The sequence below is a fragment of the Kribbella jiaozuonensis genome (assembly GCF_005233875.1).
GTDB lineage: Bacteria > Actinomycetota > Actinomycetes > Propionibacteriales > Kribbellaceae > Kribbella > Kribbella jiaozuonensis.
Window position 1 is genome coordinate 613764 of sequence record NZ_SZPZ01000003.1, and the last position, 56360, is coordinate 670123.

The 56360-nt window shown below is 68.0% G+C and carries 56 protein-coding genes (2 of these 56 cut by a window edge); 35 read left to right on the plus strand and 21 right to left on the minus strand.

Features of this window, described 5'->3' with window-relative positions:
* A protein-coding gene (locus tag FDA38_RS22700) for a PaaI family thioesterase (protein ID WP_137256092.1) crosses the window boundary here: on the plus strand, positions 1 to 323 show its 3' portion. The gene continues 79 nt to the left of window position 1, outside the view; only the last 323 of its 402 coding nucleotides appear in the window; its start codon lies off the left edge, out of view; it ends in the stop codon at positions 321 to 323.
* Here FDA38_RS22700 and FDA38_RS22705 read toward each other — a convergent pair.
* Together FDA38_RS22705 and FDA38_RS22710 are read right to left on the minus strand one after the other, a co-directional pair.
* Complete coding sequence (locus FDA38_RS22705; RefSeq protein ID WP_137256093.1) at positions 320 to 598, minus strand: TFIIB-type zinc ribbon-containing protein; 279 nt, start codon at positions 596 to 598, stop codon at positions 320 to 322. The genes FDA38_RS22700 and FDA38_RS22705 overlap by 4 nt on opposite strands.
* Before the next feature lie 63 nt (positions 599 to 661).
* The gene (locus FDA38_RS22710; RefSeq protein WP_137256094.1) at positions 662 to 2563 is read right to left on the minus strand and encodes a penicillin-binding transpeptidase domain-containing protein; all 1902 of its coding nucleotides are present in this window, start codon (positions 2561 to 2563) and stop codon (positions 662 to 664) included.
* 228 nt (positions 2564 to 2791) lie between these two features.
* Between FDA38_RS22710 and FDA38_RS22715 the strand changes: the two genes are divergently transcribed.
* Entirely contained in the window at positions 2792 to 3121 is a 330-nt protein-coding gene (locus FDA38_RS22715; RefSeq protein ID WP_137256095.1) for an L-rhamnose mutarotase, read from the plus strand.
* Here FDA38_RS22715 and FDA38_RS22720 read toward each other — a convergent pair.
* The 5 genes from FDA38_RS22720 to FDA38_RS22740 all read right to left on the minus strand — a co-directional run bounded on the left by FDA38_RS22720 (position 3118) and on the right by FDA38_RS22740 (position 8210).
* The gene (locus FDA38_RS22720; RefSeq protein ID WP_137256096.1) at positions 3118 to 3813 is read right to left on the minus strand and encodes a pirin family protein; all 696 of its coding nucleotides are present in this window, start codon (positions 3811 to 3813) and stop codon (positions 3118 to 3120) included. The genes FDA38_RS22715 and FDA38_RS22720 overlap by 4 nt on opposite strands.
* Before the next feature lie 5 nt (positions 3814 to 3818).
* On the minus strand, positions 3819 to 4322 hold the full coding sequence (locus FDA38_RS22725) for a DinB family protein (RefSeq protein WP_137256097.1): 504 nt from the start codon (positions 4320 to 4322) through the stop codon (positions 3819 to 3821).
* Between the two features lie 95 nt (positions 4323 to 4417).
* Positions 4418 to 5824 carry a S1C family serine protease gene (locus tag FDA38_RS22730; protein WP_137256098.1) on the minus strand — a complete coding sequence of 469 codons (1407 nt, stop codon included), beginning with the start codon at positions 5822 to 5824 and terminating at the stop codon, positions 4418 to 4420.
* 101 nt (positions 5825 to 5925) lie between these two features.
* Entirely contained in the window at positions 5926 to 7521 is a 1596-nt protein-coding gene (locus FDA38_RS22735) for a sensor histidine kinase (protein WP_233714865.1), read from the minus strand.
* Positions 7518 to 8210, minus strand: a complete 693-nt coding sequence (locus FDA38_RS22740) for a response regulator transcription factor (RefSeq protein WP_130442918.1) — start codon at positions 8208 to 8210, stop codon at positions 7518 to 7520. Before FDA38_RS22740 ends, FDA38_RS22735 begins: the two co-directional genes overlap by 4 nt.
* A 120-nt stretch (positions 8211 to 8330) precedes the next feature.
* Between FDA38_RS22740 and FDA38_RS22745 the strand changes: the two genes are divergently transcribed.
* The gene (locus tag FDA38_RS22745) at positions 8331 to 9323 is read left to right on the plus strand and encodes an acetamidase/formamidase family protein (protein ID WP_137256099.1); all 993 of its coding nucleotides are present in this window, start codon (positions 8331 to 8333) and stop codon (positions 9321 to 9323) included.
* Here FDA38_RS22745 and FDA38_RS22750 read toward each other — a convergent pair.
* On the minus strand, positions 9316 to 10290 hold the full coding sequence (locus tag FDA38_RS22750) for a TIGR03560 family F420-dependent LLM class oxidoreductase (protein WP_137256100.1): 975 nt from the start codon (positions 10288 to 10290) through the stop codon (positions 9316 to 9318). The two genes, FDA38_RS22745 and FDA38_RS22750, sit on opposite strands and share 8 nt — an antisense overlap.
* Complete coding sequence (locus FDA38_RS22755) at positions 10287 to 11180, minus strand: DMT family transporter (RefSeq protein ID WP_137256101.1); 894 nt, start codon at positions 11178 to 11180, stop codon at positions 10287 to 10289. Before FDA38_RS22755 ends, FDA38_RS22750 begins: the two co-directional genes overlap by 4 nt.
* A gap of 87 nt (positions 11181 to 11267) precedes the next feature.
* Between FDA38_RS22755 and FDA38_RS22760 the strand changes: the two genes are divergently transcribed.
* Positions 11268 to 11747 (plus strand): Lrp/AsnC family transcriptional regulator, encoded by a 480-nt coding sequence (locus FDA38_RS22760; protein WP_137256102.1) that lies wholly within the window; start codon positions 11268 to 11270, stop codon positions 11745 to 11747.
* A 43-nt stretch (positions 11748 to 11790) separates the two neighbouring features.
* Positions 11791 to 13002 carry a pyrophosphate--fructose-6-phosphate 1-phosphotransferase gene (locus FDA38_RS22765; protein WP_137256103.1) on the plus strand — a complete coding sequence of 404 codons (1212 nt, stop codon included), beginning with the start codon at positions 11791 to 11793 and terminating at the stop codon, positions 13000 to 13002.
* Here the strand turns inward: FDA38_RS22765 and FDA38_RS22770 are convergent.
* Both FDA38_RS22770 and FDA38_RS22775 read right to left on the minus strand, forming a co-directional pair.
* Positions 12999 to 13415, minus strand: a complete 417-nt coding sequence (locus FDA38_RS22770) for a low molecular weight protein-tyrosine-phosphatase (protein ID WP_137256104.1) — start codon at positions 13413 to 13415, stop codon at positions 12999 to 13001. The genes FDA38_RS22765 and FDA38_RS22770 overlap by 4 nt on opposite strands.
* Complete coding sequence (locus FDA38_RS22775; protein WP_137256105.1) at positions 13415 to 13801, minus strand: phage holin family protein; 387 nt, start codon at positions 13799 to 13801, stop codon at positions 13415 to 13417. The genes FDA38_RS22770 and FDA38_RS22775 overlap by 1 nt, the downstream gene beginning before the upstream one ends.
* A 102-nt stretch (positions 13802 to 13903) precedes the next feature.
* On the opposite strand from FDA38_RS22775, the gene FDA38_RS22780 reads away from it, so the two are divergent.
* The 8 genes from FDA38_RS22780 to FDA38_RS22815 are packed head-to-tail and all read left to right on the plus strand — an operon-like array spanning position 13904 to position 22753.
* Positions 13904 to 15010: a DUF4185 domain-containing protein gene (locus FDA38_RS22780; protein WP_137256106.1), complete on the plus strand. Its 1107-nt coding sequence runs from the start codon at positions 13904 to 13906 to the stop codon at positions 15008 to 15010.
* Positions 15007 to 15714, plus strand: coding sequence for a FadR/GntR family transcriptional regulator (locus FDA38_RS22785; RefSeq protein WP_202877786.1), 708 nt, complete (start codon positions 15007 to 15009; stop codon positions 15712 to 15714). The genes FDA38_RS22780 and FDA38_RS22785 overlap by 4 nt, the downstream gene beginning before the upstream one ends.
* Before the next feature lie 17 nt (positions 15715 to 15731).
* On the plus strand, positions 15732 to 17015 hold the full coding sequence (locus FDA38_RS22790) for an ABC transporter substrate-binding protein (RefSeq protein ID WP_137256107.1): 1284 nt from the start codon (positions 15732 to 15734) through the stop codon (positions 17013 to 17015).
* Positions 17012 to 17938 (plus strand): carbohydrate ABC transporter permease, encoded by a 927-nt coding sequence (locus tag FDA38_RS22795; RefSeq protein ID WP_233714866.1) that lies wholly within the window; start codon positions 17012 to 17014, stop codon positions 17936 to 17938. Before FDA38_RS22790 ends, FDA38_RS22795 begins: the two co-directional genes overlap by 4 nt.
* Positions 17925 to 18734, plus strand: coding sequence for a carbohydrate ABC transporter permease (locus FDA38_RS22800; RefSeq protein ID WP_137256108.1), 810 nt, complete (start codon positions 17925 to 17927; stop codon positions 18732 to 18734). The genes FDA38_RS22795 and FDA38_RS22800 overlap by 14 nt, the downstream gene beginning before the upstream one ends.
* 10 nt (positions 18735 to 18744) lie before the next feature.
* Positions 18745 to 19512 carry an SDR family NAD(P)-dependent oxidoreductase gene (locus FDA38_RS22805; RefSeq protein ID WP_137256109.1) on the plus strand — a complete coding sequence of 256 codons (768 nt, stop codon included), beginning with the start codon at positions 18745 to 18747 and terminating at the stop codon, positions 19510 to 19512.
* Positions 19509 to 20723 carry an enolase C-terminal domain-like protein gene (locus FDA38_RS22810; protein ID WP_137256110.1) on the plus strand — a complete coding sequence of 405 codons (1215 nt, stop codon included), beginning with the start codon at positions 19509 to 19511 and terminating at the stop codon, positions 20721 to 20723. Before FDA38_RS22805 ends, FDA38_RS22810 begins: the two co-directional genes overlap by 4 nt.
* Positions 20720 to 22753, plus strand: coding sequence for a glucosidase family protein (locus FDA38_RS22815; RefSeq protein ID WP_137256111.1), 2034 nt, complete (start codon positions 20720 to 20722; stop codon positions 22751 to 22753). Before FDA38_RS22810 ends, FDA38_RS22815 begins: the two co-directional genes overlap by 4 nt.
* 1 nt (position 22754) lies before the next feature.
* Here the strand turns inward: FDA38_RS22815 and FDA38_RS22820 are convergent, their stop codons facing one another.
* Positions 22755 to 23423, minus strand: a complete 669-nt coding sequence (locus FDA38_RS22820; RefSeq protein ID WP_137256112.1) for a GntR family transcriptional regulator — start codon at positions 23421 to 23423, stop codon at positions 22755 to 22757.
* A gap of 183 nt (positions 23424 to 23606) precedes the next feature.
* Between FDA38_RS22820 and FDA38_RS22825 the strand changes: the two genes are divergently transcribed.
* From FDA38_RS22825 to FDA38_RS22835, 3 genes are read left to right on the plus strand one after another with little or no spacing between them, the layout of a single operon-like run.
* A complete protein-coding gene (locus tag FDA38_RS22825) occupies positions 23607 to 25220 on the plus strand; it encodes a phage tail tip lysozyme (protein ID WP_233714867.1) in 1614 nt (537 codons plus the stop codon).
* Positions 25221 to 25241: 21 nt separating this feature from the next.
* Positions 25242 to 25856, plus strand: a complete 615-nt coding sequence (locus FDA38_RS22830) for an S-layer protein (protein ID WP_137256113.1) — start codon at positions 25242 to 25244, stop codon at positions 25854 to 25856.
* Complete coding sequence (locus FDA38_RS22835; protein ID WP_137256114.1) at positions 25793 to 26473, plus strand: hypothetical protein; 681 nt, start codon at positions 25793 to 25795, stop codon at positions 26471 to 26473. The genes FDA38_RS22830 and FDA38_RS22835 overlap by 64 nt, the downstream gene beginning before the upstream one ends.
* On the opposite strand, the gene FDA38_RS22840 is transcribed toward FDA38_RS22835, so the two are convergent.
* On the minus strand, positions 26462 to 27334 hold the full coding sequence (locus FDA38_RS22840) for a dimethylarginine dimethylaminohydrolase family protein (RefSeq protein WP_137256115.1): 873 nt from the start codon (positions 27332 to 27334) through the stop codon (positions 26462 to 26464). The genes FDA38_RS22835 and FDA38_RS22840 overlap by 12 nt on opposite strands.
* Positions 27335 to 27490: 156 nt before the next feature.
* Here FDA38_RS22840 and hisC point away from each other — a divergent pair, with 156 nt between their 5' ends.
* The gene (hisC, locus tag FDA38_RS22845; protein WP_137256116.1) at positions 27491 to 28570 is read left to right on the plus strand and encodes a histidinol-phosphate transaminase; all 1080 of its coding nucleotides are present in this window, start codon (positions 27491 to 27493) and stop codon (positions 28568 to 28570) included.
* Positions 28567 to 29274, plus strand: a complete 708-nt coding sequence (locus tag FDA38_RS22850) for an SDR family NAD(P)-dependent oxidoreductase (protein ID WP_170989840.1) — start codon at positions 28567 to 28569, stop codon at positions 29272 to 29274. The genes hisC and FDA38_RS22850 overlap by 4 nt, the downstream gene beginning before the upstream one ends.
* A gap of 779 nt (positions 29275 to 30053) precedes the next feature.
* Here the strand turns inward: FDA38_RS22850 and FDA38_RS22855 are convergent.
* Together FDA38_RS22855 and FDA38_RS22860 are read right to left on the minus strand one after the other, a co-directional pair.
* Entirely contained in the window at positions 30054 to 30647 is a 594-nt protein-coding gene (locus FDA38_RS22855; RefSeq protein WP_137256118.1) for a hypothetical protein, read from the minus strand.
* A 514-nt stretch (positions 30648 to 31161) separates the two neighbouring features.
* Complete coding sequence (locus FDA38_RS22860; RefSeq protein WP_137256119.1) at positions 31162 to 32100, minus strand: EamA family transporter; 939 nt, start codon at positions 32098 to 32100, stop codon at positions 31162 to 31164.
* 166 nt (positions 32101 to 32266) lie between these two features.
* Between FDA38_RS22860 and FDA38_RS22865 the strand changes: the two genes are divergently transcribed.
* The 6 genes from FDA38_RS22865 to FDA38_RS22890 all read left to right on the plus strand — a co-directional run bounded on the left by FDA38_RS22865 (position 32267) and on the right by FDA38_RS22890 (position 38831).
* Positions 32267 to 33466: a phytase gene (locus tag FDA38_RS22865; protein ID WP_233714868.1), complete on the plus strand. Its 1200-nt coding sequence runs from the start codon at positions 32267 to 32269 to the stop codon at positions 33464 to 33466.
* Between the two features lie 332 nt (positions 33467 to 33798).
* On the plus strand, positions 33799 to 34962 hold the full coding sequence (gene pdhA / locus FDA38_RS22870; protein ID WP_137256121.1) for a pyruvate dehydrogenase (acetyl-transferring) E1 component subunit alpha: 1164 nt from the start codon (positions 33799 to 33801) through the stop codon (positions 34960 to 34962).
* Between the two features lie 3 nt (positions 34963 to 34965).
* Positions 34966 to 35943 carry an alpha-ketoacid dehydrogenase subunit beta gene (locus FDA38_RS22875; RefSeq protein WP_137256122.1) on the plus strand — a complete coding sequence of 326 codons (978 nt, stop codon included), beginning with the start codon at positions 34966 to 34968 and terminating at the stop codon, positions 35941 to 35943.
* On the plus strand, positions 35943 to 37391 hold the full coding sequence (locus tag FDA38_RS22880) for a dihydrolipoamide acetyltransferase family protein (protein WP_170989841.1): 1449 nt from the start codon (positions 35943 to 35945) through the stop codon (positions 37389 to 37391). Before FDA38_RS22875 ends, FDA38_RS22880 begins: the two co-directional genes overlap by 1 nt.
* Positions 37392 to 37461: 70 nt before the next feature.
* Complete coding sequence (locus tag FDA38_RS22885; RefSeq protein ID WP_137256123.1) at positions 37462 to 37890, plus strand: MerR family transcriptional regulator; 429 nt, start codon at positions 37462 to 37464, stop codon at positions 37888 to 37890.
* Entirely contained in the window at positions 37887 to 38831 is a 945-nt protein-coding gene (locus FDA38_RS22890) for an NAD-dependent epimerase/dehydratase family protein (protein ID WP_137256124.1), read from the plus strand. The genes FDA38_RS22885 and FDA38_RS22890 overlap by 4 nt, the downstream gene beginning before the upstream one ends.
* Positions 38832 to 38841: 10 nt before the next feature.
* On the opposite strand, the gene FDA38_RS22895 is transcribed toward FDA38_RS22890, so the two are convergent.
* Complete coding sequence (locus FDA38_RS22895; protein ID WP_137256125.1) at positions 38842 to 39768, minus strand: NADP-dependent oxidoreductase; 927 nt, start codon at positions 39766 to 39768, stop codon at positions 38842 to 38844.
* An 80-nt stretch (positions 39769 to 39848) separates the two neighbouring features.
* Here FDA38_RS22895 and FDA38_RS22900 point away from each other — a divergent pair, with 80 nt between their 5' ends.
* The 3 genes from FDA38_RS22900 to FDA38_RS22910 all read left to right on the plus strand — a co-directional run bounded on the left by FDA38_RS22900 (position 39849) and on the right by FDA38_RS22910 (position 42521).
* Complete coding sequence (locus FDA38_RS22900; RefSeq protein ID WP_202877788.1) at positions 39849 to 40679, plus strand: DMT family transporter; 831 nt, start codon at positions 39849 to 39851, stop codon at positions 40677 to 40679.
* A gap of 274 nt (positions 40680 to 40953) precedes the next feature.
* Positions 40954 to 41862 carry a sulfite exporter TauE/SafE family protein gene (locus FDA38_RS22905; RefSeq protein ID WP_233714869.1) on the plus strand — a complete coding sequence of 303 codons (909 nt, stop codon included), beginning with the start codon at positions 40954 to 40956 and terminating at the stop codon, positions 41860 to 41862.
* Positions 41863 to 41918: 56 nt separating this feature from the next.
* The gene (locus FDA38_RS22910; protein WP_233714870.1) at positions 41919 to 42521 is read left to right on the plus strand and encodes a mycothiol transferase; all 603 of its coding nucleotides are present in this window, start codon (positions 41919 to 41921) and stop codon (positions 42519 to 42521) included.
* Here the strand turns inward: FDA38_RS22910 and FDA38_RS22915 are convergent.
* Positions 42518 to 43102, minus strand: a complete 585-nt coding sequence (locus FDA38_RS22915; protein WP_137256126.1) for a GNAT family N-acetyltransferase — start codon at positions 43100 to 43102, stop codon at positions 42518 to 42520. The genes FDA38_RS22910 and FDA38_RS22915 overlap by 4 nt on opposite strands.
* Before the next feature lie 87 nt (positions 43103 to 43189).
* Here FDA38_RS22915 and FDA38_RS22920 point away from each other — a divergent pair, with 87 nt between their 5' ends.
* Complete coding sequence (locus tag FDA38_RS22920) at positions 43190 to 43600, plus strand: YkvA family protein (protein ID WP_137256127.1); 411 nt, start codon at positions 43190 to 43192, stop codon at positions 43598 to 43600.
* Between the two features lie 83 nt (positions 43601 to 43683).
* Here FDA38_RS22920 and FDA38_RS22925 read toward each other — a convergent pair whose 3' ends face one another.
* Entirely contained in the window at positions 43684 to 45093 is a 1410-nt protein-coding gene (locus tag FDA38_RS22925) for a S8 family peptidase (RefSeq protein WP_137256128.1), read from the minus strand.
* Between the two features lie 284 nt (positions 45094 to 45377).
* On the opposite strand from FDA38_RS22925, the gene FDA38_RS22930 reads away from it, so the two are divergent.
* From FDA38_RS22930 to FDA38_RS22955, 6 genes are all read left to right on the plus strand, one after another.
* Positions 45378 to 46106 (plus strand): GntR family transcriptional regulator, encoded by a 729-nt coding sequence (locus FDA38_RS22930; RefSeq protein ID WP_233714871.1) that lies wholly within the window; start codon positions 45378 to 45380, stop codon positions 46104 to 46106.
* Entirely contained in the window at positions 46103 to 47419 is a 1317-nt protein-coding gene (locus tag FDA38_RS22935; protein WP_137256129.1) for an MFS transporter, read from the plus strand. The genes FDA38_RS22930 and FDA38_RS22935 overlap by 4 nt, the downstream gene beginning before the upstream one ends.
* Positions 47420 to 47517: 98 nt before the next feature.
* Positions 47518 to 48507 carry an ATP-binding cassette domain-containing protein gene (locus FDA38_RS22940; RefSeq protein WP_137256130.1) on the plus strand — a complete coding sequence of 330 codons (990 nt, stop codon included), beginning with the start codon at positions 47518 to 47520 and terminating at the stop codon, positions 48505 to 48507.
* Positions 48504 to 49319: an ABC transporter permease gene (locus tag FDA38_RS22945; protein WP_137256131.1), complete on the plus strand. Its 816-nt coding sequence runs from the start codon at positions 48504 to 48506 to the stop codon at positions 49317 to 49319. Before FDA38_RS22940 ends, FDA38_RS22945 begins: the two co-directional genes overlap by 4 nt.
* Positions 49320 to 49351: 32 nt before the next feature.
* Positions 49352 to 49795 (plus strand): VOC family protein, encoded by a 444-nt coding sequence (locus FDA38_RS22950; protein ID WP_137256132.1) that lies wholly within the window; start codon positions 49352 to 49354, stop codon positions 49793 to 49795.
* 98 nt (positions 49796 to 49893) lie between these two features.
* Entirely contained in the window at positions 49894 to 50523 is a 630-nt protein-coding gene (locus FDA38_RS22955; RefSeq protein ID WP_137256133.1) for an NYN domain-containing protein, read from the plus strand.
* Positions 50524 to 50625: 102 nt separating this feature from the next.
* Here FDA38_RS22955 and FDA38_RS22960 read toward each other — a convergent pair whose 3' ends face one another.
* Positions 50626 to 51978, minus strand: a complete 1353-nt coding sequence (locus tag FDA38_RS22960) for a serine hydrolase domain-containing protein (RefSeq protein ID WP_137256134.1) — start codon at positions 51976 to 51978, stop codon at positions 50626 to 50628.
* A gap of 85 nt (positions 51979 to 52063) precedes the next feature.
* Between FDA38_RS22960 and FDA38_RS22965 the strand changes: the two genes are divergently transcribed.
* Positions 52064 to 55300 (plus strand): BTAD domain-containing putative transcriptional regulator, encoded by a 3237-nt coding sequence (locus tag FDA38_RS22965; protein WP_137256135.1) that lies wholly within the window; start codon positions 52064 to 52066, stop codon positions 55298 to 55300.
* Here the strand turns inward: FDA38_RS22965 and FDA38_RS22970 are convergent.
* The gene (locus FDA38_RS22970) at positions 55297 to 55923 is read right to left on the minus strand and encodes a TetR/AcrR family transcriptional regulator (RefSeq protein ID WP_137256136.1); all 627 of its coding nucleotides are present in this window, start codon (positions 55921 to 55923) and stop codon (positions 55297 to 55299) included. The two genes, FDA38_RS22965 and FDA38_RS22970, sit on opposite strands and share 4 nt — an antisense overlap.
* Positions 55924 to 56005: 82 nt before the next feature.
* On the minus strand, positions 56006 to 56360 hold the 3' portion of the coding sequence (locus FDA38_RS22975; protein WP_137256137.1) for a DinB family protein. 167 nt of this gene lie beyond the right edge of the window; the window shows 355 of its 522 coding nt (coding positions 168-522); its start codon lies off the right edge, out of view — the gene reads right to left on this strand; it ends in the stop codon at positions 56006 to 56008.

Consider the following 56360-nt stretch of genomic DNA (forward strand, 5'->3'; position numbering starts at 1 on the left):
CCGCGTTCGGGGACGGCGGCGCGACGCTGGAGCTTGATATCCGTACGGAACTCCAGCAGCAGAACGGTTTCCTGCACGGAGGCGTTCTCGCGGACAACGCGATCACGTTCGCCGGCGGATCGGCGCTCGGCCCGGACGTGCTGACCGGCGGGTTCACGATCAGTTACCTGCGCCCGGCCCAAGGCGCGATCCTCCGGGCCGGGGCGAAGGTCGCCCACGCGGGCAGGCGTCAGGCGACGTGCACCTGCGAACTCACCACGATCGACGACGCCGGTACGCCGACCCTGTGCGCGATCGCCCAGGGCACGGTCATCACCCGCTAGTCGAAGAGCTCTTCGAGGAACGACTTCTTCTTCTTGCGTGAGTGCTGATTCCCGTACGTGCGGTCGTCGTAACGCCTCTTCTCCTCGTACCGCTTCTCTTCGTAGCGGGGCTGCGGTGACGGGGAGTTGTACTGCAGCTCGGCGTCCACCAGCCGCTCCAGCTCACCGCGATCGAGGAAGATCCCGCGGCACTCTCCGCACTGGTCGACGGTGACGCTGTTGCGCTCGTACGAACGCATCTGGCCACGACACTTGGGACACGTCAAGCTCTCCATCCAGCAACCCTAAGTGACGAAATCCGCCCACAGGCCTACTCTCAGCGAACTCTCAGCAAGTCCTCATTTGAAGCTGGACAGGAACGTCTTCAGGATCGGCCCGGCGGTGTGCGAGCCGGACTCGCCGCCCTCGACGATGACCGCGAACGCGACGTCGCCGCGATAGCCGGCCATCCAGGCGTTGGTGATCACCTTGCCGCCGGAGACGAGCTCGGCCGTACCGGTCTTCGCCGCGACCGCGCCGTTGCCGGCCAGCACCTTCGCCGTACCGCCGGTGACCGTGGTCCGCATGAACGTCCGCAGCGCCGCAACAGTTGCCGGAGGCAACGGAGAGGCGGCCGCGCCGGCGGCGTCCTTACCCGGTACCAGCACCGGCTTCATCGCCGTACCGTGGTCGACCGTGGCAGCGACCAGCGAGATCGCCAGCGGGCTCGCGGTGACCGTGCCCTGGCCGATCATCGACGCGGCCTCAGCCACGTCGTCCTTCGGCAGCGGTACCTGACCACCGTACGCGTTGATCGACAGGTTCAGGTCGCGCCCGATGCCGAACATCGCCGCGGCCTTGGTCATCCCGTCCTTCGGCAGCCGCGCGTGCTGCGAGATGAACGCGGTGTTGCAGGACTCGTTGAACGCCTTCTGCATCGTGCCCGCGCCGTACGCCGCGAGACCGTCGTAGTTCTTGAAGGTCTTGCCGAACACGTTGATCGTGTTCGTGCACGGCAGCGCGGTCGCGCCGGTCTCGCCGCTGCCGATCAACGCGGCCGAGGTGACGATCTTGAACGTCGAACCCGGCGCGTACTGGCCCTGGAACGCGCGGTTGTAGCTCGCCACCGTCGGACCGTTCGCCGCGGCGAGGATCTGCCCGGTCGATGCCTGTACGGCGACCAGCGACGCCGGCAGCTTGCTCGTCGCCAGCGCGGCCTCGGCCGACTTCTGCATCGCGGTGTCGAGCGTGGTCTTCACCGGCTTGCCGGCAGTGCCCTTCTGGCTGAAGACGGTCTTGATCGTCAGCTTGGTCTTGCCGTCCCGCAGCGTGACGGTGCCGCCCGGAGTACCGGCGAGCTGCTGCTGGAACGCGTACTGCAGACCCGTAGTACCGACCTGGTCCTGCGCGGACGCGGTCGGCCCGGCGTTCTTCAGGGTGTCCGCGGTCGCGGTCTTCATCGTGCCGATCAGGTTCTTGGCGAACGTTGCGGTCGGCGGCAGCGACTGCGTGCCGCCCATCGTCAGTACGCCCGGCAGCTTGCCCATCGTCGGCCGCAGCGCTTCCCACTGCTCGGCGCGGATCGTGATCGCATCCACGAACTGCCCGGCCGGGGCCGCCTTCGCGCGGGCCGCGAGCTTCGTCCCGTCGACCTGCAGGTACTTCGTGAACGCGGCGTACGTCGCCGGCGTCGCCACCGCGCCGGATGCGACGCCGACGATCACGACCGGCCGGTTCGCGGTCAGCGCGACACCGTTGCGGTCAAGGATCGAGGCACGCGCGGGCAGGGCACGGACACGCTTGAGGTAGTTGGTGTCGCCGAGGCCGGGGTAGATGGTGTCGCCGGAGGCCTTGATCTTCCACGCGTCCGCGGTCTTCACCGCCGTCGCCGTACTCGTCCACTTCATGGCGCCGATGCCGCGCAGCTGCGCCTCGACCGCCAGCTCCTGGGTGCAGTTGTTGGCGTCGCTGCACTTCGGGTCGCCCTGCGGGGTGACCGTCACGGTGCTGGCGACCAGCGCGGTGTCGGTGTCGTCGAGCCGCTTCGCGAACACAGTCGGGTTGTCGGTGAGCGCTCCGGCAGCGTCCGGCTTGCCGTCCGGCGCCCACGCCTTCACCCATGCGTCGGCGAACTGCTTGATGACAGCGCCGGAGGCCTTCTGCTCGTCGTTCCCGGACTTGCCGCCGCCGGATTTGCTGTCGGAACAACCGGCCGTGATCAGCAGACTACTCAGACAGACGATCGCAGTGGTTCGCTTCACTTTCCCAACTCTCGCACGACGACGGGTGGACACCGGGCACAGTCTTCGGCGTGTGGCATCTCGCCACGAGGGCGAAACTACTCAATCCACGCAAGTACGACGCGGCCGACCGCTCAGGAGTTGGCGTCAGAGTGAGCGTGAATCAGGGGCAAGACGTTGCGCGAATGGGCCCGGACGATTCTGGAACCGCGTTCCAGCCTTGGCACACGCGGCGTATTCTGCTCCTTTGTGACCCGCCTAGCGCTGCACAGCCGCCTGATTCCCGGTACCGAAGAGGCCTACGAGATCGAGCACGCTCGCGTCTGGCCGGAGCTGATCGCCTCGATGCACGCCGCCGGCATCAGCGACTGGTCGATCTGGCGCAGCGGCCGCGACCTGTTCCACCTGGTCGACGCCGACGATTTCGAGGCATCGGTCGAGTACCTCCGCACCGACCCGACCGACCAACGCTGGCAGCAACACATGAGCCAGTTCGTCGAAGGCTTCGCGCAGAACCCGGAAGGCGTGGCCGGCCAGTCCCTCCGCCACGTGTGGACCATGAGCGAGCAGACCGACTAGTACATCTCCCAGACGAGCACCTCGGCGCCGCCCGGCCCGGCGGTGAGACGCCCGCCCGAGTCGGCCTGCCGTACGGCATCTCCGGTCCCCAGCTCGCCGGCCCCCTCGAGCTCCGCCGTCCCCGTCGCCACGAACAGATGCAGGTACGGCGCTGCCGGCAACTCGACTGCCTGCGCCGGGGTCAGCCGCGCGACCGACATCCCGGCCTGAGGCTGGTTGAGGCGGATCGCCGTACTCGAGGCGTGTTTGGCCAGCCCCGACGCGACCGGGGTCAGCTCCCCCGTCGTCAGATCCAGCTCCGCCTGCTCGTACGACGGGGGCAGATCGAATGCGTCCGGCCGTACCCACATCTGTACGTAGTGGACCGGTTCGCCGCCGTCGTTCCACTCCGAGTGCTGGATCCCCGAGCCCGCACTCATCCGCTGCGCCAGCCCCGGGTAGACGATCCCGCTGTTCCCCTGCGAATCCCGGTGCGCCAGCGCGCCCCGCAGTACCCAAGTCACGATCTCCAGGTCCTGATGCGGATGCGTCTCGAACCCGGTGCCTGGGGCAACTGTCTCGTCGTTGTGCGCGACGAGGAATCCGAACCCGACGTTCGCCGGGTCGTAATGCGGCCCGAACGAGAACGAATGCCACGAGTCCAGCCATTCGCTGACCGTCCGGAACCGCTCGTCCGCCCGCCGGATCTCCATGGGGTCTAGTAATACCCCGTCTCGCCGTCGAGCAGTTCGCGCATGGTGTCGAGCTGCCCGACGTGCCGCGCCGTCTCCTCGACCATGTGAATCAGGATCCACCGCAGCGACGGCTGGAACCTGGAGTCCTTGGCGACGTCGTCCAGCGCGTGGGCGGCGGTGATCTCGTTCGAGTCGGCCCACTGCGTGTCGAACTCGTCCAGCAGCCGCGCGAGCGGTACGCCGTCCGCCCGCCAGTCGGCGCTCTCCGGCTCCTTCTGGAAGCCCGGGTTGTCGCCCGGCTCGTCCAGGAACACGGCGTGGAACCAGAGGTGCTCGTTCCACCGCAGGTGCGACACCAGCCCGGCCGGCGTCATCAGCGGCGACGTCGGGAACACGGACCGATGCTCGTCCTCGGGCTTGAGGCCTTCCAGCTTCCGGCGTACCAGCACCCGCTGCAGGTCGAGCCAACCGATCAGCTGCGTGCGGTCGTCGGCAGTCAGAGGCGGTCGTGCCGCGTAGAGATTCATGCGAGGACCGTAACCAACGCTGTGTTCACCGCGAGAACGAGAGGGACTGCGCCGCTCGGTGGGCGGCGCAGTCCCGGTTCTGGTACGACGGCTGGTCAGCCGGTGGGGTTCCCGTTGTCGGAGCCGAGGGTTGCCTTGATCGGTTGCTGCTTGCCGGCGCGGGTGACGGTCAGGGTGACCTGATCGCCCGGGCGGTGCGAACGGACTGCGGCGACCAACGCGTCCCCTGACGCGATCGCCTTGCCGTCAACAGCGGTCACCACATCACCTGACTGGAGACCGGCTTTGTCCGCCGCACCGCCGGACGTGACCTCGCCCAGGCGTGCTCCGTTCGTGAGCCCGTCGGAGGACTGCGCGTCGCCGACCGTCACACCGAGCCGCGCATGCGTGGCCTTGCCCTTGGCCACCAGCTCGTCGATGATCGGCTTGGCCTGGTCGATCGGGATAGCGAACCCCAGGCCGATGTTGCCGCCTTCGGATTGTCCCGATCCGCCGGCGGTTTTGATCGCGCTGTTGATACCGACCACCTGGCCGGCGAGGTCGATCAGGGCGCCGCCGGAGTTACCCGGGTTGATCGCGGCGTCCGTCTGGATTGCTGGGAAGACTGTCGTGCTGTCCTGCTGCTCGTCACCCGATGTCACCGGGCGGTTCAGCGCCGAGACGATACCGCTGGTCACGGTCGCCTCCAGGCCGAACGGCGAACCGATCGCGACCACGCCCTGCCCGACCGCGAGCTTGCCGCTCGACCCCAGCGTGGCCGGGGTCAGGTCGGTCGCGTTGGCGTGGATGACGGCGAGGTCGGTGAGCGGGTCGGTGCCCTTGACCGTGGCGTTGACCGTGCGGCCGTCGTTCAGCATCACGGTGATCGTGGCGCCTTGACCGGCACCCGCGACCACGTGGTTGTTGGTGACGATCAGGCCGTCCTTGCTGATCACGATGCCGGACCCGGTCGCCGCGCCCTGCGACGTCGCGACCGCGATCTTCACCACGCTCGGCAGCACCTTGGCCGCGGCGCTCTGCACCGAGCCGTCCGGCGCGGCCGCGGGTGCGGCCTGGTTGCCGTTCAGCGGTGCGGTCACGGACGGGCTGTTCGTGGTGTGGTCGTTGGAGGCCGAGTAGACGGCCGCCCCGCCGACACCGCCGGCCAGACCGACCAGCAGCGCAGTCAGCGCCACCGCGGCCAGACCGGCCCGCTTCTTAGGCTTCTCCGCCGTTGCCGTGGCCGGCTGCGGTCCGAAGGGCCAGTTCGGGCCCGGAGACGTCCCCTGATGCGTCCCCGGCGCGCCGAACTGCGGGTAGGTACTCCCACCTGAGGGGTACTGTCCCGGCCGCTGCCCCTGCGGCCCCGATTCCGGCCTCTGCTGTCCCGGCTGACCACCCTGCGGCGCGAACTGCTGTTGCTGATGCTGCCCGTACATCGGCAACTGCTGCGTCCGCTCCGGCCCCTGCGGACCTTGCGGGTTCTGGCCGGGCTGGTTCTGCGGCGGCTGGTTCTCGGTCATGGCAATTACTGTCTCCGCCGCACCTGAGAGGGCCCTGAAGATCCGCTCGGAGTGACCGAAGAACTCCATGAAGATCCTCTGAAGGACCTGTCAGGAAGTCTTCAGCGGGTCTGCGTGGCGGCGTGCGGGAGCCACAGGGTGAACTGGGCGCCGGCGCCGGGGACGTTTCGGGCGTAGATCATGCCGCCGTGTTGTTCGGCTGCGTGTTTGACGATGGCCAGGCCCAGGCCGGAGCCGGGGCGGCTGCGGGCCTCGCTGGAGCGGTAGAAGCGCTCGAAGACGTGGGGCAGGTCTGCCTCGGCTATGCCGGGGCCGGAGTCCGTGACTGTGAGTACGCCGTCCAGCAGTCGGACTGTCACGTGTCCGATCGGCTGGCCGTCGCTGCGCTGCTCCGCGTCCTCTGGGGTGCTGTACTTCGCCGCGTTGTCGAGCAGGTTGGTGACGGCACGGCCTAGTAGGCGCTCGTCGCCCCAGACCGGGAACGGAGTGATCTGCACGTCCCACTCCAGTCCGGGTGCGCGGCGGCGTACCTTCATCACCGCGTCCTCGACGACGTTGGAGAGCTCGATCAGCTCAGCGTTGCGTACCTGGGGTGTGTCGCGGGCCAGCTCGGTCAGGTCACCGATGAGGGTGGTCAGCTCGTCCATCTGGGCGCGTACGTCGTCGAGCAGCTGCTGACGGTCTTCAGGGCGGAGTCCGCCGCGTTTGTCGGCTTGGGCGAGCAGGTCGAGGTTGGTGCGGACGCTGGTGAGGGGTGTGCGCAGCTCGTGGCCGGCGTCACCGACAAGGCGACGCTGCCGGTCGCGCGACTGTGCGAGGGCGCCGAGCATGGCGTTGAACGCCATGGCTAGTCGGGAGATCTCGTCCGTGCCGCCTACTGGGATCGGCTTCAGGTCCTCGGTCCGGGCGACGTGTTCCGCCGCACCGGTCAACCGAGCCAACGGGCGGAGACCGGAGCGCGCGACGGCGTTGCCAGCCAGCGCGGCGCCGATCACGCCGATGAGCCCGAACGCCCACAGCACCACGCCGAGGTTGTGGAGGGTCTCGTCGATCGACCCCAGAGACTGTGCCACGACCAGCGCCCCAGGCTGGAGATAGGTCTGTGGATCCTCGGAGCAGTCGCGGCTCAACCCAGCGGGGCAGTAGCGAGCGGGCACGGCGATCACCCGGAAGTGTGAGCCGCCGTTCCGCACGCCGACCGTGCGCAGGCTGGCCTCGTTGCCCTGGTCCCGGGCGACCTGCAGCTCGTCGTCGCCCATCGGGGGCAGGAGGCTGCTGCGCGCGCCGAACTGTTGCCCCTCCGCGCTGATCACGCCGACGCGGATGTCGCTTAGGCCGAGCGCGTCCGACGGCACGGTCTGCAGGACGGTGAGGTCGGTCAGCACGCCCTTCTGTGCTGCCTGGACCGCGCGCTGGGTGAGGCTGTTGTCGAGGTTTTGGTACATCTGTTGGCGCACGGTGATGTACGCCGCGACGCTCACGATCGCGACCGCCAGCCCGACCGCGACCGCGGCCAGCAGCGTCACACGCGCGTGCAGGCTGAGCTTGTGGAGGGTTTCGTTCCACCAGCTCTGGGTGCGGGCGGCAGTCGCCGCCACGCGGTTTCCGTTGCTCTTGGCAACAGGTTGTGCGGGTTGTTGCGGCCGCTGCGGTCGTCCGGCGTACGACGGGAAGTCGTCGGGGTGTTGCTGGCTCACGGTGGGGTGTCCCTCAGCACGTACCCGATGCCGCGGACGGTGTGGATCAGGCGGGGCAGGCCGTTGACCTCGGTCTTGCGGCGCAGGTAGCCGATGTAGACCTCGAGCGAGTTCGCCGTGGTCGGGAAGTCGTAGCCCCAGACCGCGTCCAGGATCACCGCGCGCTCCAGCACGCGGCGCGGGTTGCGGATCAGCAGCTCGAGCAGCGAGAACTCGGTCCGGGTGAGCTGCATCGCGACGTCACCCCGGTGCACCTCGTGCGCGTCGACGTCGACCACGAGGTCGGCGTACTGCAGGACTTCGCCGCGCTGGCCGCCCTCGCCGGGCGTCGTGCTGCGTCGCAGCAGTGCGCGCAGCCGGGCCAGCAGCTCCTCGAGCGCGAACGGTTTGGTCAGGTAGTCGTCGCCGCCGGCGTCCAGGCCGTCGACCCGGTCCGCGACCGCGTCCCGCGCGGTCAGCACCAGGATCGGCACATTGTTGCCCGCGGCCCGCAAGGCCTTGGTGGTCTCCAGGCCGTCCAGCCGCGGCATCATCACGTCCATCACCACGACGTCCGGCTCGACGTTGCCGATCACCGCGAGCGCCTCCGCGCCGTCGGACGCGGTCACCACCTCGAAGTCGTTGAACTCCAGCGAACGGCGCAGCGAGTCCCGGACCGCCCGGTCGTCGTCCACCACCAGTACCCGCATCGTCTTGCCCCGCTCCGCTCGAAGTTCCGCTCAGCCGAGAGTAGGTCGCTTCTTTGAGAATCGCCTGAGAACCCGCTGATCGCTCGCCCAACACCTCCAGCACACCTTAGGTTGCCAGACGTGGACCTTCTCGAATTCACCCCTGAGCCCGCTGAACTCGCCTGGACCTTCGGCGGTGCGCCGCCCGTACGCCGGGTCAAGCCCGGTACCGCCCTGCGGTTGTGGACCGAGGATGCGTTCGCCGGCAGCCTCCGCAGTACGACGGATCTGGCCAGCGCCTCGCTGAACATGCCGTTCGTGAACCCGCAGACCGGGCCGTTCTACGTCGAGGGCGCCGAGCCGGGGGACACCCTGGCGCTGCACTTCGTCGAGCTGACGCCGGCCCGGACCTGGGGCGCCTCGGCGACCATCCCGTTCTTCGGCGGCCTGACCAGCACGGACCGGACCGCCACGCTGCAGGACCCCCTGCCCGAGCGGACCTGGATCTACGAGGTGGATACGGTCAACCAGACCGTCGGGTTCCAGGCGCAGGGGAGCGACCTGGAGATCGCTCTGCCGCTGGAGCCGATGCTCGGCACGGTCGGTGTGGCACCGGCCGCCGGTGAGGTCCGGTCAGCGCTGGTGCCGGACATGTTCGGCGGCAATATGGATACGCCGGAGATGCGTGCCGACTCGACCTGCTACCTGAGGGTGAACGTCGAGGGCGCCCTGTTCTCGGTCGGCGACGGCCACTACCGCCAGGGCGAGGGCGAGTCCTGCGGTACGGCGGTCGAGGGCGCGATGAACGTCGTACTGATCGTCGACCTGCTCAAGACGCCCGGACCGGTCTGGCCGCGGCTGGAGAACGACGAGTACCTCGCTGTCATCGGTTCGGCCCGCCCGCTCGAGGACGCGTGGCGAGCCGGCCAGGTCGACATGGTCAACTGGCTCGGCTCGCTCTACGGCCTGGACAAGCTGGACGCGTACCAGCTGCTCAGCCAAGTCAGTGAGGTCCCGCTGGCCAACGTGGTAGACGCCAACTACAGCGTGGTCACCAAGGTTCCGAAGCGCCTGCTCCCACCGGTCACGGCGTACGACGGCATCCACCAGCACCTGCGCACCGCGTTCAGCTGAACTGCTGTACGACGTCGTCCGCGTATCGCTGCATCGGCTCGTGGTCGTAGGCGACGCCAGGGATGTAGGAGATGACGTAGTCGATCCCCGCCTCGGCGAGCTGCTCCACGTGCTCGCTGAGCTCCTTCGTCGTGATCACGTCCGCCAGCACGTGGGACGTCCCGCCGGAACCGATCTCCCGGAACTCCTCCAGGCTGTACCGCCCACGGGCCTTGGCCGTCGCGGTCACCGGATCGGCGCCGGACTCGATCGGGAACACGTTCAGGCTGGTCGACTTGATGATCTCGTCGTAGTCGCGGCCGACGTCCTCGCAGTGCTGCCGGAGGATCGCGAGCTTGTGCTTGATCACGTCGACACGTCCGGTGCCGAAGTTGCAGGCGTCACCGTACTTTGCAACTAGTCGCAATGTAACGCGTTCACCACCGCCGCCGATCCAGAGCTTGGGCTTGCGCCGCGGTACGACGAACGGCTTGTCGACCGAGTGGTACTGCCCCTCGAACACGACGTCGTCCTCGGTCCACAGCCGATGGATCAGCTCGACGGACTCGACGAACGAACCCATCCGCTCCCTCTGACTTGTCCACGGGTACCCGTAGGCCTTCCACTCGTGCTCGGACCAGCCGGCGCCGAGTCCGGCGTACATGCGCCCGTGGCTCGCCACATCGACCGTCGCGGCCAGCTTCGCGACCAGGGCGGGGTTGCGGTACCCGTTGCAGCCGACCAGTTGGCCCAGGTTCACCCGAGACGTGTCACGGGCCAGAGCGGCCGTCGTGGTCCACATCTCGAAGACGGACTCGCGGACCGGCTCCGGGACGGTGTGGAAGTGGTCGAAGAGCCAGATCGAGTCCCACGGACCTGCGTCTGCTGCCTTGGCCACGGCGGTCATGGCCTCCCACTGCTCGACGGGGTCCTCCAACTCGACCAGATCCATCCGCCAGCCTTGCGGTACGAACACTCCGAACTTCATGCGGTCCTCCGAGAGATTGCGACTCCAGTCAGGCACAGCGCCCCGCCGGCCAGCGCAAGCACGGCAGGGGTCTCGCCCAGGAACAGCCAGCCGAGCACGATCGCCACCACCGGTACGGCGTACACCGTCACGCCCATCCGTCCCGCACTCGTACGGCGGAGCGCGAAGGCCCACGTGGTGAAGCCGAGCGCGGTGGGGAAGGCAGCCAGGTACACGACCCACCAGATCGTCGATGCGTCGGCAGTGCGGAGCTCGTCGACCAGCGTGGGCGCGAAGGGCAGGCAGACGACCGCACCGATGGTGCAGGCGAGCCAGGTGACCTCAGCGGCAGGCAGTCGGCTCAGCAGCGGTTTCTGCGTGACCACGCCGACGGCGTACGAGATCGCGGCGACGACACAGAGGACGACGCCCCAGGTCTCGGCGCGGCCGCTGGAGGTCGACGTACCGATGATGACGATGCCGGCGAACGCGACCAGACCGCCGATCACCAGCTGCCGCGGGAAGCCTTCGCCGAGACCAAGGCCCGCGAGTACGGCGATCAGCAGTGGGGCGATGTGGACGAGCATGGCCGACGTACCGGCGTCGAGACGCCGCTCGGCCTCGTTGAGAGAGATGTTGTAGACGCCGAACCACAGCACGCCGCAGGCGATCAGCGGCAGCCAGTCGCGCCGAGTGGGCCACCGGCGTACGGCGGGCGTGCGGCGGGTGAACAGAAGGGCGCCGAGGAAGATGCTGCCGAGTCCGAGCCGGGCCAGCGACAGCGCTCCGGCCGAGATCTCGGTGCCGACATGCCGGATGGCGACGAACGACGAGGCCCACAGGACGACGGTCACGGTAGCGGCGCCGGCGGCGAGACCGGCCCGGGGCGGGGCTTCTGCGAGGGTTGTCACGGTCACTACAGTAAGAACGGAGTCTGCGTGTTTCCATGGCAGATCGGAGCCTAGGAGGCGGTTGTGCTTACCGAAACGAGAAGCCAGATGCTGGATGAGCTCAATACTCGGATCCTGGACGAGCTGATCGCCGACCCTCGGTTACGGACCACCGAGCTGGCGCGCCGGCTGGGCGTCTCCACGCCGACCGTGCGGGAGCGGGTCGCGCGGCTGGAGGAGTCCGGCGTGATCCGCGGGTACCGCGTCGACATCGACCCGGCGGCGCTCGGCCGACCGGTCGCCGCCTGGGTGCGGCTGCGGCCGGGACCTAACCAGATCTCGAGGATCATCGAGCTGGCCGGACGTACGCCGGAAGTCGTCGAGTGCCACCGGATCTCGGGTGAGGACTGCTTCCTGATGCGCGTCCAGGTCGCCGAGATCGCCGCTCTCGAGGACGTTCTGGACAAGTTCCTGGTGCACGGCCAGACCACCAGCTCGTTCATCGTCTCGACGCCGGTCCCGCCAAGGTCGGTGCCGTTGTCCGCTGGGCGAACCCCAACCAGCGCTCGGAGTGGTCTGCATCACTAGTCTGGTGCCGACTTCAGCGACGTTCCCGGAAGGACCCTGGCCCATGGCTGCCGACAAGTCTGTCCGCAGAGTTGCCCTGCTCACCGCCGGCGGGCTCGCGCCCTGCCTGTCGTCCGCCGTCGGCGGACTGATCGAGCGCTACACCGAGGTGGCGCCCGACGTGGAGATCATCGCCTACCTGAACGGGTACCACGGCCTGCTCAGCGGCCGGTTCCTCGACGTCACGCCGGAGGTGCGGGAGAAGGCGTCGCTGCTGCACAAGTTCGGCGGCAGCCCGATCGGCAACAGCCGGGTGAAGCTGACCAACACCGCCGACCTGGTCAAGCGCGGCCTGATCCAGGACGGGCAGAACGCCCTCCAGGTCGCAGCCGAGCGCCTGGTCGCGGACGGTGTCGACGTACTGCACACCATCGGCGGCGACGACACCAACACCACGGCCGCCGACCTCGCGGCGTACCTGCACGAGCACGACTACGACCTGACCGTGGTCGGCCTGCCGAAGACCATCGACAACGACGTGATCCCGATCCGGCAGAGCCTGGGCGCGTGGACCGCGGCCGAGCAGGGCGCGCTGTTCGCCCGCAACATCATCGCCGAGCACAGCTCGAACCCGCGGATGCTGATCGTCCACGAGGTGATGGGCCGGAACTGCGGATGGTTGACCGCGGCAACGGCTCAGGAGTACCAGCAGTGGGTCGACGAGCAGGAGTGGAACCCGGGCATCGGCCTGGACAAGTCAGGTTGGTCGGTGCACGCCGTGTACGTGCCTGAGGCAACGATCGACCTGGACGCCGAGGCCGAGCGGCTGCGCAAGGTGATGGACTCCGAGGACTGCGTCAACATCTTCCTCTCCGAGGGTGCCGGCGTGCCGTCCATCGTGGCCGAACTCGAGGCTCGCGGCGAGGACGTCCCGCGGGACCCGTTCGGGCACGTGAAGCTGGACACGATCAACCCGGGTGCCTGGTTCGCCAAGCAGTTCGCCGAGCGGATCGGCGCCGAGAAGACGATGGTGCAGAAGAGCGGGTACTTCAGCCGTTCGGCCGCGTCCAACGACCGCGATCTCGCGCTGATCAAGGAGTGCACCGACTACGCCGTCGACGCGGCGCTGCGCGGTGAGAGCGGTGTGGTCGGCCACGACGAGGAGCGCGGCGACGAGCTGCGCGCGATCGAGTTCCCGCGGATCGCCGGCGGTAAGGAATTCGACCCGACCGTCGACTGGTTCGTCAGCCTGAAGTCGGGGATCGGCCAGAGCTAGCCGGCCTTGAGGCGGCCGACCCACTGGTCGGCCGCCTTCTCGATCTGCGCCAGGACCTCGTCGAAGCCCTCGTCCTCGCCGTAGTACGGATCCGGTACGTCGTCAGCCGCGAACAGCTGCGCCGTCGTACCCCGGCGACTCAGCTCGGCGACGTGTCCCGAGTCCATGGCGAGGGTGAGGTCCGCGGCGCGCTCGAACTGGCGAGCCCGGTGCGCGCTGCCGTCGTACCCGCGCCGGCGTAGTGCGGCCGCGGCGCGGGGGTCCATCCGGTCGCCGACGTGCCAGCCGCCGGTGCCTGAGCTGGTCACCTCGACGTCGTCGATCCCGGCGTCGGCGAGCTTGGCCCGCAGTACCACCTCGGCCATCGGCGACCGGCAGATGTTCCCGGTGCAGACGATCTCGACGTGCCGCACTAGTGAACTTCGGCCTTGTCCGGCAGGACGAGGTTGATGATCATGCCGACGACAGTGATGATCAGCGCGCCGAAGAGCGCGGCCCAGAAGCCGTCGACGTGGAACTGGACGTCGAGCTTGCCGGTGATCCAGGACGTCAGCCACAGCATCAGCGCGTTGATCACGAAGGTCAGCAGACCGAGGGTCAGGATCAGCAGTGGGAAGGACAGCACCTTCACCACGGGCTTCACGATCGCGTTCACGACACCGAAGATCGCGGCGACGATCAGCAGTGTGAGCACGCGCTTGCCGGTGGTCGCGCCCTGCAGGGTGATACCGGCGACGAGCCAGCTCGCCACCGCCAGCGCGACCGCGTTGGCGAGCAGCCTGATGATCAAGTTCTTCATGCCCCGATCTTCCCACCCACGCGGTAGCACGAAGCCCGGTACACACCCTGATCGAACCCTAGGTCTTGACACGGAAAATGACCAAGTGATCTGATCATTTTCATGTCACGCCCACTGGTAGCAGTTGTCGCGCTGTCACTCACGGCGGCGGGCCTCGGTATGCCTGCCGCCTCCGCCACCCCGTCGAGCTGCAGCGCGGTGAGCACGAACTGGACCGCCCGGACGACGCCGCACGCTGCGCCCGAGAGCCTCCTGAACGCCTACAGCAATTCCGGGAAGGGGTGGACCGGAGCGGACAGCACGTACTCCGTCGCGCTCCCCGGCCGTCGTACGGCGTGGATCTTCTCCGACACGTTCCTCGGCCCGGTCAACCCGGACGGCAGTCGCCCGACGACCGCGCCGTTCATCAACAACTCGTTCGTGATCCAGCAGGGCAAGAGCCTGAAGACCGTCACCGGCGGTACGGCGACCAAGCCGACCGCGCTCATCCCGCCGCCGTCCGACGGCTGGTACTGGATCGGCGCCGCTCAGACCAGCCACGCCGGCCGCGACCTCGACGTGACCGCGCTGCGCTTCGTGAGGACCGGCACGGGTCAGTGGGACTGGCACTGGGCGAGCAACTACCTCGCCCGGTTCGACACCAAGACGTTCAAGCTCAAGTCGCTCACCCCGCTGCCGTCGGCTGCGAACGTGCAGTGGTCCGGCTGGCTGCTTCGCGATCGCGGCTACACGTACATCTATGGCGTGGAGGACCTGGGCTCCTCGAAGTACCAGCATGTTGCCCGAGTCCGCGGTGACGACCTGACTGCGAAGCCGTGGGAGTACTGGACCGGCTCCGGCTGGTCCTCGGACGAGAGCGCATCGGTCCGGGTGCTCGAGGGTGTGGCCAACGAGCACAGCGTCACCCAGTTCAAGGACGGCTACCTGCTGGTCACGCATGACACCAAGGAGCTGTTCAGCAAGCGGGTCATCGGGTACTTCTCCTGCTCGCCGACCGGTCCGTGGGTGAATCCGGTCGAGCTGTACCAGGCCCCGGAGACCAGCGGGAACATCATCACGTATAACTCGCACGAGCACCCGGAACTGCGGCGAGGCAACGAGCTCCTGGTCAGCTACAACGTCAACAGCCTCGTCAGCGACGACCTGTACGGCGACGTGAGCATCTACCGGCCGCGGTTCCTGGCCGTGACCCTGGCGGCCGCCAAGTGAGCACGCCGGGTGGCGTCGTACGCCGCAGTCTGCTGGACGATCTGGCGACGTCGATGCTCTCGCTGATCGCGGACCGGAAGCTGTCGGTCGGCGACCAGTTCGAGTCTGTGCGGTCGTTGGCGGAGCGGTTCAAGGTCGCCGTACCGACTGTGCGGGAGGCGCTGCGTCGGCTGGAGGCGACCGGCGCAGTGGAGCTCCGGCACGGCTCTGGTGTGTACGTCGGTCCGAACGTCGGCCGTCTCGTACTGGCGAACCCGCTGGCGCTGGCACCGAGTGCGGACCGGTTGGTCGAGCTCCTGCAGGCTCGTGCCCTGATCGAGCCGCCTGTTGCCGCACTGGCCGCAGCGACGCGTGGCGCCGCGGCACTCGAGCAGATGGAACAGGACCTCAGTACTGCGGCCGAGCTGATCGCATCCGGCGACCACGCCCGGCTGGCCGAGGTGAACATGGACTTCCACCGCTCACTGGCACAGGCGTCCGGCAACGCGACCCTGGCCGAGGTGGTCGAGTCGGTGACCGTCGTGAACGCACGGGAGCAGCTGGAGATCCTGCACATCCACGGCGACCGCCAGGCCGACCTGGACGAGCACCGCGCGATCTACGACGCGGTCCGCTCCGGCGACTCGGACCTCGCCGAACTCCTCACCCGCGAACACCTGGACGGCGTACTCGCCGTCATCAACCAAAGACTTCAGCATCCCTGAGCTGGAAGGACGTACCAATGCAACGCAAGACCAACCGGAAGGCGCTGGCTGCCCTGGTGATCGCCGGCGCGCTCGCCCTGTCCGCCTGTGGAGGTGGCGGAGCGGCTGCCCCGAAGAAAGGTGAGGACAAGCCGGTCGACTCGCTGAAGTTCTACAACGACAAGGGTGGCTGGAAGGATGCCTTCACCCAGGTCGGCGCGGCCAGCAAGAAGGACGTCGGTGTCGGCATGGAGCCGGTCGGGTACTCCGACTCGAACACGTACACCGCGTTCATCCGGTCGTCGTTCCGGACCAAGGAGAAGGCGGACCTGTTCACCTGGCACACCGGCAAGGAGCTTCAGGATCTGGTGGACCAGAAGCTCGTCGCCGACACCACCGACCAGTGGACCAAGGCGGTTGCCGACGGCAACATCCCCGAGCAGCTCAAGCAGTACTTCACCTACGGCGACAAGCAGTACTGCGTGCCGCTGAACGCCGGCTACTGGGTGATGTACTACAACAAGGCCGTCTTCAAGAAGGCCGGTATCACCAAGACGCCGACGACGTGGGCCGAGCTGACCCAGGTCGCGGACAAGGTCAAGGCGATCGGCGTGAAGCCGTTCTACCAGACCAACATCCTGTTCTCGTTCGTCTGGTTCGAGACGCTGCTCGCGGGCAAGGACCCCGACCTGTACGACCAGCTCGCCGCCGGTAAGGCGAAGTACACCGATCCCGGTGTGGTCGACGTGATGAACGAGTGGAAGAAGATGATCGACGCCGGGTACTTCAGCGACCCGGGCTCGAAGACCGAGCCGCAGGCGCAGCTGAAGAACGGCGACGTCGCGATGATCAACTTCGGCACCTGGTTCAGCGGCAACCTGAACACGCTGAAGATGAAGGCCGGCACGGACTACGACTTCTTCGTGATCCCGAACGTGAACCCGTCGCTGCCGAAGACCTCGATGATCTTCGAGACTGGACCGGTCTGCTCGGCCGCGGCCAGCGACCACGCGTCGACGGTGAAGAAGTGGACCGACTGGTGGGTCACGCCGCAGGCGCAGACCGCCTGGGCGAACTCCCGCGGCGACCTGTCGTTCAACCCGAAGGCCGAGGTCAAGGACCCCGGTCTGGCGAAGCTGAACAAGGACGTCGGCGGTGACGGGTACCGGCTGATCAACCGGTGGTTCGAGGCGACGCCCGTACCTGTGGCGAACAAGGCGCTCGAGGTGTTCGGCGCGTTCGTGACCAAGCCGGGTGACCCGATGCCGGGCCTGCAGAAGATCCAGGCCGAGGCGGACGCGTACTGGGCCAAGCAGAAGTGACCTCCACGATCGAACGGCCACCGGTGAAGGTCCGGGCGAGCACGCAGCGCCCGGACCGGACCGGGGCCCGTATGGCGCCGCTGTTCGGACTGCCCGCCGCCGGCGTGGTCGCACTGCTGCTGTACCTGCCGTTCCTGTGGACGACGTACGTCAGCTTCACGCAGTACGACGGACTGGCGTCCCCGGTCTGGTCCGGGCTCGCGAACTACAAGGCGATGTTCAGCGACCCCGATCTGACCGGGGCGCTCGTCAACACGCTGCTGTGGGTCGTCGGGATGGTGACTCTGCCGGTGGTACTCGGACTGCTGATCGCAGTACTGACCTACGGGCACAAGTGGGGCACGTGGCTGCGGCTGCCGTTCCTGCTGCCGTATGCGATCTCCGGTGTGGCTGTCGGCGTCATCTGGGGCTTCGTACTGCAGCCGGACGGCGCACTGGGTCAGGCACTCGGCTTCTTCGGGCTCCCGGGTGCTCACACCGGATGGCTGCAAGCAGGTCCTGGCAACACGCTGATGATGATCGTGGCGGTCACCTGGCAGGCGGCCGGTGTGAACGCGTTGCTGTTCGTGGTCGGGCTGCAGTCGATCCCGGGCGAGCCGCTCGAGGCTGCGCGCCTGGATGGTGCGGAGGGGTTCAGTCTCTTCCGCCACCACCTCTGGCCGCAGCTCCGGCCGATCACCACCGTGGTCATCGGGTTGTCGATCGTCGGCAGCCTGAAGACGTTCGACGTGGTCTGGGTGATGACGCAGGGCGGTCCGGGTACGTCGTCCGAGACGCTCGCGCTGTCGATGTACAAGGAGACCTTCGTGCTGAACGACTACGGCCAGGGTGCGGCGATCGCGCTGTTCCTGAGCCTGGTCACGTTCGCGGCATCGATCCTGTACCTGCGCTACCAGTTGGGGGATGCCCGTGAGCAGGGTTAAGACGCCGTTCCTCATGGTGCTGGGCCTGATCTGGCTGGCGCCGGTCTACCTGCTGATCGTAAATGCATCGAAGTCGGTCGACGGGTACGACGCGAAGACGGTCTGGAAGCCAGCCGGTTTCTCGCTGTTCTCGAACTTCGGGGACGCGTGGAGCAAGGCCGCGCTCGGCGACACGCTGGTCGCGACGACGATGTACAGCGTGATCGCGCCGGTTCTCGCGGTGCTGATCGGCGCGGCCGCCGGGTACGCGATCGTCGTACTGCGGTTGAAGCGTGGGTTCTTGTGGTTCGTGTTCATCTTCGGCGGGACGATCTTTCCGCTGCAGATGATCCTGATGCCGCTGTTCTCCGGGTACGCGAACTCCGGGCTGTACGACACGCGGGTCGGGATGATCATCGTCTACACGGCGATCAGCGTGCCGTTCTCGGCGTTCGTGATGCGCAACTTCTTCACCGGGATCGCGCGGAGTGTGTTCGAGGCCGCGGTGGTCGACGGTGGCGGGCTGTTCCGGATCTTCCGCAGCATCTACCTGCCGATGGCAGGGTCCGCGCTGGCCGCGATCTTCATCCTGCAGGCCACCTTCGTGTGGAACGACCTGCTGCTGGGCCTGACGCTGAGCCAGTCGGATTCGGTCCGTCCGATCATGCCTGCGTTGACCGGTCTGCAGAGCACGTACGGCGGTGCTGCGTTGCCGACTGTGCTGGCCGGCGGTCTGCTGGTCTCGCTTCCCACCGTGATCTTGTTCCTTGCCGCGCAACGCTTCTTCTCCCGGGGCTTGGCCCTCGGTCAGTTCTGAAAGGACGTGTATGAGTAGCCGCACAGTCGTGGTCACCGGTGGTGCCGCCGGGATCGGACGAGGTGCAGTCGAACGCTTCGTGGCCGCGGGGGATCGAGTGGTTGCGCTCGACCGGGATGCCACCGCGCTGGGCGACCTGGAGGCCGACCTCGGTGAGCTCGTGACCGGGCGCGCCATCGACGTCGCCGACCGCGCGGCCCTCGCCGCGATCGCCACCGAGGTCGGATCCGTCGATGCGCTCGTCTGTGCCGCGGGAGTCCAGCGCTACGGGACTGTGGTTGATACATCCTGGAATGTGTACGACGAGGTGATGGCGGTGAACGTCGGAGGCGTGTTCTTCGCCTGCCAGGCGTTCGTCCCGAAGTTGCCGCGAGGCGGGAGTGTTGTGGTGGTCGCCTCCGTGCAGGCGTATGCGGCGCAGAAGAGCGTCGCGGCGTACTCGATGGGGAAGGGCGCACTGCTCAGCCTGGTGCGCGCGATGGCTGTGGACCATGCAGACGACGGGATCCGGGTGAACGCGGTCTGTCCCGGGTCGGTGGACACGCCGATGCTGCGGACCTCCGCGGCGCAGTTCGGCGGCGGGCGGTCGACGGACGACGTGGTCGCCGAATGGGGGCGGTCGCATCCGCTCGGCCGGGTTGCGAACCCCGGTGAAGTTGCCGAGGTCATCTATTTCCTGTCGTCTCCGGCCGCGTCGTTCATGACCGGTGCGGACGTCAAGGTGGACGGCGGGTTGACCGCCGGGCTGCCCGTCGTACTGCCGGAGGACGCGAAGTGAAGATCGTCGACGTACGCGCGACCACGGTCACGATGCCGCTCGAGGCGCCACTACGGCACAGCAACGGAGCGCACTGGGGACGCTTCGTACGGACCGTGGTGGAGGTCGAGGCCGATAACGGGCTGATCGGCCTGGGCGAGATGGGCGGCGGCGGGCAGAGTGCGGAGGCCGCGGTCGCCGGTTTGAAGCCGTACTTGCTCGGGCACGACCCGGCTCGAACTGAGGCGTTGCGCTGGATGCTGGCCAACCCGACCGCGAGCCTGTACAACAACCGAACTCAGTTGCTTGCGGCAATCGAATTCGCCTGCCTCGATCTACAGGGTCGCGAGCTCGGCGTGCCCGTGCACGAGCTGCTCGGCGGCAAGGTGCGGGACGCGGTGCCGTTCGCGAGCTACCTGTTCTTCCGGCATCCGAACGAAGACGGTACCGGCGAGATCCGGACCGCGGAGCAGTTGGTCGCGCATGCGCGGGGGCTCGTCGACGAGCACGGGTTCAGCGTGCACAAGCTCAAGGGCGGGGTGTTCCCGCCGGACTACGAGCGTGAGTGCTTTCGTGCGCTGGCCGAGGCGTTCCCCGGGCATCGCGTCCGGTTCGACCCGAACGGCGCGTTCAGCGTCGAAGAGGCGATCCGGTTCGCGCGCGGCATCGAGGACCTCGACAACGACTACCTCGAGGACCCGACCTGGGGCATGAACGGGATGCGGCGCGTCCGAGAGAACACCCCGATCCCGCTCGCCACCAACACCGTCGTGGTGAACTTCGAGCAGCTCGCCGCCAATGTGCGTGATCCGGCGGTCGACGTGATCCTGCTCGACACCACGTTCTGGGGCGGGATCCGGCCGTGCATCAAGGCGGCCGGCGTCTGCGAGACCTTCCAGCTCGGCGTGGCCGTGCACTCGTCGGGCGAGCTGGGGATCCAGCTGGCAACGATGCTGCAGCTCGGCGCCGTCGTACCGAACCTGTCGTTCGCCGCGGACGCGCACTACCACCACCTGCGCGACGACATCATTGCCGGCGGCAAGCTTCCGTACGTCGACGGCGCGATCGCCGTACCGGATGCACCCGGGCTCGGCGTCGAGCTGGACCGCGACAAGCTGGCCGAGTACGCCGAGCTGTTCCGCGAACTCGGCCCCTATCCGTACGACCGCGATCCGGCGCGCCCGGACTGGTACCCCCTGCTGCCGAACACCGATTGGGCCGACCCTTCATGACCATCCCTCGCTCCGCCGACCTGGCCAGCGACGTCCTGACTCACACATACGACGACATGTTCAACCCGCCCGGGCTGACGAACTTCCTCGGTACGGCGCAGGTCGACCACGACGTCGTCGCGATCCGCAGCGTGAACTTCCCGCCGTACTCGCACGGCGACACGATCACCGCGCAGTTGTACGTCGACGGGCGGCTGGCGCGCTCGTACGGCGGGACGGTGGAGGTGGTGTGGCGGCCGGACTGCGTCGTACGCTCCACCACCGTTGACGGTCTCCATATCCGCACCACCACCGCCTGCGCTCCGGGTCGCCCGGCTGTCGTCGTACGGCTGGAGGTGTCTGGTGCTGCGGGGCGGTCCGTGCGGCTGGGGTTCGCCCTGGAGAGCACCGCGACGCGCTCGCCCGCCGGCTGGCTGCGCCCCGAGCCGCCGTCCGAGCCCAACACGCTGTCTGTGGTGGACAGCCGCGTCGTGGGAACAGGTGCTTCTGGCTCGGCGGCCAGCGTGCAGGGGCTCGATGTGCCCAGCACTGTGGACCGGGCAATGCTCGAGACGACTGTTGAGCTGGATGCCTCCGGTGAGGCGCGGCTGTCGTACGTGCATGTGCTGGCGGGGTCGTTGGAGGAGGCAACGGAGCACTTCGACGTCTGCGTGGCCGACGTACCTGCAGTGCTCGCCGTCGCCGAAAGCATGTGGGACGTGGCGCTGGCTGACGCGTTCGACCCTTCGAGTGAAGGCTTCAGTGGGTCCCTGCCCGTTCTGGAGACGTCCAACGAGGCGCTGCAGAAGCTGTACTGGTGGGGCGTGCTCGGAGTCATCTGGTTCCGGCGGGACAACCCGGCGAGTGTGCTAGGGCGGACGTACGACACGTTGATGCCGCGGTACTGGCAGACGACGACCTTCATCTGGGACTACAGCTTGTCGTCGTTGACGCATGCGCTGCTGGACCCGGAGCCGATGCGGAAGCACATCGAGCACTGGATCGACCTCGACATCCACGAGCACTTCGGTACCGAGTGGCTGACCGGTGGACCGGTCGGGCAGTGGTACTCGGTGAACGACTTCGCGATGACCCGGCTGGTGCGCGACTACGTGCGCTTCACCGGCAACGAGGCGTTCCTGGACGCCAAGGTCGGTCCGAAGGCAGTGGGCGAGCACGTGCACGACTGGGCGACCGCCTGGCGCGGTCTGCGTGGTGAGCACGCGCTGGCGGACTATGGCGGCATCGACAACCTGCTGGAGTGCGTTAGCAGCTACGTGCACGAGGTCGCCAGCTTCAACGCTGCGAACGTGTGGTGCATGCGGGTCGCCGCTGAGATCGCGGACCGCTCCGGTGACTCCGACCGCGCCGCGTTGCTACGCAAGGAGGCCTCGGCGCAGGCCGGCAATGTCAACGAGCTGTACGTCGAGGGCAAGGGCTTCTGGCACGCACGGCAACCAGACGGCTCAATGGTGCCGGTACGGCACTGCTACGACTTCAACCTCATCGGTACGACGATGCCGGACGACCTGTCCGAGTCCCAGTGCGCGGAGATGGTGTCGTTCTTCCAGCAGGAGCTGCAGACACCGACGTGGATGCGCGCGCTGTCGCCGTACGACGCCGACGCTGCGTTCAGCGTCCGCCCGGACCACCAGTGGAACGGCGCGTACCCGGCATGGCCGGCTGATGCGGGTCGTGCGCTGTTCGCGCTCGGCCGCGGCGACGTACTGCTCGACTGGCTACCGGGTCTTGCGAAGACTGCCAACCAAGGCCCGTGTGGGCAGGCGCACTTCGTCGAGGAGGCACAGCCGGCGATGGCCGGTGGAGCACGCAAGTCCCCGCCGCAGTTCCCGTACCTGATCGACTGGTCCTGCTCGTCGTCCGGCGCTTGGGTCAGCCTGGTCCTGGAGGGCATCTTCGGCATCGAGGTCGCCCTGGACGGGACAGTCACCGCCAACCCACAGGTCAGCGCGCTGGACCCCGACGCCCGGCTGACCGGTCTCCGCGTCGGTTCGACGACGTACGACGTAACCGCCGACGGACTGGTCTGAGTCAGCTCGGTGGCATCGCTATGGCTTCCAGGAGCGACTCCTGGGCGCCTTCGAGGTGACGGCGGAGCTCGTCGACACACTCGTCGAGCTCGCCGCGCTCGAGCAGCCGGATGAGCTTGCGGTGGGACGCGACCTGTTGGCGCGCGTCCTGCCGCAGCGCGTCCACGCGGGCGAGCGCCAGTCGCGCCTCGCCGGTGATGGAGTCTGCGGTGGCTATCAGCCGCTCGCTACCGGTCAATGCGACCAGACTGCGGTGGATGGCGAGGTGGGTCTCGGTCAGGGCCTCCGGGTCGGCGCCGTCCTTGGCGGTCGCGGCGAACACCCGCATCGCCTCGCGGACCCGCTCCCGGGCCGCCTCGTCGGCGTCGAACCAGGCCCGGATCCCGGCTGATTCCAGCACGAACCGGGCCCGGCAGATGTCCGCCACCGCGTCGGGGTGCAGGATCGCGACGCTGACGCCCTTGTTCGGCTCGCGGACCGCGAGGCCCTCGGTGACCAGCATCGTCATCGCTTCCCGGATCGTGCTCCGGGCGACGCCCAGGGCCTCGGCGAGCGGTTGCTCGCGCAGCGGCGTACCGGGCTCGAGGTCGCCGGCGAACAGCGCGGCGCGCAGCGCGTCGACCACCCGGTCCACCGTGGTCGAGCGGTCCACCCGCAGCCGTTCGTACATGGTGTGATTCTCGTCCAGACCCGGCCCGTTGTCGCGCGCGACCCGGCTCGTGGACCACCCCGGCCGCCCGCCTGTGGATAACTTCCGACATGATGACCCGGTTTTCGGGCAGCATTTCCCTCAGTGGCCGCCCCTCTTCGCGGACCGGCGCGGGAGTCCACTCGAGTGAGCGAGGAGCACAACGTGGGAGACAGCAGAGTGCTGCCGATCCTCGGCGCGATCGGGCTGTTCGTGTTGTTCCCGCTGCTGCTCGTCCTGGTGATGCTGCTCAGCGTGCTGGCCGGCTCGAGCTCGGCCGAGGCGCAGTGCGCCCAGCAGGCCACCGAGCAGAGCCTGTTCGCCTACCCGACCGATTCGCAGAAGATCGACGTCGAGTGGACCGAGCCGCTGGCCGTCGCCCCGCACCAGGGCTACGACTTCAAGGTCGACGAGGGCAGCAAGGTCTACGCCTCGCAGGACGGCAAGGTCGTCAAGGCCTCCGACGGCGAGGTCCGGATCCGGCGCGAGGACGTCGAGACGCGGACGACGTACCTCAAGACCATCAGTGTCGCCCTCAACGCCGACGTGAAGCGCGGCGACGTGATCGGCACCTCGGGCACCGGCAACGAGGTCGCGCCCGGCCTGGTCGGCCCGCACATCCACTGGGAGATGTGGGTCAACAAGGCCGAGAAGAAGGACGATCCCGCCGACTGGGAGACCCAGAAGCCGGACAAGAACCCGTTCGAGCTCGACACCTCCGACTCAGGTGGCGGCTGCACCTGCATGGACGGTGACCTGAGCGGTGCGAACAACCAGCAGAAGGCCTTCAACTACTTCGTCCAGAACGGATACACCAAGGAGCAGGCCGCCGGCATCGTCGGCAACATGATCAGCGAGTCCAGCGTCGAGCCGGGCCGCAAGCAGGGCACGGCGCCGGGGACGGTGACCAAGCCTGCGGACGTCCTCGGGTATTCGGGCGGTTGGGGCATCGTCCAGTGGACGCCGGCGTCCAAGATGATCAACCCGTCCCGCGATGCCGGGGTCGGCGACGACGTCATCGGCTCACTGGCCTACCAGCTGGACTTCCTGCACAAGCAACTCCTCGGCAAGCCGCCGCTGTCGGAGAAGGGCGCCGGTGACGCGGTCAAGGCAGCTACCAGCGTCGACGCGGCAGCGATCGCGTTCGGCGGCCAGTTCGAGCGGTTCCAGGGGTACGAGGACCCGAACAACCCGCGGTACGCCGAGCGCAAGGCGAACGCCGAGCACGTGCTCAACACGTTCGGCGGTTCGGCTCCGGCCGCCGGCAAGGGCGGCGACACGAGCGGGTGCGGCGCCGGCAGCGGCAACATCGCCGAGGTCGCGAAGAACCTGGCCTGGCCCGAGAGCGGTCACGACGGCACCGACGCGAGCCTTGCCAAGCCCGAGTTCGTTCAGGCGATGGCGAAGTACAACGACGGCGCCAGCGGCCAGACTCCGTACAGTGACTGCGGGCGGTTCGTCGCGACGGTGATGCACATGAGCGGCGCCGACCCGAAGTACCCGAATGTCGGCACCGACGTGCAGCGCACGTATCTCGAGTCCTCGGGGAAGTACGACTGGTGGCACGGTGAGCCGCCGGGCGGGATGAAACCGGGCGACATCCTGAACGGACCCGGCCACACGTACCTGTACGTCGGTCCGTGGGGCAAGGACGGCGGCGGGTACAACTCGGCGTCCGGGTCGCTCGGTGACCACGTGCCGGAGGCCGGTCACCTGTACGGCGTCGGCGGGCAGTTCACTGTCTACCGGCTGAAGAGCGCACCGGTGCCGAAGGACTGAGGAAAGGAACGGGAGCAGCTGATGCTGGAGGAGAACCGGCGGCCGTTGTTTATCGGCGTGGTCGCGCTGGCGGTCGTCGTCGTGCTGGTCGGTGGCATCCTGCTGTTCCGGGGCGGCTCCCAGACCAGCCTCACCGTGGAGTCCATCCCGAACGACCTGACCCTGAAGCTCGACGGCCACGAGATCCCCGCGAACGGGGAGGTCAAGATCAAGGCCGGCACGCACACGCTCGACGGTGAGCGCCGGGGCTTCCAGAGCTACTCGATGACGTTCACCGCCGAGGGCGATCGGCAGGCGGTCAAGATGTACCTCTACGCCAACAGCGCCGAGGGCCGCGAGTGGGCCAAGAACAACCCCGGCGAGGAGCTGAAGCTCGAGGCCGAAGCCGGCCAGCGGTACGACCAGACGCAGGCCAGGCTCAAGCAGAAGTACCCGATCCTCAGCCAACTCCCGTACGTCGGCGACGGCTTCGAGGCGACATACACGAAGTCGAAGACCGACCCCACCAACCCCGAGGCGATCTCGGTGGTCATCGAGGTCTTCGGGCCCCAAGGCAAAGTGAAGGCCGACCAATGGATCCAAGGCTACGGCTGGGACCCGGCTACCCTCGACCTGATCTGGACCACCGGCAAGTAGAACAAGAGCTGCTCGCCGCGGGGTGGACCCGCTGCGGCATCGGAGACTGGGCGATCGCGCTCCTGTCCCCGGACGGTACGACGGTCGCGCGGATCAGCCCGTTCGATCCAGCGGGGCCGTACGTCGCCGCGGTGTACCGCGAGGCGTCGCACACTCGGCAGGTGCCGCAACTGTTCGCCCACCAACGGTTGACCGGTGGCGGCGACTTCCAGCTGATGGAGCGACTCGAGCCGGTTCACGAGGATGAGGCCGCCGCATTCCACGACGCGATTGCTGCACGAGCGCCGGAGGTTGCTGACCTCGTCGACGTGGTGCGCCGCGTCCACGGGAAGGCCCAGAGCGAACTGCCGTGGTGCGGACCCTTGGACGACAACCCCGACAACGTCATGCGGACCGCCGACGGAAGACTGGTCATCGCAGACCTGTTCTCCGCCGACGGCCCGAAGCTCTACGCGACCGTCGTCTCGGACCCGGATCTCGTCGTCGCCCGGATCCCCGAGGCCGAGCGACGATTCATGACCGAGCTCCCGCTCGCCAACACCGGGTCGTGGGAGCCGGCGGTGCGGGAGTCGATGCGTGCCGGTCTCGCGGCCGCTGACGCGCGGTCAGGCGGGTAGGACGAGTTCTCCGCCGGGGGTGGTGATGCCGTCCAGCGGGAAGTCGAGAGGGTTGGTCAGGCAGCGGGCCGAGCCGCCACCTTTGTGGAACTCGGACAGGTCCAGCACGACCACCCGCAGGCCCAGGTCGGTGAAGATCGCGCGGAGGCGGGGGGAACAGGCAGGCATGATGATCGTCTCGTTCACCACGATCGAGTTCGCCGAGAAGGCGAAGGCTTCCTCGTCGGTCAGGACGATCGGATCGGGGACGATGCCGAAGAGTTCGGCCTGGCTGGCGGCGTCGAAGGCCGGCGGGTAGACCATCGCGTGGGTGCTGTCCACCGGGCAGAACGGCAGGTCCAGGTGGTACATGCCCTCATGCGCGATACGCAGACCCCGGACGCGGACGTTCCACCCGGTCGCGAGGTGCTTGAGCGCGTCGGCCTCGGTCCGCGGCCCGTACCCGACGACCAGGCTGTCGCCGTACACGAAGGCATCCCCGGACTCGAAGTGCGGCCCGACCCCCTCGCCGCCGGTCCGGTCGAGCCGGAACCCGTGGCCGGTGAACCACTCGGCCGCGCTGAGCGACTCCTTGCGGCGCGGCTCGAAGCGCATGTGGGAGAGCATCGCGCGACCGTCTGCGGCGGCCAGCCCGAGGTTCATCGCGTACACCATGTCGGGGGAGTCCTGGCGCTGCTCCAGCATCTCGACCTCGCCGCCGGCGTCCACGATCGCCTGCTGCAGTGAGTCCCACTGCTTGAGCGTCAGCGCCGGGTCCGGCTGGTCCTGCGTCGACATGTACGGATTGATCACGTAGTCGATCCGGAAGTGGTCCGGCCGGACCATCAGATAGCGACGACCCCACTCCAGCGGCTGTCCCATGAACACCCTCCCATGACCGATGAGATCCAGTGTCAGATCTCCTGATTGTCCGACAATCAGTCAGTTTGAGGCTCGACGTACCCGGAGTCAAACGGTGTGCGCGAGGTCGCTCGAAGGAGGCTGGTTCCGGCGTGAGGTAAGGACTAACCTGCGGGCATGACCCCTGACAACGAGGTTCGATTTCGCGCCTGCCTGGACGACGTCGCGGCTTACAAGCCGGGCCGTCCGCCGGCGCGCACCGACGGCCGGCCGACGTACAAGTTGTCCAGCAACGAGAACCCGTACCCGCCGCTCCCGGGTGTGCTCGCCGCCGCGACCGAGGCCGCGGCCCAGATGAACCGCTACCCGGACATGGGCTGCGTCGAGCTGCTCGACGCGCTGTCCGCGCGGTTCGGCGTACCGGTCAGCGACCTCGCGGTCGGGACCGGATCGGTCGCGCTGCTCTACCACCTGCTGCAGGCGACGGTCTCGGAGGGTGACGAGGTCGTCTACGCCTGGCGTTCGTTCGAGGCGTACCCGATCGCGGTCCAGCTGACCGGCGCGACGTCGGTGCAGGTGCCGCTGACCGCTGACGCCCGCCACGACTTCAAGGCGATGGAGGCGGCGATCACCGACCGCACCAAGATCGTGCTGGTCTGTACGCCGAACAACCCGACCGGCCCCGTCGTACGCCGGGACGAGCTGCTCGCGTTCCTGGACGTCGTACCGTCGAACGTGCTGGTCGTGCTGGACGAGGCGTACCGCGAGTTCGTCCGGGATGCCGATGTCGTTGACGGGGTCGAGGTGTACCGCGACCGGCCGAATGTGGTCGTGATGCGGACGTTCTCGAAGGCTTATGGGCTGGCGGGCTTCCGGGTCGGGTACGCGATCGGCCACCCGCCGGTGGTCGCCGCGATCCGCAAGTGCGCGCTGCCGTTCGGCGTCAGCTACGTCGCGCAGTCGGCCGCGATCGCGTCCCTGGCCGTCGAGGAGGAGCTCCTCGAGCGGGTCGACGCGTTGGTTGTCGAGCGGACCCGCGTCGTCGACGAACTGCGGTCGGCCGGCTGGGACGTGCCGGAGACGGAGACGAACTTCGTGTGGCTCGACCTCGGCGACGACACCGTGAGGTTCGCCGAAGCCGTGCAGGCCGAGGGCGTCTCGGTCCGCCCGTTCCCCGGTGACGGCGTTCGCGTCACCATCGGTGAGACCGAAGCCAACGACCTCTTCCTCGGCGTCGCCCGCGCTTGGCGCCAGTGACCGCGCTCGTCTGGATCTCCGGCGCGTCGGCCGGGATCGGCGCCGCCCTCGCCGCGGCGGTGCCGTTCCCGGACGCCCGCGTCATCGACATCTCCCGCCGGGGCGGTATGCCGAACCACCTGCGGGCTGACCTCTCGAACCCCGCCGACTGGGCACTCGTCGAAGAGCACTTCACGAAAGAACTGGCGCAGTACGACGGCGACCACGCGATCTTCATCCACAACGCCGGCACGATCACGCCGATCGGTCCCGCGGCCGGTGCCGACCCGGAGGCCTACACGCGGGCGGTCCTGCTCAACTCCGCCGCTCCACAGGTCTTGGGCGCTGCGTTCTTGCGCGCCTCTGCCCACCTCTCGTGCGAACGCCACCTGATCCTGCTCTCGTCAGGAGCCGCGAAGACGGCGTACGCCGGCTGGTCGTCGTACAACGCCGGCAAGGCAGCCGTAGAGCACTGGGTCCGCACTGTCGGCCAGGAACAGCCCGCCAACTCCCACGTCATTGCGGTGGCTCCCGGCGTGGTCGACACCGCCATGCAGTCCGAAATCCGCGCCACACCCGAAGCCGACTTCCCGTCGGTGTCCCGCTTCCACGACCTGAAGCACTCGGGCTCCCTAACCACCCCCGAAGCAGCCGCCACCGGCATCTGGTCCCTCCTAACCCGAAACCTCCCCAACGGCTCCTGCGTAGACCTCCGCCACCTGTAGCTCCTGCCGCGCGTGAGTCAGCCCATCGCGGGGCTACGCGCGGCTCCTCCGTCGCCGTGCTACGCGCCGCACCCGCCCACCCCCGGGCTTATCGCCCGGAGCATCCCTTCCGGCTATCGCCGGGACCTTCCGGCTACCGCCGGACTGCCGGCTTATCGCCGGACCTGCGGGCTACCGCCCGCCTGCGCCCGCCCCGTGGTCCGGCGTGACCGTGGTGATCAAGCCAGCCGCCCCTCCCGGGACACTGCCGCAGCAGCCGGACACCGTCGGGGAGTACCCGCCGCACGTCTGCGGCTGCATCGTGTGCCACGCGACTGGTGGGCGACCGGTCTGCGTCTCCCGGTGGGATCAAGCGGCTGCTTCGCACGCCCGTCCGGCCGACCACGTGATGCGGTGCGGCCATCGCCGGTTCCGCCAACAGGCAGTTCCTCCGGCGATCGCGGCACACGCTGTACCTCACCCGCGGGCGGCAGCCCCGCAACTCCCGGCGATAGCCGGAAGAACCCGGCGATAAGCCGGAAGACCCGGCGATAGCCGGAAGGGGATGCACCGGCGGTGGCCGGGGGGTGGGTGCGTGTGGAGCGGGTGCGCTGAGGAGCGGAGCGACGAAGGAAGCGCTCGCGTAGCACGCGGGGGCCGACCACCAGCAGTACACACAAAAGAGCGGCGCCGGGAGGAGTGAGGCTTGCTCCCGGCGCCGCGGTTGTTGCGGTGTTACTCCGAATCAGTCAACCCACCGAGGTGGCTGGTTCGGGTCCTGCATCACTGACCAGGGAGGGTCAGTTGTTCTGCTCGTTGCTCTGCTCGCAGGTCTTGAGCGAGTCGACGGAGTTGCCGTCGTTGTCCAGGCCGAGGATGCCGGTCGGGTTCGTCAGCGGCACGGTGCCGCCGATGCCCGTGGCGTCGACCTCGTTGTGGCAGACCTGCCACGGGCCGACCTTGTTGTCGGAGATCGAGACAACGCCGTTGCCGTCAGCCTTGTACCACTTGCGGTTCTGCTCGTTGCTCTGCTCGCAGGTCTTGACGGCGGTCACGCTGTTGCCGTCGTTGCCCCAGCCAACGATGCCGGTGATGTCCTCAGCCGGCACGGTGCCGCCGATGCCGGTACCGGCACCGAAGTTGTGGCAGGCCTGGACCGCACCGAGGTCGTTGCGGTCAAGGGCGACCAGCGAGCCGTCCTTGTGCATGCCCCACCAGCGAGCGTGGCCGTTGTCGTAGCCCTTGCTGGCCGCCGACGCCGCGTCGGCCAGGCCGGTGTCCTGAGCCTTCTTCTGCGCGTCGTCCAGAACGTTGGCGCTCACCATGGTGGCCAGGCCCAGGGTGGCGACGGTCGCCACTGCCGCAGCCGCGACGATCTTGCGAGTTACCTGCATTATGCCAGGTTTCCTTTCGGGTTTGACGGATTCGTCTTAGTGCTAACGACACCTGGCAGCACCGGTTACAAACTTTTTCGTCAACTTTTTTCGCCGCGCGCGCATACATAGTTGTCCGGTGATGAGTTTCCTGACGAAGCAATCAATCCCGTGCTGACCAGGCAACTTATCAGCAACGGCACAGTCGGAAGAGCGAGCGGAAGTTGAGACGGAGGCACCCGTAACCGAGGTCGGGTTACGTCGTTGAGTCAGCGCGGGTGACGGATGCCCGGTGAATCGGAAGATTGTTTCGGTGGGCTCGGTGGTCGCCGAATTGGCAATAGCACGATCCGCCGGAATATCGTTGGAACCATTGCCGGAGTTTCGCGCCGTGTTTTTTCGGGGCAGGGCGCGACCGGCGTCAGACCCGCTGCCGCGCGCATCGGCAGCGGTGGGAGACCCGGGTCCGTCGTGGGCCCGGGTCTTTCCTCGTCCTACCCCGTACTGCGCCGTGTGACGGCGCCCGCCGGCTGTATTACTTGCGCCGCCGCTCCGACGTGACCACGAGCGCAACGCCCACGATGATCACCGCGCCGCCGAGCAGGATCTGCCAGGTCAGGCTCTCGCTCAGGATCAGCCACCCCAGGAACACAGCCACCGCCGGGTTCACGTATGCATACGTCCCGACCAGCGAGATCGGCGCGTTCGCGAGCAGATACGAGTACGCCGTGTACGCGAGCAGCGATCCGAACACGACCAGGTACGCCAGCCCGATCCAGCCCGAGCCGTCGATCCGACCCAGCTGCAGTCGCGCCGGCTCGCCACGCAGTACGCCGAGCAACACCATCGCCGTACCGCCGAAGACCATCTCGTAGAGCGCTGTCACCAGCGGGTCCCGCGGCAGGCCGAGCCGGGGAGCGAACCGCGAACCGATCGCCCAGCAGATCGTCCCGACGACGAGGATCGCCACCGACAACGGCTTCGCACTCGTGTTGCCACCTGACAACGCAAGCAACGCCGCCCCGCCGAACCCGATCAGTACGCCGACCCACGTCATCGCGCGCGGCCGCTCACCGCCGCCGACGCGCAGCAGCATCAGCCACAACGGAATCGCCGCGACGAGCAGCGCCGCCAACCCGGACGGGACCGTCTGCTCCGCGATCGCGACCGCACCGTTGCCAAAGGCAAGCAGCAGTACGCCGACGGTCGCCGCGCCGATCGCCTCCTGCCGAGTGATCCGCAGCCGCTTCCAGCCGGACTTCAAGGCCAGACCTGCGGCCATAAGTACTGCGGCCGTGAGGAAGCGCGTCGCCATCCCCAGCATCGGCGGGATGTCCGCATCCACGACCACCCGGATCGCGAGGTACGTCGAACCCCAGACGACATAGACGACCGTGAGCGCTGTCCAGATCATCGCGCCGGAGGCCGGGCGGGAACCGGTCTCGACCGCTGTGGCCGGAGCGGAGGCGGCCATTCGAGTCTCCTCACGATGTCAGGGGCGTCATGCGCTAATGACCCTTACGCTATGGCTCGGCGAACAGCCGCGCAAGGCGGTTTCCGGCCAGCAATCCGCTGTTTCCCGCCAGGCCATCGGCACCGGGCAGGGTGCGGCTACTGCCGTCGTCGTGAGGAGAACGAAGATGCGGATCGCCGGTATAGTCGTTGCTGCGCTGGCCGTGACGCTCGGGGTGCACCCGGCGTACGCGAGTGGGCTGACGGAGGTGACCGCCGCCGCCGAGACCGCGCCGAACTGGGACGACGAGGCCGGCGGCGATGCGAACGCGGACGACCCGGCGATCTGGGTCGACCAGAAGAACCCCGGGCGCAGCGTCGTCCTCGGCACGTTGAAGAACGGCGGGCTCACGGTCTTCGACCTGACCGGCAAACAGGTGCAGCGGTTCGCCACGCCGCCCGCGCCGGAGGAGGGGCAGGAGCCCGGCCGGTTCAACAACGTGGACATCGTCGGGAACCTCGCCATCGTCACCGACCGCGGCCGCGACCAGCTCCGCACGTACGCGATCAAGAACGGCCGGCTCACCGACGTCACCAGCGACCGGGCGCCGCTCGTGTTCAGTAAGGACAGAGGAGAGGTGCAGGACCAGCACACGGCGTACGGTCTCGCGGCGACCTCGATCCACGGGCAGCCGGTCGTCGCGGTGACGCGGCGGAGCGAGACCCGCGTCGCGTTCCTCCGGCTCGTCCCGGACGGCCGCGGGAAGACGACATACCAAACGGTTTGGTATGTCGATCTGCCGGCGAGCTTCAAGCTGTCGAACGGGACCGCCTGGTCGCCGTGCGAGGAGCCGGGCGACCGGCCGCAGCTCGAGGGCATGGTCTTCGACCGCACCACCAACGACCTGTACGCCGCCCAGGAGGACGTCGGCATCTGGCGTATCCCGCAGCACGGTAAGCCGGAGCTGCTGGAGAAGGTCCGCGAATTCGGCCAGAAGGCTGTCTACAACGATCAGACCGAGGAGTGCGAGGCCGCAAGTCCGGTCAGCCCGGATGCCGGCAAGCACCTCAGTGCCGACGCCGAGGGTCTGACGATCGCGTACGAGCACGGTCGGCGCACGCTGTACGCATCCAGCCAGGGTGACTCGACGTTCGCGAGCTACCGGATGGACGGGCGCCGACTGGTCTACCGGTCAGGGTTCGAGGTCGTCGACGGCCCGGCGGCGGACGGCGTACAGCACAGTGACGGCGCCGCGGTCACCACCGAGCCGCTCGGAGCGCGGTTCCCGCACGGGTTGTTCGCCGTACATGACGGAGATAACACCCCGGGTGACGGCGACCGCGAAGGCACCAACTTCAAGCTGGTCCGGCTGGAGAAACTGCCCTGATCGAGACGAACTTGTGACACATGTCGTTGATGTGCCGGATTTCTGTAATATGAGCGCTGGGATGGGACCAGTGGATGGACTGGTGTCTCATCCTGAGACCGTTTTCGGTACCGCCGTACCCGCGAGCGTCCAGACAGTTAGCGGATCAGGCACCCGGTCGGTACGGTGTCCGGCAAGATGGGAGTGAGACCGGTGAGGTGGTCCACTGCCAGCAGTGCATCAACCCCTGGAATCACGCGGACCAGCCTGCGAAAGCCTCATCCGGCGAAACGGGCCGGCCCCGTGCAACGTTGCGGTCGCGGCGATCCCGCGCTCGAACCCGAGGAGTGCATGTGAGTGAGTCGGTGCCGGGGACTCCCCCGGAAGTGTTCGCGCCCGTGGAGGCGCCGGTCAGTCCGCCCCAGGCCTCCGAAGAGGTCGAGTTCGTCCAGCTGCTGACGCCCGAAGGTGAGCGCGTCGAGAACCCGGACTACTCGTTCGACCTCGACGACGAGGCGATCAAGGGCTTCTACCGGGACATGGTCCTGGTCCGCCGGATCGACGCCGAGGCGACCGCCCTGCAGCGCCAGGGCGAGCTCGGGCTGTGGGCGTCCCTGCTCGGTCAGGAGGCCGCGCAGATCGGCTCCGGCCGGGCGTTGAACGACAGGGACATGGTCTTCCCGACGTACCGCGAGCACGGTGTCGCGTGGTGCCAGGGCGTCGACCCGCTGCGGCTGCTCGGCCTGTTCCGCGGCGTCGACCAGGGCGGCTGGGACCCCAAGGACAACAACTTCCACCTGTACACGATCGTGATCGGCGCGCAGACGCTGCACGCGACCGGGTACGCGATGGGGCAGCAGCGCGACCACGCGATCGGCGACGCCGAGAGCGGCGAGGCGACGATCGCGTACTTCGGCGACGGCGCCAGCAGCCAGGGCGACGTGAACGAGGCGTTCATCTGGTCCTCGGTGTTCAACGCGCCGGTGGTGTTCTTCTGCCAGAACAACCAGTGGGCGATCTCGGAGCCGATCGACCGGCAGACCCGGATCCCGCTGTACCAGCGCGCCGCCGGTTTCGGCTTCCCCGGCGTCCGCGTCGACGGCAACGACGTGCTCGCGACGTACGCCGTCACGCAGCAGGCGCTGAAGCGGGCCCGCGAAGGCAGCGGGCCGACGCTGATCGAGGCGTACACGTACCGGATGGGCGCGCACACCACGTCCGACGACCCGACGAAGTACCGGCTGAACGAGGATCTCGAGCACTGGAAGCTCAAGGACCCGATCGAGCGCGTGCACGCGTACCTGGCCCGGCACGCCGGGATCGACCACGACTTCTTCGACGAGGTCGAGGCCGAGGCGGACAAGATCGCCGCCGTGCTGCGGGCCGGCTGCCTCGCGCTGCCGGAGCCGATGCTGACCGACTTCTTCCAGCACGTGTACGTCGAGGAGACGCCGCAGCTGGCCGAGCAGCGTGACCAGTACGCCGCGTACGCCGCGTCGTTCGAAGGCGAGGGCTGAGCGATGACCAAGATCACTCTCGGCAAGGCCATCAACGCGGGCCTGCGGGCCGCGATGGAGAAGGACCCGAAGGTCGTCGTCATGGGCGAGGACATCGGCAAGCTCGGCGGAGTCTTCCGCGTCACCGAGGGCCTGCAGAAGGACTTCGGCGAGGACCGCGTCATCGACACCCCGCTGGCCGAGTCCGGCATCATCGGTACCGCGGTCGGCCTGGCGCTGCGCGGGTACCGCCCGGTCTGCGAGATCCAGTTCGACGGGTTCGTGTTCCCGGCATACGACCAGATCATCAACCAGGTCGCGAAGATGCACTACCGCTCCGCGGGCCGGATCAAGATGCCGGTCGTCATCCGGATCCCGTACGGCGGTGGCATCGGCGCCGTCGAGCACCACTCGGAGTCACCGGAGACGCTGTTCGCGCACGTCCCGGGACTGAAGGTCGTCTCGTGTGGCGATCCGGTGGACGCGTACTGGATGATCCAGCAGGCGATCTCGTCGGACGACCCGGTCGTGTTCTTCGAGCCGAAGCGCCGGTACCACGAGAAGGCGGAGCTGGACGAGTCCGTGCCGCCGGTGCAGCCGCTGCACCAGGCGAAGGTGGTCCGTGAGGGCACCGACGCGACGCTGTTCTGCTACGGCCCGATGGTGAAGACCTGCCTGCAGGCGGCCGAGGCCGCGGTCGAGGACGGGCGCAACCTCGAGGTCGTTGACCTGCGGACGATCGCGCCGCTGGACCTCGCGACGATCTTCGCGTCGGTCAAGAAGACCCGGCGGGCGCTGGTGGTGCACGAGGCGCCGCTGTCGCTCGGCACGGGATCTGAGATCGCGGCGCGGGTGACGGAGGAGTGCTTCTATCATCTCGAGGCTCCCGTACTGCGGGTGACCGGGTACGACACGCCTTATCCGCCGTCGCGGATGGAGGACGACTACCTGCCGGACCTGGACCGGGTGCTGGACGGCGTCGACCGGGTGATGGAGTACTGATGGGCATCCAGCAGTTCCGCCTCCCCGACGTCGGTGAGGGGCTGGTCGAGGCCGAGATCGTCAGCTGGAAGGTCAAGCCCGGCGACACGGTCAAGCTCAACGACACCATCGTCGAGATCGAAACCGCGAAGTCGCTGGTCGAGCTGCCGGTCCCGTTCGCCGGCGTCATCACCGAGTTGTTGGTGCCGGAGGGGGAGACAGTTCCCGTCGGTACGCCGATCATCTCGGTCCAGACCGACTCCGCCGACGGCTCTCCCGAGGACCTCGTACCGACCATCCCCGAGCCAGAAGAGTCCGGCGGCCGCACCGCAGTCCTCGTCGGCTACGGCCCCAAAACCACCGAAGCCAAACGCCGAGCCCGCAAGACACCCGCAGCCTCCGCCAGCTCGCCGCTGGCTCCAGCTGCGGGCGGCGCCCCGGCGATCCCCGCTCCCACCCCGCCGCGCGCGCCAGCGCCGGCCGCGGCGGCTGCTGCCGCAGCACCCACCGCCCCTGTGCCGGCCACTTCCACCTCCACCCCGGCGCCGCAGGCGCCGGCTGCTCTTGCCGGTGATGTTGCCGGGGGCAACGGTGCTGCGGTGCATGTGCTGGCTAAGCCGCCTGTGCGGAAGTTGGCGAAGGATCTGGGGATTGATCTGGCTTCGGTGACTGCTACCGGGCCGGGTGGTGTGATCACGCGCGCGGACGTCGAAGGGCACGTCGCCGCTCCGGCTGCGGTTGAGTACGAGCCCGCGCCGGTTGTGAGTGCGCAGGGTGACACCCGCGTGCCGGTGAAGGGTGTGCAGAAGGTGATGGCGCAGGCGATGGTTGCCAGTGCGTTCACCGCGCCGCATGTGACCGAGTGGATCACCGTCGACGTCAGCGCCACGATGGAGTTGGTCGAGCGGTTGAAGGCGGACAAGGCATTCCGCGACCTCCGCGTCTCCCCGCTGCTCATCGTCGCAAAGGCAGTCACGCTCGCGGCCCGTCGTACGCCGATCATCAACGCAGCCTGGGACGAGCAGGCGCAGGAGATCGTGTACAAGGGCGCGGTCAACCTCGGCATCGCCGCGGCCACCCCGCGCGGGTTGATCGTCCCGAACATCAAGGGCGCCGACTCGCTCACCCTGCCCGACCTGTGCAAGGCGCTGAACGACCTGGTCGCCACCGCCCGCGAGGGCAAGACCCAACCGGCCGACCAGGCCGGCGGCTCGTTCACGATCACCAACGTGGGCGTGTTCGGCGTCGACGCCGGTACGCCGATCATCAACCCGGGCGAGGCCGCGATCCTCGCGTTCGGCGCGGTCCGCAAGCAGCCGTGGGTGGTGGACGACGAGATCGTCCCGCGCTGGATCACCACGCTCGCGCTGTCCTTCGACCACCGCCTGATCGACGGCGAGAAGGGCTCGATCTTCCTCTCCGACGTCGCAAGCATCCTCGAGGACCCGGCCCGCGCGCTGATGTTCTGAACGGCGAGGGCCCGGGCAACCGGGCCCTCGTGTTTGACCTCAAGCGCTTGAGGTGTGTAACCGTGGCGGCATGACGGTTTTCACCATTCAGGAAGTCTCCCGACGGAGCGGCCTGAGTGAGCCGACGCTGCGGTACTACGAGGACGCCGGCCTCATCGGCCCGATCGACCGCGACGCGCAGAGCGGTCACCGCCGCTACCGCGACGCGGACGTCGACACCCTCGAAGCGCTGGCCTGCCTCCGCGCGGCCGGCGTCGGCATCGGCGACATGCGCACGTACCTCGCCAACCGGATCCGCGGCCGCGAAGCAGCCGCCGAGCAGCGTGATCTCCTGCTCCGTCACGCGGAGCGGATCGAGGCCGAGATCGCCGCGCAGCGCGTCCGGCTCGAGTACCTCCGCGAGAAGGCCGCCCTCTGGGACGCCCGCGACCGCGGCGACGACACCGCCGAGGCCGCGTCGATCCAGCGCCTGATCGGGGTCGTGGAGGTACTCCGATGATCCTGGTCACCGGCGGCTCCGGCTACCTCGCCACCCACCTGATCGCTCGTCTCCTCCGCAACGACCATCAGGTCCGTACGACGGTCCGCTCGACGACCCGCAACGCCGAACTGCGTGCCGCCGTACGCCGAGGTGGCGCGGACGATGCGGGCCTGGAGATCGTGGTCGCGGACCTCATGTCCGACGACGGCTGGCCCGCCGCGGTCGCGGGCTGCGATGAGGTTCATCACGTCGCCTCGCCGATCCCGTTCACCCAGCCGGAGGATCCCGACGAGCTGATCGTCCCGGCGCGCGAGGGCACGCTGCGGGTACTGCGGGCAGCGCGTGACGCCGGCGCGCGGCGCGTCGTTCTCACGTCGTCGTTCGCGGCCGTCGGCTACACGCCGAAGCCCACCGCCGAGTTCACCGAGGACGACTGGACGGATCCCGATACGCCCGGCCTCGCGCCGTACCCACGCTCGAAGGCGATCGCCGAGCGCGCCGCCTGGGACCTGATGCGCGACGCCGACACCGAGCTCGTGGTCGTGAACCCGACCGGCATCTTCGGCCCGACGCTCACCACCGACCTACGTTCATCGACCCAGCTGATCAAGTCGATGCTCGACGGCACGATGAAGGTCGCGCCCCGAGCGCGCTTCGGCGTGGTCGACGTACGCGACGTCGCCGACCTCCACGTACGCGCCATGGCCACACCCGATGCCGCAGGCAAGCGTTTCCTTGCCGTAGCCAACGGTCCGACCGTCAGCTTCCTCGAGATCGCCCAGATCCTGGGCCCACCTGCCCCCACCGAAGAGGCCCCAGGTCCCGACCTCCCGCGCCCGATCATCCACAACGACCGAGCCCGAACCGAACTCGGCTGGCAACCCCGCGACGTCAAAACCACCATCCTCGAAACCGCAGAAAGCCTCCGCGATCTCGGCCTGCTACCAGGGATCCTCTGACAGCCGGCCATTAGCGGACTGTGAGCACCAGCTTTCCGGTGACTCGGCCGGTTTCGCCGAGGCGGTGGGCTTCGGGTGCGTGCTCGAGTGGGAACGTCTGCTCGACGTGCACCCGAAGGTTGCCGGTCTCGACGAGGTCGGTTAGCCCTTGGAGGCCGATTCGATCCGGCTCCACAAGCAGCCGGCCGGAGCGCACACCGCGGGCCTTGGCCGCCTGTTCCAGCTCGTCGGGCACGCCGCTCAGTACGCCGACCAGGATGCCGCCGGGGTTGATGAACTCCAGCCAGCGGCGGTCGCTGTCGTCGCCTGCCAGGCCGATGACCGCGTCGAGGGTGCCTGGATCGGCGGACGGGTCGCGGTAGTCGAGCGGCTGGTCCACGCCGAGCGATCGCAGGAAGTCGTGTTTGCCGGCGCTCGACGTGCCGACGACGTACGCGCCGCGGGCCTTCGCGATCTGAACCGCGAGGTGGCCGACTCCGCCGGTTGCTGCGTCGATGAGCACCCGCTGTCCGGGCTGTACGTCGGCGACGTCGACGAGCGCTTGCCACGCGGTCAGCCCGGCCAGGGGGAGTCCGGCTGCTTCGGCGTACGACATGCTGGTCGGCTTGCGTACGAACTGGCGTGAGGGCGCGGTCACGTACTCGGCGTACGCCGCGGCCTCGCGCGGGAACCACGGCATACCTAGTACTTCGTCGCCGACTGCCACCCCGCTTGCTCCGAGCCCGGCCTCGACCACGACTCCGGCTACGTCCCAACCGACCGTGTACGGCGGTGAGCCGAGGTACGCCTCCTCTGCGCGGCTGTACCAGTCCACCGGATTGACTCCCGCGGCGTGCACCTCGACGAGCACCTCCGTCGGGCCGGGTACTGGGCGCTCCGCCTCGATCACCCGCAGTACCTCAGGTCCGCCGAACTCCTCCTGCCGCACAAGTCGCATGCGCCGAACCTACTCAGTCGCCGGTCTGCGGCCGGCATAATCCGGCTGCCTTCTCGGATCGGCGGTGAGAGGGTGGGGCAGTGCTGGTGATCTTTGTGGTGCTGGGGGCCGCGGTTCTGCATGCGACGTGGAACGCGATGGCTCACGGTGCCCCGGATCGTGTTGCCGGGCTGGCATTGTTCGAGCTCGCGGCCGGGGTGATCGGGCTCGTCGCGATCCTGCTGACGGGTCTGCCGCCGGCCGGCACGTGGGGGTACATCGTCGCGTCGGCGCTGCTGCACCTTGCTTATCTGGGTGGTTTGCTGGCGTCGTACCAGCTGGGTCAGTTCAGCCAGATGTATCCGCTGGCCCGCGGTACGTCGCCGTGGGTGGTGGCGGTGGTGTCGATCGTCGTACTGCACCAACACCTTGCGGTGATCGAGCTGGCCGGCGTGCTGCTGATCTCTGCCGGGCTGATCGGGCTGGTGTTCATCGGCCGACCTGGTCGTCGTCAGTTGCCGGCGCTGCTTGCTGCGTTCGGGACCGGGTTGATGATCGCGTCGTACACGGTCGTCGACGGGGTCGCCGTCCACAAGATGCCGGTCGCTACCTACATGGGCTGGGTCTTCATGCTGCAGGGCTTCGCGGTCCCGCTCGCTGTCGTGCTGTGGCGCGGTCCCCAGGCCTTCAACCTGCCGAAGCCTGCGATCTTCTCGGGCCTGTTCGGCGGGGTCGTTTCGATGGCGGCGTACGGTCTCGTCCTCTGGGCCCAAACCCGCGGCACCCTGGCCGCCATCGCCGCCCTCCGCGAAACCAGCATCATCTTCGGAGCCCTCATCGGCACCCTCTTCTTCAACGAACGCTTCGGCCCCAAACGAGCCGCAGCCGCCGCCGTAGTCGTCACAGGCATCGTCCTCATCACCGTCGCCTAGCCGTACTGCGTTCAGCCCCGCGTCCCACGCCGGGGATGCGTCTGCCCATCGCGGTGCTACGCGCGGCTCCTTCGTCGCCGTGCTCCGCGCCGCACCCGCCCACCCCCGGGCTTATCGCCCGGAGCATCCCTTCCGGCTTCGCCGGAGTTGCGGGCTGTCGCCCGGACCCGTGCGCGCCGCCGCGCGGTGACGGCCCCCGGGTGCGGCTGGTTCGCATCTGTCGAGGTGGCCGCTGCAGGCTGCGCGGTGGTGTAGCGGGTTCGTACTCGTCGAGGTGGCTGCGGGCTATCGCGCTTGCGACCGCCGCCTGGCGCCGTGGGTTCGTATCGGTTGGGCTGGCTGCGGCCAGCTCATCGCGGGCTACGCGCCGTGCTGCGGCGCGACATGCCTCGACGCTCGCGGGAGGGCACGGGTGTCGGCCCGCGATCGCGTTATCTGGAAGGCTCACGTCATGGCGCACGACGTGTGGCTGGGTGTGGCTCTGCTTGTTGCATCGTTCGGGACGGCGCTCTTGTCGGCTGTCGCGGGCTTCGGTGGTGGGGTGTTGTTGTTGCCGGTGTTTGTTGCGGTGTTCGGTGCGCGTGATGCTGTGGCTGTGCTGACTGTTGCGCAGTTGGCCAGCAACGGCAGTCGGGTCTGGTTCAATCGCCACGAGGTCGATCGGCGGCTCGTCGCGATCTTCGCTATCGGTGCGGTGCCGGCTGCGGTGGCCGGGGCGCTGCTCTTGACCAGTGCGCCACTGCCGGCTTTGACGCGGGTCGTCGGGGTGTTCCTGCTCGCCATGGTCATCTGGCGTCGCGTCCGGCCACAGACGGCCCGGGTGGGCGATCGTGGGTTCGCTGCGATCGGTGCCGCGTCCGGGTTTGGTTCCGCGCTGGTTGGCAGTGTGGGTCCGATGGTGGCGCCGTTCTTTCTCGCGCGCGGTTTGGTACGCGGCGCCTATATCGGCACCGAGGCAGCCTCGGCTGTCGTCATGCATTTCACGAAGCTGATCGTGTTCGGCGCCGCCGCTGTTCTCACCTGGCGCACCGGATTGATCGGCCTTGCACTCGCTCCGGCAGCAGCCGGCGGCGCCTGGGCGGGCAAGAAGGTTGTCGACCGGCTACCCGTCTCCGTCTTCGTCATCCTGGTCGAGGCCGGTCTCGTCATCTCCGGAATACTCCTGCTGATCACCGGCGGCTGAGCAGACGAGCGTAGTTCCGGAAGTAGATCGTCCGGTTGTGGTTTTACGCTGCCAGCATGGATACGAACTCTGCTCCGGCGTTGCCGCTGACGAGTGCGCCCGGGTTCACGGCTGGGCGGCCTCCCGAGTGGGATCTCGACGTTTTCATGCACGGTGACGAGATCCAGACCGCGCTCATTACGCTCGAGCGCAATCGTCGTACGTTCGCCTGGAAGTGTTGGGATGTGGACTCGGACGGCCTGCAACTGCAGGTGGGGCGGTCTGCGGTGACTCTTGGCGGGCTTCTCAAGCACCTGGCGCTCTGCGAGGAGTTGAAGTTTCAGGGCGATCTGGTCGGTGCGCCGGTCCTACCTGAGTTCCGGGACGTTGACCATGAGTCCACCTGGGAGACCTGGGCTTGGGACTCGGCCAGGGATGACGAACCCGAGGCGCTCTGCGACCTTTGGGCGCGGGCGGTACATCGTTCTCGCGCCACGGTCGCCGGCATCCTGTCCGAGTCGGGTCTTGATTACGCCCCCGAAGGCGGGATGAGTCTGCGGCGGCTGATCAGCGACATGATCGAGGAGTACGCCCGCCACACCGGCCACGCCGACTTGTTGCGCGAAGCAATCGACGGTGTGACTGGCGAGGGTCCGCCACGCGAGTTCCCCGTCCCCTAGGGCGTACTCGGTGCCACCTCGCGCACCATCACGCAGTTGCCCAGGCCTTTGGGGCGGTCGTAGGTGAAGCCTTCGCGCTCGTACATCGTGCGGGTGCCGTTGTAGAGGAACGACGAGTTCTTCTTCCGGACCCCGCTGGTGTCGTGCGGGTAGCCCTCGACGACGCCTCCGCCGGCCTGCGCGATCAGTTCGACGGCTCCGCGCAGGGCGATCGCCGCCAGGCCCTGACCGCGGAAGGCGCGTTCGACCAGGATGCAGGTGACGCGGTAGTCGGGCAGGCGCTCAACGGTGGCGAGATACTCCTTGCGGTGCTGGATGTCAGGCAGCTCCTCGGGTGATCCGTACTCCGCCCACGCGACGGCACGGTCGCCGTCGTAGACCAGCGCCGCATGCGCGATCCCCTCGGCCACCAGACGTTGCTTGAGCGCCCGGTTTCCTTCGGCGCTCTGGCCCTTCTCCGCACAGTCGGGATGGAACTTCGTGCACCAGCAGCTCGCGAACATGCCCTTGTTCCGGTCGACGAGACCCGCGAAGTCGTCGAACGTCTCTGACGTCAGCGCCCTGATCGTGAAGCTGGACATGTTGGCAATCTAACCCTGATTGCGGACGTTCTCCGTCCGGTAAGCCACGCTGTCTGGCCGCGTGGTAAATGCAGCAGACTGGGCGACGTGAACTTCGCCTGGTGGTCCGTGCTGATCGGTGTCGCGGGTGGTGTGTTGCTGCTTTGGGTGGCGCTGATCGTGGCCTTGTGGATCGGGAAGCCGGATGAGCTGACTGTCAGGGATGCGCTGCGGCTGCTGCCTGATCTCGTTCGGATGCTTCGGCGGCTTGCGGGGGACAAGACGCTTTCGGGCGGGGTTCGGTTGAGGCTGTGGTTGCTGCTTACGTACCTGGCGCTGCCGATCGATCTTGTTCCGGACTTCATTCCGGTGATCGGGTACGCCGATGATGCGGTGGTCGTGGCTCTCGCGTTGCGGTCGGTCACGCGTCGAGCTGGTCCGGAAGCGTTGGAGAAGCACTGGCCTGGAACGCCCGATGGTCTGGCAGCGGTGAGGAGACTCGCCGGACTCGCTGGCTGAATGCCCAGCGCGGATCTGGCACCAGCACGGGCTTGCCAACCTTGAATGAGTGGGGGTCCCGGGCGGTGGACCCCCACTCGGCTTTAGCGGTGGACGGCGTCGAGGGCGTCGGCGATGCCTTCGCCGTAGAAGGCGTTGTTGGCGGTGGTGCCGGTGCAGCGGGCGTCCGGAGTCGCCGGGCAGGCGGTGTCGTCGGCCTCGCGTTGGAGGGCTCGCTCGAGGTCGCGCGGGCCCCACCACGGGTGGGTGGACTTGAGCAGGGCTGCGATACCGGTGACGTGCGGCGATGCCATCGACGTACCGCTCATCAGGCCGTAGCCGCCGCCGGGCAACGTCGACAGGATCGAGCTACCGGGGGCCGCGACGTCGATCTTGTTCAGGCCGAAGTTCGAGAAGCTGCTCTTGACCCGGGCCTGCGTGGTGCTGGCGACGGTGATCACGCCGGGGAGCTCGGTCGGCATGTCGAGGCAGTTGTTGTTGATCGTCCGGCTGACCGGGGTCGAGTCGTTGGGGCTGGTGGTGTCCGTGGTCTTGTTGGACAGGTCGTAGTTCGAGTTGCCGGCCGCGGCGACGGACAGCGTCCCGCGGTCAGTGGCCCACGCGTACGCGCGGCGTACCGCTTCCTGCACCGCGCCCTGGTCGCCGTTGTCCTTGCACCAGAACTGGAACGGGTCGATGAAGTAGCTGTGGTTCGTCACGTCCATGTGGTGCTCGGCGGCCCAGACGATCCCGCAGATCGAGTACTCCGGGTAGATGAAGCCGTCGTCGTTCACGACCTTGACCGACGCGATCCGCACGCCCGGCGCGACGCCGACGATGCCGATGCCGTTCCGCGCGGCGGCGACGGTGCCCGCGACGTGTGTGCCGTGCGGGCTGGTCGTCGGCCGCCAGATGCCCGGCGTCTGGTCCGGTACGCCGTTCTTCACGCAGCTGACGGAGTCGCGCGCGTCGAAGTTCGGCGCGAGGTCAGGATGCGTGTCGTCGACACCGCTGTCGTTGATGCCGACCAGTACGCGTCGCGATCCATCGGTGACGTTGTGGGCCTGGTCCGCCTTGATCTGGACCATGTCCCACTGCTCGCTCTCGCGCGGGTCGAGCACCGGCGTCGCCGCGGTCTCGTCCACCGAGTTCAACCCGGTCTGAGCGCCTTCGGAGACCGCCGCAGTACGAGTCGCACCGACGGACTGCACCTCGCGGCCGTTGCGGCCGGCGCGCACGTCGACCTTGAAGTTCGCGTTCGTCGACTGGGCGACGACGACTCCGAAGTCCCGGTACGACGAGAGCACCGTCCCGCCGGCGCGCTTGACCGCGTCCTCGACCTTGCGGACGTGCCCCGGGGAGGCCTTCGTGTTGAGCACGTAGTTCATCAGGGGCCCGGGCGTGGGGTCGGCGGCCGGTGCGGCGTACGCCGTCGCGGCGCTGAGGGACGTCAGCGCCAGCGTGGCCGCGGCCAGGCTTGCGGACAGCCGGCGGGGACGGGAAGTTCGGGACACGCTGCCTCCTCATGGCTGGGCCTGGGCGGACGGGCCCGGGCCGTATCCCGAGACTCTAGAGCGGTTTCCGGACCGGCGGAGTTCTTCATCCACAACGCAGGGGAAACCCTGCATTCGTCACTACTTAGCGTCCATCAGTTCACGCTCAGTTGCCCACATGCTGTGGATTCGCCTGTGGATAACTCGTGGACAAGCTGGGGAATAACCGGCGCCGCCAGTGGATTAGCTGTGTGTGTAAGATAGATACAACAGAGATACCAGTCGTATGGGTGGGGAGTTCAGTGGTGAGCGGGGCGCCGGAGCCGGCGAGTGATGCATTGATCCTGGGAGACGAGACCGCGGAGATCGCCCGAGTGGTGGTCGAGGCCGCGCCGGGCGTGGAGAAGATCCCCGCGGCCGAGCGCGTCTACGCGTACGTGAAGGCCGCGATCCTCGATCGCGCCTACCCAGGCGGCGAGCTCCTGACCGAGGGCGAGCTCGCCACGGCCGTCGGAGTCTCCCGTACGCCGGTCCGCGAAGCCCTCCTCCGCCTCGAGGAATCCGGACTGGTCAAGCTGTACCCGAAGAAGGGCGCGCTCGTCCTTCCGGTGCTGCCGCAGGAGATCGAGGACGTCCTCGAGGCCCGCGAGCTGCTCGAGACGCACGCCGCCGCCAAGGTGTGGCCGCGGCGCAAGCAACTGATCGAGCGGCTCAGCCAGCGTGTCGACGAGATGCGCGCGCACCGCAAGGCAGGTGACGCGAAGAGCTTCCTCGAGGCCGACCGGGCCTTCCACGAAGCCATTGTCGGTGCCGCTGGCAACGAAATCCTCGCCAAACTCTACAACAGTCTGCGTGACCGCCAGGTCCGGATGGGCGTGCCCGGTATCGAGGTGCAGCCGGCCCGGATGGACAAGTCGATCACCGCACACCAGGAGATGATCGACGCGCTCGGCGGCAACAGCGTCAAGCGGTTCCGTGAGCTCGTCGTCGCACACATCGCCGAAGCCGCCAACGATCTGCGGGGCACTCGGTGACCGAACTCCTCTTCCCCCTGGGCGGTCGGCGAGCCTGGGCGGTGTGGACCACCGCTGTCCTGACGTACCTCGTCACGGTGCTGCACCGCGGTTCGATGAGCGTGGCCGGGCTCCAGGCCGCTGAGCGCTTCCACATCTCCGCATCCGCACTGGCCAGCTTCACCGTCGTACAGCTCACTGTGTACGCCGCTATGCAGGTGCCCGTCGGCATCCTGCTCGACCGATACGGCTCCAAGCGTCTGCTGATCGCTGCGTCCGGACTGCTGTTCGTAGCGCAGTCAGCGTTCAGCCTGGTCGATTCGTACCCCGCCGCACTCGCTGCACGCGCAGTACTGGGTGTTGGCGACGCACTGGTCTTCATCAGCGTGCTGCGCGTGGTCATGTCCTGGTTCCCCGCACTGCGGCAGCCGGTGATGTCACAGGCGACCGGAATGCTCGGTGGTCTCGGGGCGATCATGTCGACCGTCCCGATGGCTGCTGCGTTCCACGCCTTCGGTTGGACGCCGACGTTCGCCGGTGCGAGCGTGCTGAGCCTGGTGGCCGGCGTACTGGTGCTGTTCCTCATCAAGGACACGCCGTACGACGAACCGCTGCGGCGCGCCAAGCAGCCGCTGCACGAGGTCAAGAAGAACCTGCGTCGCGCCTGGAAGGAGCCGGGGACCCGGCTGGGGCTGTGGACGCACTTCACGACCAGCTTCTCCGGCAGCACGTTCGGACTGCTCTGGGGCTACCCGTTCCTCGTGCAGGGGCAGGGCCTCGCCCCGACGACCGCTGCGGCGATGCTGATCCTCCCTGTGCTCGCTGGGCTCTGTTACGGCCCGCTGGTCGGGCGGTACGCCGCCAGGTTCCCGTTCTACCGGTCCTGGATCGTGCTGGCGGTGATCGCTGGCTCGGTGCTGATGTGGACCGTCGTACTGCTGTGGCCTGGTCAGGCGCCGATGCCGGTGCTTCTGCTGCTGATCGTCGTACAGGCTGCTGGTGGTCCGGGTTCGATGCTCGGACTGGACTACGCGCGGACGTTCAACCCGTCGACGCGCTTCGGTGCGGCCAACGGGATGGTCAACACCGGTGGGTTCATCGCGACGCTGCTGTGTATCGGCATGGTCGGCATCCTGCTCGACACCTCGTCCGGCGGGGCGCCGCAGACGATCGAGGACTTCAAGTTCGCGCTGGCGTTCCAGTATGTGCTGTGGGCGATCGGCACCCGGCAGATCCTCAAGTACCGGCGGAAGGCGCGCGGCCACCTGGCCCGCTACAACCCGGAGGCGTACGAAGCCCTGCTGGCCAACCAGATCGTCCCGCTGAAGGGCTGAGACAGCACGCTGGCACGGGGTGTCAGGGTGAAGCCAGAGCGGTGACAGGTCCAAGCGGCACGGTAGTCCCAGTGAAGTAAGTCCACTGGGAGGAACCGATGACCACAACGAACCAGGTCGCCATCGAGGCAACCGGTCTGGTCAAAAAATATGGCAACACCACGGCGCTTGCCGGCGTCGACCTGAGCGTGCCCACCGGCACGGTCCTCGGGGTCCTCGGCCCGAACGGCGCCGGCAAGACGACCGCGGTCCGCATTCTCGGCACCCTGCTCCGGCCTGACGCCGGCCACGCCACAGTCGGCGGGTACGACGTCGTACGCGACGCCGGCAAGGTCCGCAGCATCATCGGGCTGACCGGACAGTACGCCTCGGTCGACGAGGACATGTCCGGCCGCCGCAACCTGATCATGATCGGCCGGCTGCTCGGGTTCTCGCGGGAGCAGTCCCGGGCCCGCGCGGACCAGCTGCTGGAGCGGTTCGAACTGACCGACGCGGGTGAGCGGATCGCGAAGACGTACTCCGGCGGTATGCGCCGCCGGCTCGACCTGGCCGCGAGCCTGGTCGGCAACCCGAGCATCCTGTACCTCGACGAGCCCACCACCGGTCTGGACCCGCACGCCCGCAACGGCGTCTGGGAGACGGTCCGCAACCTCGTCCTCGACGGCACCACGGTCCTGCTCACCACGCAGTACCTGGAGGAGGCCGATGCGCTGGCCGACTCGATCGTCGTGTTCGACAAGGGCTCTGTGGTCGCCTCCGGGCGTCCGGCCGAGCTGAAAGCGCAGGCGGGCAAGCAGTCGCTGGACGTCCGCCCGGCCGAGCCGGCGCACCTCGAGCGGGTCGCGGCGATCGTCGCGGAGTCGACCGGGACCCGTCCCAGCGTCGACGTGGTCAACACCCTCGTCAGTGTCCCGGTGAGCGACGGTTCGTCGATGCCGGTGGTCGTACGGCGGCTGGACGAGGCCGGGATCGCGGTCACCGAACTGTCGCTGCGACTGCCCAGCCTGGACGAGGTCTTCCTCGCCCTGACCGGTCACACCGCCGAAGAGAAGAAGTCCGACGCCGTACTGGAAGGAGTAGGCCGATGACCACCGCAACACTCGAACCAGCTGCCCACCTGGCCCACCGGTCGCGGCCGTTCGCCTGGGTGCCGCAGAGCCTGACGCTGGCCTGGCGCAACATCGTCCGGATCCGGCAGAACCCCGAAGCCCTGGCGGACGTGACGTTCCAGCCGATCATCTTCCTGGCGCTGTTCCTGTTCGTCTTCGGCGGCGCGATCGCCGGGGGCGGCGGCTGGCGTGGGTACCTGCCGACGCTGCTGCCCGGGCTGCTGGTGCAGACCGTGGTGTTCGCGACGATGGGCACCGGGGTCGGTCTGAACGACGACTTCGCGAAGGGTGTCTTCGACCGGTTCCGCAGCCTGCCGATCGCGCGGATCTCGCCGCTGATCGGCGCGGTCCTCGGGGACGCGGTCCGGTACTCGCTGTCGATCGTGATCCTGATGACGAGTGGCTTCGTACTCGGCTTCCGCTTCGAGAACGGCGTCGGCAACGGCCTGCTGGGCATGCTGATCGTGCTGCTGTTCGCGCTGTCGATGTGCTGGATCTGGGTCTGGCTCGGGCTGGTCATGAAGACCGCCCAAGGTGTCCAGGGTGTTGCCTTCCTGGTGATGTTCCCGCTGACCTTCGGCAGCAACATCTTCGTCCCGACCAGCACGCTGCCGGGATTCCTGCAGGCGTTCACCAAGGTCAGTCCGATCACGTACCTGGTCGACACCGAACGCGCCCTGATGGGTGGCGGCCCGCTGCAGAAGCCGTTGCTGATCACGCTGGCCTGGATGGTCGGTCTGGTCGCGGTCTTCGCCCCGCTGGCGATCCGCGCCTACCGCCGCCGTACCTGAAATCTGTCGGTGGTGAGCGTCAGAGTGGTCGTATGACCACGAACTGGACGCTCACCATCGACTGCGTGGACCCGGCCGTGGTCGCGCGCTTCTGGTGTACGGCGCTGGGCTACACCGAGTCGGATCCGCCCGAGGGCTGGGACACCTGGGAGGACTGGCTGACCGCGATGAACGTCCCCGAGAACGAGTGGAACGACGGCGCCTCGATCTCCGACCCGAACGGCGTACTCCCCGCCATCTCCTTCCTCAAGGTCCCCGAGCCACGCACCACCAAGAACCGCCTCCACCTGGACCTCCAGGTAGCCGGCGGCCGCGCCCAACCCCAGCCCCTCCGCGAACAACGCATCCGAGCCACCGCCGCCACCCTCATCACCGCCGGCGCCACCCTCGTCCGCGAAGTCCCCGCCGAAAACTCCACCACCCTGGACCACCTCTGGATGCAGGACCCCGAAGGCAACGACTTCTGCGTCGTCTGACGGGGTATCCAGGGGCATCCCGGGGCAGATTGATCTCGTTGTCCACAAGGCTGTTCAGGGCGCCCCGAATCCACTCCGTCGCCCACTAGCCTGACGTGGTGCGGATCAACGTGTACGTCGACGGCTTCAACCTCTACTACGGGTGCCTGAAGGGCCGACCGTACAAGTGGCTGAATCTGGAGAAGATGTGCGAACTGTTGCTCCGCAGGTTCGAAGTCAACCGGATCCGGTACTTCACAGCCTTGGTCAAGGAGCGCCCGGACAATTTGCATGCCCCGGTTCGGCAGCAGGCGTACCTACGGGCCCTCGGCACATTGCCGAGCGTCGAGGTACACCTCGGCAGCTTCCTCACAAAGCCGACCCGGATGCTGCTCGCCACTCCTCCGGTCGTGGGTCCACGGACGGTCGAGGTGATCAAGACCGAGGAGAAGGGCTCGGACGTCAACCTGGCGACGTACCTGCTCGTCGACGCCTTCCGGGACGATGCGGAGGCCTTCGCGGTGGTGAGCAACGACTCGGATCTGACCGAGCCGATCCGGATCGTTCGGCACGAACTCGGCAAGGTGGTCGGCTTGCTCAACCCACAGAAGGTGCCGAGTCAACGGCTGCTGACCTGCCAGCCGACCTTCACCCGGCAGATCCGGGAAGGAGTGCTGGGGGCCAGCCAATTCCCTCAGCGGGTGATCGACGATGCCGGCGCTGTGATCAGGAAACCTGGGGAGTGGTGAAAAAGCAGAAGCCCCACCGAAGTGGGGCCTCGCACCCAGCCACCGAGGCAACTGGGGGAATAGTCAGAGGCTAGCTGACGATCCTCTTCCGGGCAACACGGATCATCCGGGGTTGATCTCGCTGAAGGCGAGGGGTTGGCGGGTGCAGAGGTAGGTTGCCCAGTGCAACTTTTCGGGGGTGCCGGAGGGGGTGCGGGTGATGTGGAGGAGTTCGCCGGTTTCGCGGCCGGAGATGGTTCGGTAGGTGTCTTCGGCGATCTTTTCGAAGACGGCGGGGGACTGCCACTCGGCGGCTGCCGGAGACTTGGCCTGGAGTACGCCGTTCTTGACCGTGAAGGCGAACGGGCTGCCCTCGGTGAACCAGGTGCCGAGTACGCCGGCAAGCTCGGCCGGTACGTCGACGCCGGGGACCCACGGGTCGGCCGGGAGCGGGTCGTCCTCGAGGACCTTGATCACCAGGTCGGTCGCGAGTGCGCTCGGCGCGGGCGAGGACGTGGAGCCGAAGAGCGCGATTCCCGCCGTACCGGAGTCACGGTGGACGAACGTCGACGTGATGTGACCCGGCATCCCGCCGTCGTGCCCGACGAACAGCCGGTCGCCACGGCGCAGCAACATGAACCCGAGCCCGAACGCGAGCTGCCAACGGTCCACGTCGGCCATGATCTGCACCTGGCACATCTCGTCGATGGTGTCCTTCGACAGCACCTCGTCGACCGGGTTCGCGATGAACATCGCCCACTTCGCCAGGTCCTCGGCCGTCGACGCGAGCCCGCCGCACGCGTCCATCGCGCCGATGTCGAGCAGCGGCTCGCGCACCGGTACGTCGGTCCACGGCGGCACGTAGTACCCGGTCTGCGCCGGCCCGCCGTCCATGCCGACCGTCGTACGGCGCATCTCCAGCGGGTCGAGGATCCGCGCCTTGACCGACTCGTACCAGGACCGGCCGTCGATCCGCGCGACGATCTCACCGAGCAGAGCGAACACCAGGTTCGAGTAGTGGAACCGGTGGTGCGGCTTGCCGATCCGTTCCGCGTCGTTCCACCCGTCGACCAGCTCGTCGCGGGACGGGAACTTCATCAGGTCCCACACGTCGCCGACCGGCTCGCGCTGCATGCCGCTGGCGTGGCTGAGCATCTGCCGGACGGTGATGCCTTCGTGCTTGCTGCCCGGGATCAGCTTGTCGACCGTGTCGTCCAGGTTGAGCTTGCCCTCGTCGCGCAACGCCATGATCGTGACCGCGGTCAGCGTCTTGCTCTGGGACGCGATCAGGAACTGCGAGTCCGCGGTCGGCGGTACGCCGGGACTCTCCAGGTCGGCCGATCCGGCACCGGTCGACCAGGCCAGCTTCCCGGCGCGGGCGACGGCGCCCACCACCCCGGGAACCCGGCCCTTCGACTGCCGCTCGGCGACGATACGGGTGAGTGCGTTCTGCGTCTGCTCGGCGATATCTGTCACGAGTTCCGACCTTAAGGCAGGGAAGTGACAAAAGGCAGGGTGTTTGGTCGGGGCGATGTGCGAGGCTTGAGGGGTGCGCATAGCGGTGCTTGGGCCTCTCGCGATGTGGGCGGCCGACGGGACCCCGCTCGACATCCGCGGCGTCCGCCTGCGCGGGCTGCTCGCGCGCCTCGCGCTGTCCGCCGGGCGACCGGTCAGCGTCGAGACGCTGGTCGACGGACTCTGGGGCAGCGAGGCCCCGAGCGCCAACGCTTTGCAGTCCCTGGTGTCCCGCCTCCGGGCCGGTCTCCCTGCGACTGAGTCCAGTATCTCGGTGCAGTCCGGCCCGGCCGGCTACACCCTGACCATCGGTCCGGACTGTGTGGACGCCCTCCAGTTCGAAGACCTGGTACGCCGCGGCCGCGCCCTCCTGACCACCGAGCCGGAGCAGGCCCACGCCCTCCTGACCCAGGCCGACAAGCTATGGCGCGGTGAAGCCCTCACCGACCTCCGCGACCTCCCGTTCGCCGCAGTCGAGGCGGACCGCCTGGCCGAGCTGCGCCTCGCCGCCGCGGAGGACCTGGCCGAGGCCGCCGTCACCTGCGGCCAGGCCCGCGACCTGATCACCGACCTCGAACAGCTCGCCGTCACGCACCCACTCCGCGAGCGCGTGCACGAGCTCCTCATCCGAGCCCTGTACGCCGACGGTCGCCAGGCGGAGGCCCTCGCGGCGTACGAACGGGTCCGGACCACGCTGGCCGACGAGCTCGGCGCCGACCCCGGCATGCGGCTCCGCGACCTCCACGTCTCGGTACTGCGTGGCGACAACGTCGACCCGACGGCCAAAACGTCCGTACCAGCTCCTGCGCCGTCAATGCCGCGCAGCAACCTGCGTGCGCCGATGACCAGCTTCGTCGGCCGCCGCGAGGACGTGGCCGAGCTGACCCGTCTGATGAGCAACGGGACCAGACTGGTCACCATGGTCGGCCCTGGCGGTGCCGGCAAGACCAGACTGGCCACCGAGGCCGGCAGAACGCTGGTGGAGCAGAGCGGCGACGGCATCTGGTTCGTAGAGCTCGCACCGCTCGGTGACGCCGCCGACGTGGCACCAGCCGTTCTCTCCACTCTCGGTGCCAGCGAGTACGTCGACCTGCAGCCGGCGAGCTTCGCACCCAAGCACATCCCGACCAGCCGCGCTGCGACCCTCCGGCTGGTCGAGGTCATCGGCGACCGGCGCATCCTGCTCGTCCTCGACAACTGCGAGCACCTGATCCTGGAGGTCGCGGGACTCGTCGACTCGCTGCTCGCCTCCTGCCCACGGCTGCGGGTGCTGACAACGAGCCGCGAACCGCTGAGCATCCCGGGTGAACACCTGCATCCGGTCGGCCCGCTGGGCATGCCGCCCGAGGACGAGCCCACCGACGACGACTACCCGGCGATGCAGCTGTTCGTCGACCGCGCCCGCGCAGTACGCCCGGACTTCGCGCTGATCGACAAGAATCGGGACGCGGTCGCAGAGATCTGCCGTCGGTTGGACGGGATGCCGCTGGCGATCGAGCTGGCGGCGGCCCGGTTGCGGGCGCTCACGCCGCCGCAGATCGTGGACCGGCTCACGGACAGGTTCCGCCTGCTGACCAGTGGCTCACGGACCGCACTGCCCCGGCACCAGACCCTGCGGGCCGTCGTGGAGTGGAGCTGGGACCTGCTCGACCCCGACGAGCAGGCGGTCGCCCGACGGCTCTCACTGTTCTCCGGCGGCGCCACGCTGGATGCGGCCGAGCAGATCTGCAGCGACGACCGCATCCCGCCCGAGTCCGTGCTCGGTGTCCTCGCGTCGCTTGTGGACAAGTCCCTCGTGGAGGCCGCGGCCGACGAGCGGTCCGTGCGCTATCGGATGTTGGAGACGGTCCGCGCGTACGGCGCCGAGCAGCTGAACGCCTCCGGCGAGCACGACCACTTCCGGCGCAAGCACACGGCGTACTTCAGCCGGATGCTGCGCCGGGCGCGACCGAAGCTGCGGACCGGTGAGCAGATCCAGTGGATCGCCCGGCTGACCGCCGACAACGAGAACCTGCTCGACGCACTCCGTACGGCGATCGACATCGGCTCGGCGCGGATCGCCGTACAGATGGTTGCCGTGCTGGGCGAGTACTGGACGATGAGCGGTCGTCCGGCCGAGGCGGTCAACTGGATGCGCGCGGCCCTCGCCGTACCGGGGAAGAGCGCGCCGCTGGACAAGGCCGAGGCGCTGTACCTGCTCGCGCTCGGGCAGATGTCGAGCGGCGAGGATCCGGCCAAGTCGTTCCAGCAGATGATCCGCGGACTGGCGACGGTTCGCTGGATGACCCGGCGGCACCAGGTTCTCATCGACGCTGGGATCGGGCTGTTCACCAACGCGGTCTGGGCGGCGATCCGGCGGGACAAGGCGACCTGCTTCCGCGAGCTCGAGGCCGCGGGCGAGCATCACGACCCGTGGGTCCGGAACATGGGCGTGATGATGGGCGCGATGTTCCGCGAGAACGAGGGCGAAGTCGACCAGATGGCGGCCAATCTGACCGTTGCGCTCGACGGTTTCCGCCAGCTCGGCGATCGCTTCGGTACGTCGATGGCGCTGCGCGGCCTCGCGAGCTACCAGGCCAGCACGGGTGACCATGCTCAGGCGCTGGAGTCGCTGATCGAGGCGCTACAGCTGATCGAGGAACTCGGTACCACCGAAGGAGTCGCGCAGTTGCTCGGCGGCGCCGCGATGAGCCGGATCGAGTTGGGCGACATCGATGGCGCCCGGGCGGACCTCGAGCGCGCATTGCGGCTGTCCGAAGAGACGGGATCCCGCGGCGGTCAGGCGATGGCGTACATGGGTCTCGCGCGGATCGCGTACCGGGCCGGTGCGTTGGACGAGTCGCGGGACCTGGCCGAGCGCGCGTACGGGATGCTCGACCTCGAGGCCGAGCGGGTCGCGCCGCACGGACAGGCGAGCATGCTCGCGCAGTTGAGCCGTACGAACGCGGCCACGGGCGACATCGAGCTGGCGCAACAGCGCAACCGGGAGTCCGTGCGGTTGGCGCTCACCACCGAGGACATGCCGCTCGTGGCATCCGTCGTCGAGACCTCGGTCGACGTGGACGTGGCGGTCGGCGAGACCGAGCAGGCGGCGCGGACGCTCGGGATGGCGACCGTACTGCGGGGGATGCGGTCGGTCCCGGACGGCGACGTACAACGGTCTGTCGATCGGCTACGTGATGCCTTGGGCAACGAAAGGTACGACGCCGCCTTCGCGGCCGGCGCCGCACTCACGCGCGACGAAGCGATCGCCGAGCTTCGCAAACGGTTCAGCTCGGACTAAGCGGTGATCAGCTGCACCGCAAGGTCTCGCAGTGACTTCTGCACCTTCTGCTCCGGCGGCCGCGGCTCGGCCAGCATCCAGTCGTAGACGACGGTGTTCACCGCGCCGAAGAACGCCAGCGCGAGGAACCGGAAGTCCTTGCGCTTGATCTCACCGCGCTCCACCGCGGTGTCGCCGAGATCGCGGACATTACCGATCAACAACTCCCGGAACGCGATCCGCTGCTCCTCGACCGCCGGGCTGGTGCCGACCACCTCGACGAACGAGATCCGTGCCCGGCGGAGGTCGGCCATGATCGTGCGCAGGTAGGAGTCGACGGCCGCGGTGATCCGCTCCCGGACCGGTCGGTCGGCGGTCCGGCGGAGCGCATCTCCGGTGCTCCGGACCGCCAACTCGATCACCTGCGCATGGACTGCGAGCAGCACGGCTTCCTTGTTCTGGAACTCGTGGTAGAAGTGCCGGGTGGACACTTTCGCCTGTGTACACAGGCGTTCCACGGATGTCGCCGGATATCCGTCGGTCCCGAAGAGTTCGAGCGCAGCGGCCAGCAACCGTTCCCGGCGCGCGGCCTTCCACTCCTCGACTGACCGCCCGGAATAACGGCGTACGGAGGGTTCCCTCATCACACCTCTTGTCGCTACCCCGTGCCAGATGCCGGACATCCTATCCACCGCTCGGCGCAGGTGTAACCGGGTTACCTCCTGGTCAGTTCGGCTTGGTGTACCCCGTCACTCCGTCGAGCAGCTCGCGGATGATGTCGAGGTGGCCGACGTGCCGCGCGGTCTCCTCGATCATGTGGCACAGGACGTACCGCAACGAGGCTGCCTTCTCCGCCGGCTGGCCCTTCTCGACGACCTCGAGCGGGAGGTCGGCGATGGTCTCGTTCGACCGGCGGCACTCCTCGTCGTACTCGTCGAGGAGTTGCTTGAGCGGTACGTCGTCGACGAACATCTCGGCGTCGACGTGCGCGCCCTCGACCCACGGGGTCTGACCGGTGTCGGGGACGCCGGCGATGCCCAGCTGGAACCACGAGTACTCGACCCAGCGCAGGTGGGCCACG

Coding starts and splice junctions, on each gene's coding strand:
- FDA38_RS22705 (WP_137256093.1), bottom strand. CDS start 598: ATGGAGAGCTTGACGTGTCCCAAGTGTCGTGGCCAGATGCGTTCGTAC.
- FDA38_RS22720 (WP_137256096.1), bottom strand. CDS start 3,813: ATGGAGATCCGGCGGGCGGACGAGCGGTTCCGGACGGTCAGCGAATGG.
- FDA38_RS22725 (WP_137256097.1), bottom strand. CDS start 4,322: ATGAATCTCTACGCGGCACGACCGCCTCTGACTGCCGACGACCGCACG.
- FDA38_RS22730 (WP_137256098.1), bottom strand. CDS start 5,824: ATGACCGAGAACCAGCCGCCGCAGAACCAGCCCGGCCAGAACCCGCAA.
- FDA38_RS22740 (WP_130442918.1), bottom strand. CDS start 8,210: ATGCGGGTACTGGTGGTGGACGACGACCGGGCGGTCCGGGACTCGCTG.
- FDA38_RS22750 (WP_137256100.1), bottom strand. CDS start 10,290: ATGAAGTTCGGAGTGTTCGTACCGCAAGGCTGGCGGATGGATCTGGTC.
- FDA38_RS22760 (WP_137256102.1), top strand. CDS start 11,268: ATGCTGGATGAGCTCAATACTCGGATCCTGGACGAGCTGATCGCCGAC.
- FDA38_RS22765 (WP_137256103.1), top strand. CDS start 11,791: ATGGCTGCCGACAAGTCTGTCCGCAGAGTTGCCCTGCTCACCGCCGGC.
- FDA38_RS22775 (WP_137256105.1), bottom strand. CDS start 13,801: ATGAAGAACTTGATCATCAGGCTGCTCGCCAACGCGGTCGCGCTGGCG.
- FDA38_RS22780 (WP_137256106.1), top strand. CDS start 13,904: ATGTCACGCCCACTGGTAGCAGTTGTCGCGCTGTCACTCACGGCGGCG.
- FDA38_RS22790 (WP_137256107.1), top strand. CDS start 15,732: ATGCAACGCAAGACCAACCGGAAGGCGCTGGCTGCCCTGGTGATCGCC.
- FDA38_RS22805 (WP_137256109.1), top strand. CDS start 18,745: ATGAGTAGCCGCACAGTCGTGGTCACCGGTGGTGCCGCCGGGATCGGA.
- FDA38_RS22815 (WP_137256111.1), top strand. CDS start 20,720: ATGACCATCCCTCGCTCCGCCGACCTGGCCAGCGACGTCCTGACTCAC.
- FDA38_RS22820 (WP_137256112.1), bottom strand. CDS start 23,423: ATGTACGAACGGCTGCGGGTGGACCGCTCGACCACGGTGGACCGGGTG.
- FDA38_RS22830 (WP_137256113.1), top strand. CDS start 25,242: ATGCTGGAGGAGAACCGGCGGCCGTTGTTTATCGGCGTGGTCGCGCTG.
- FDA38_RS22835 (WP_137256114.1), top strand. CDS start 25,793: ATGGATCCAAGGCTACGGCTGGGACCCGGCTACCCTCGACCTGATCTG.
- FDA38_RS22840 (WP_137256115.1), bottom strand. CDS start 27,334: ATGGGACAGCCGCTGGAGTGGGGTCGTCGCTATCTGATGGTCCGGCCG.
- hisC (WP_137256116.1), top strand. CDS start 27,491: ATGACCCCTGACAACGAGGTTCGATTTCGCGCCTGCCTGGACGACGTC.
- FDA38_RS22855 (WP_137256118.1), bottom strand. CDS start 30,647: ATGCAGGTAACTCGCAAGATCGTCGCGGCTGCGGCAGTGGCGACCGTC.
- FDA38_RS22860 (WP_137256119.1), bottom strand. CDS start 32,100: ATGGCCGCCTCCGCTCCGGCCACAGCGGTCGAGACCGGTTCCCGCCCG.
- FDA38_RS22865 (WP_233714868.1), top strand. CDS start 32,267: ATGCGGATCGCCGGTATAGTCGTTGCTGCGCTGGCCGTGACGCTCGGG.
- FDA38_RS22875 (WP_137256122.1), top strand. CDS start 34,966: ATGACCAAGATCACTCTCGGCAAGGCCATCAACGCGGGCCTGCGGGCC.
- FDA38_RS22880 (WP_170989841.1), top strand. CDS start 35,943: ATGGGCATCCAGCAGTTCCGCCTCCCCGACGTCGGTGAGGGGCTGGTC.
- FDA38_RS22885 (WP_137256123.1), top strand. CDS start 37,462: ATGACGGTTTTCACCATTCAGGAAGTCTCCCGACGGAGCGGCCTGAGT.
- FDA38_RS22890 (WP_137256124.1), top strand. CDS start 37,887: ATGATCCTGGTCACCGGCGGCTCCGGCTACCTCGCCACCCACCTGATC.
- FDA38_RS22895 (WP_137256125.1), bottom strand. CDS start 39,768: ATGCGACTTGTGCGGCAGGAGGAGTTCGGCGGACCTGAGGTACTGCGG.
- FDA38_RS22910 (WP_233714870.1), top strand. CDS start 41,919: ATGGATACGAACTCTGCTCCGGCGTTGCCGCTGACGAGTGCGCCCGGG.
- FDA38_RS22915 (WP_137256126.1), bottom strand. CDS start 43,102: ATGTCCAGCTTCACGATCAGGGCGCTGACGTCAGAGACGTTCGACGAC.
- FDA38_RS22940 (WP_137256130.1), top strand. CDS start 47,518: ATGACCACAACGAACCAGGTCGCCATCGAGGCAACCGGTCTGGTCAAA.
- FDA38_RS22945 (WP_137256131.1), top strand. CDS start 48,504: ATGACCACCGCAACACTCGAACCAGCTGCCCACCTGGCCCACCGGTCG.
- FDA38_RS22950 (WP_137256132.1), top strand. CDS start 49,352: ATGACCACGAACTGGACGCTCACCATCGACTGCGTGGACCCGGCCGTG.
- FDA38_RS22970 (WP_137256136.1), bottom strand. CDS start 55,923: ATGAGGGAACCCTCCGTACGCCGTTATTCCGGGCGGTCAGTCGAGGAG.